Raw genomic sequence first — 43903 nt, forward strand, 5'->3', positions numbered from 1 at the left:
CATTTCGTCACGAGTCACTTTTACCACAGCACCATTAAGCTGTTGACCCGGGTAATCGATGGTTTTATCATGCGGATCGCCGATCGGCTTTATCTTCAAGAGATACGTGTTCTGTAATGCCAGGAGCGTGCCCACATCCATCGAGCTATTAGGCTGGATGTCGATGTTTTTCGACGGGTTGCGCCACCAGTGTCTCTTCGGACTGTTAATGACTAAACGCACTGTAGCTCGAAGGGTGCCGTTCAGCTTGACAGTACAGCTGACTATATCTCCACTTGTTCCGGTGCCGTCTTTATATGCTTCGGTGAATGTAGAATCGATACGGACAAAGTCTTTGAACTCGAAGTTGCCGTTGGCATCGGTACGGGCTACTGCCAATACCTTGCTCCGGTTTTCTAAAGAGTCTAACAGATATTTCCGAACGTGTTCCCCTGGAAAATATTTTGGTTTAGTAATTGTTATCGCACCGTTCCTTCCATGGTCTTTCAGCAACTCCTCGACATTCATTACCGTAGAGTGGCCTTTACCGTCTTCGAGCAGATAGGTCTGCACCAATGCCACGTCGGTATTGGCGAAGGCTCTCTCTTTGCTCTCGTTGTCGCACGGATCTTTAAAGACGAGTCGCCCTTTCACGGTGGAACGCGGCGGTGTATCGTCAATCAGCACGGCCTTGCGTTTGACAACAAACCGGGATTGGCCGGTCTTCATCTTCTCGTTCAGCTCTTTCGTATTAGGGATATAGCGGAATGCTTCTTTATTGAAGCCGTTGGCATAGAGGGTCTTTTTCTTGCCTCCTACTTCGGTCTCCTGCAAGATATTGAACAGGTACTCGTCGTTGCTTTGGAAGTTGCATATCAGCCGGTCGAACGTGATGATGGTACGTTTCTTCCCGTTCTTATCGGTTACGACCGAGACTTTTCCTCTGGCTATGGGAGCCTCCTTTTGGTCGATCTTTGCACTGAAGCCCTTATCGTTTCTCACCGCAGAGGCAGCCAGCTTCTTGTCGCTCGGTGAGCCGAGGTGCATATCGCCTTCGTAGCGCGGAATATCACCCGTTTTCTCCGTGGCTCTCTTCACGTCGCCTCGGAGGCCCGTCATATCCTGATTCCGGTGAAATCCTTGAGCTTCGGTCGCACCTTTCTTTTCGCTGTACCCTTTCGACATCTCGATTTCAAGCGTATAACTCCATACGTTGAACGAGATTTCGCCCAAGTCGATGGTTCTGTCGGAGAGATTAACCTCGGTTTTCGGAGGACGCTTACCCTCTTTATCCAGCGGTTTATAGTAGGGCGAGTTAAGCTCTAAGTTGAAGAACTCGTACAGATTGCCGAACGCAGAGAACTCTCCTGATCCTATCCTTTGATCTTCTTCAATAAGTCCACCGTCGGGATAGGCGTAGATCGTCACTTCAAACGTGCCGTCGTCATTGATTTTGACGGGTACGCTGTGGCGGTCGTCCTTCGGCGTAGGCATATTGGAGTACATCGGTGAAGGCTTCTTCGTTTTGGCATCGATCAGGCGCGTGTATCGCGTCAGCGTGGCCGTGGTGGTGGTCAGCGGAAATATTTCGGGATCGTGCTCGAAGAAATAGGAGAGCTTCCCCTTCACCGTATATTCCACAAGGTTCGGCACATCCTTGAGCTTCATATAGGTAAACTCGCACTGGCACGACGAGGCAAGCACATCGGGCTTCCCCTTCGCGTCGATGACGGTGGAGAACCCGTTGGGGGTCACTACGCCTCGCATGGCCGCGATGTGCAGCCGGTATTTCCGCCCGTCGACAAACGGCAAGCCTTTTTTGGTCTGCTCATACGAACTGTGGTTCCATACGTCTTTCTCCCATACAAGTTTTTCCGTCTTTGCCTCGCGTATTTGCAGGTGATAGATGATGCCTTCGCCGGGCTTAGGCTGCCGTTTGGCCAGCAGGCTACTCTTGTCTTCCCAGCGCAGGTAGAAGTTGCGGGCATTGTTTACCGCAATGGCATCGGCCGGTATCTCGATTCTCGCCCCTACGTCGGAGGCAAGGGATGTACTTCCGAGGTCGGCCTTCACGTCGCCATTTGCCAGCTTTCGGCCTTTCGGGTCGGAGCCGGCATTCGGGCCACTCAGCAGGTTCGGATTCAGGGTGTGGCCCTGCAATTGGTACGTCGATCCGACTTCCGGGATGTCGTTTGTCAGGTCGTCGTTGTTCCCTTTACAGTTGCGGCATCTGGGCACGAAGATTTTCAGTCCCTCTTCGCTGACGATCTCTTTCGGCTTCTTTTCTTTTGGCGGTTCCACTTTCACCAGTTTGTTTTTCTTGAAGGTGAACACTGCCGGTTCGCTATAGCCGTCGTTCTTGAACGTAGTGCCCGGGACGATCGCTGTCTGCATGCTGACGTTGTCTCCGATGGCTCGGACTACCCACGCGTACATTTTGTCTTCCTTAAACGCAGGATTGGCAGGCGTGTAGAGATACGTCGGTACGCCGCGAACCGTAGTCTCGAAGAATGCCGGATAGGAGCTGTTACGCAACATGTCGCGATAGTTAGCGTAGCGGTCGTTCAGCTCGATGATCTTGATCATGTATTGCGTTGTGGCAGGCGCGCCCGGAGGCATCGTCCACGTAAACTGCACGGTTTGTTTCTGCTCGGGGGGCAGTTCGCTGCCGTCGTAGGGCTGGATGAGCTGTGGCGGCTCAAGCGCGCTCAGCATGGGCGGAGCCACCATAAATGGCGGACTGCACGTCTGACTGAGCAGCTGATTCCGCTTTGCATCGTAGACTTTGAAGCAGAGGCGGTAGCTGCCTTCGGGCAGCCCGTCGCGCAAGACTTGCTCGCGGGTGATGCCTTGATAATTGATCGGCTCCTTGAAGATGTCGCGCAGATCGTTGTACGTTAATGTGTAGGGGGTGAAGATCGTTTGGTTGCCGGAGGGCGTTCCGTTGATCTGTACCGTGGCTGCGTGTTGTGCGCTGCCGATGGCGATTTTTCCGTCTGTGCTTTCGAGCGTGCCCTGTACGCGCAACGAGGCGTTGTTGTCGGGGTATTGCGTGATGGTGATCACGTTCCGGATCTTGCCCGGCGTCTCGAAGTAGTCAGACAGCTTGTTCGTGTAAGGCGGCATGACCATCACGGCCTGATTGACGATGGCGTCTTTCTTTCGGATTTGGAAGGGGGCACTGCAATAGGTTCCGATCACGACGGAGGATTGGGGCTTGCTCAGATTAAAGCAGAGGCGGTAATTGCCTTCGGGCAGGCCGTCGCGCTGCACCTGTTCGCGGGTGATGCCTTGATACATCATCGGCTCCCGGAACATCTCGGTGTAATTCGTGTGGGTCAGGGTGTAGGGCGAAAAGATGACGTTGTTGCCCGAGGGTGTGCCGTTGATCCGGACGGATGTCTTGGACTGCCCGCTGCCGATACGTATGCCACCGCCGACCTGCTCGAGTGTGCCCGTCACGTCGAAGAAGGCTTGATTGTCGGGGTACTGTGTGACGGTGATTATGCTCTGTATTTTGCCCGGCGACTGGAAATAGTCGGACAGTTTGTTCGTGTAAGGCGGAAGTACTTGCACCGTCTGGTTGACGATGGCGTCTTTCTTTTGAATACGGAAGGGGGCGCTGCAATAGGTGCCGATCTCTTTGCCTGTTTGTGCGTTGCGCAACCTGAAGCAGAGGCGGTAATTGCCTTCGGGCAAGCCGTCGCGCTGCACCTGTTCGCGGGTGATGCCTTGATACATCATCGGCTCCCGGAACATCTCGGTGTAATTCGTGTGGGTCAGGGTGTAGGGCGAAAAGATGACGTTGTTGCCCGAAGGCGTGCCGTTGATCCGGACGAAGGCCTTGAACTGTCCGCTGCCGATGCGCACGTTGCCGTCGACCTGCTCGAGTGTGCCCGTCACGTCGAAGAAGGCTTGACTTTCGGGGTATTGTGTGACGGTGATTATGCTCTGAATCTTGCCCGGCGACTGGAAGTAGTCGGACAGCTTATTCGTATAGGGCGGAAGTACTTGCACCGTCTGATTGACGATGGCTGCTTTCTTTTCGATCCGGAACGTGGGACTGCAATACGTACTGAGTTGTTTCACATTGTTCCAACCTCCGGGATGGACGAATAACGTCATACATATCTGATAGCTTCCGGCGGGCAATCCCTCACGCATAATCTGTTCGCGGGTAAAACCGATGTATTCCAGATTCTGTTCGTGCACGGCCTCCGCAATATCGCTCTGCGTAAGCATCGTAGTGACGGGAATCTGTGCCAACATGATATCACGGGGACGGGCAGGTTTGAAACTCCGTCTTGTCCTGACCATGTTTTCCGTCTCCATGTTGACGATCGCCACATGCACATAGAACGAAAGAGATGTGGCATGAATATCCTGTTTAACGATCATGGTTCCTCCTATTCTGCCGGGTGTCGAGAAATAATCCGACAACTTGTTGGTATAAGGAGGAGCCACCGGATTGACGGTTAAGGATATACTGTTATCCAGAAAATCCTGCTGTGCCTTCGCACTGCTCCATGCGGCGATGGCCGCAATGACTGCAATAAACAGCAGTCGGAACCGAAACGTTTTCAATAATCCGGAAGTAACGGTTTTACCTGTCCGGAATATTGCCGGGACCGGAAAACGATCCCTGCCATAGTCTTGTTTTTTAGAATGTGAACACATAACTTATATCTCCTCTGATTTCGTGATACGATGGAACGGCCGCCTCGTTGGCAAACCGGTTATTGATAAAATTAAAATTCATGGATACCGCATGCTTGGGATGAAACCGGTAAGCGGCATTAAGCGCCGAGTTAACAATCAGTCCGCTGTCGTCGTTGATCTTGTTACTCATGACGTTGTTGCTCCAGTTCAGCGACAGCTTGTCGTCGAGGAGCGTTTTCGATACATTCAGGTTCCCCCCCAGCATGGCGTTTTCAAAGTTCTTATTCGTCATCCGGGTATAATTGGCGCCGGCCGAGAGGTTGAGCCGAAGCGCCGGTAGCCCGAAGTTATACATCAGCATGGCCATATACGTATCCGTATCGGTCATGTCGGATGTTTTTTTGTTCCGGTCGTCGAGCGTCGTATAGTTCAGGTTGAGCATCACCATGTGCGAGGCCGTGGCCGTGGATTTCGTAAAACGAGGCATCAGCATGAAGGTGCGATTCACCTGGTAGATCTGCAGCGAATCGCTCCCGGCTGTCTTATAGGCGCGCTGGTTCGTGGAATAGTTATTGAATGAAGCGTCGACCGCCCAGTTTTCATTGATCGTATAGTTACCCGAGAGCGAGCCGATGACGCGATGGGCAGTGTTGGCCTTCGACCCGTCGAGGTTGTCGTTCTGGATGCCGAGCGAGCCGCGCAGGCTCAGCTTGTTGTCCATCAACCCCACCGTCTGGTTGAACGTGATGTGCTGCACATCGTTGTTGAAGAAATAGCTTCCCATCGAGTGGAACCCGGGGTCGACGCGCCGGTATTCGATGCCGGTGACGATCGACGGGGTGAATTGATAATTGAGGCTCGTTTTGAAAGCCTTGAAGTACGATGTCGTTCCGTTGACCGTGATCAGGCCGTTAGCCAGTCGGAGCCAGCCGTCGCTGATGGAGTCGAGCGCGGGGGCTATCCGGTCTTTGGTGTAGAAACTGTAAGACCCGTCGAAGGTGAACATCAGCTGCGGGGTAATGGCAAAGCGCGAAGTCAGCCCGAAAGCGATATTCTGCTCGGGCGTCGGCATGCCGGGCTTGACGACGGTGAGCGAATCGAAGTCTTTCGTGCTGTCGCCGATGCGTACAACCGAAAAGTCGACAAAGCGGTTCTCCGTTCCGTAGCCCACCTTGGCGGCCCAGCCGGTGCGGGTCATCTTGGGCATCGAGTCGGCCATGGCCAGGTCGTACGTCGAGTTCTGATTGAACTTACCGTACACCGCGCCTAACCTGAACTTGCCCGGACGCGCTTCGACAGCGGCTCCGAGGAACGTGTATCCGTTGAGCGTAAACTCCGAGAAGGAGAGGTTACGGTAGCCCAGATGCAACGTCAGCCATTTGTAGGTCGGGCTGATGCCGAACTGATTGAACGGCTGACTGAAGTTTCCCTTCTTGTCGTTGTCGTACCACGTGAACGAGAATGGCATCGAGATGCCGTAGACCGTCAGCGTAGCATTGGCATTGATCCCGTAAGCAAACGGGGCCTGCCGCTCCGGGATGCCGGAGACGGAGTAGAAAGAGGAATTTAATCCGATGCTCCCGCTGATGTCGAAAGGCTTGACATGCTTCAGGTCGGACAACTCCTGCGCCTGCAACGCACCGACCATAGGCAGGCACAGGAGCGTAGCAAACATCATTTTCATATAAGTATTTATTTTCATCGTATATTATTTAGTTAAAACATATTTCGTCATTCTAATCAGCGTTCAGCGTCATTTAATGGTTAATGGTCATTCGGCATTCGGATGCCGTGTAGGGGCGAACACACAGGTTCACCCCTACCCCCAACTTAACCAATCAATAATTAAACAAACAAACATCTCACACCCCGAAGGGCTTCACTTTTCACTATTCGTTTCTCACTCTTCACTTTTCGTTTTTCACTTTTCACTTTTCGTTTTTCACTTTTCACTTCACCATCACCTTCGTTACGTGTTCTCCAACCCACACCACATACACGCCTGACGGCAGCGGCAGAACATGATCGCCTGCGGGGAGGGCGAGCGTTTTTACCATTGCGCCGCTTATACCATATATATATACCGTCGCGGGCGAGAGGAGCGTGAGGCGCAGCGCACCGTCGGCAGCGTAGATGCGTGAAGCCTCGACCGCTTCGTTAGCCGTAGGCTCAATGACCTTGAACTTGCCCCATACGGCATGTGCTTTGTAGGCCGCCTCTGTGCCCCTCGGCACCTTCAGCGTGATGCGATCCTGAGAACCGGAGAAGGCATTTGTCGGAACGTCAATCGGCGTCTTCCAATAGACTTTTATCGTTTTCAGTTTATCACAATCCTCAATAAGATTATCGCCCATCGAGGTTACACTCGAGGGTATGTCAAGCACCTGCAGGTTGCCACAGAGGTCAAAAGCCGCACGGCCGATTTCCGTCACGCCGTGAGGGATATCGACGCTCTCCAAATGATCGCAGCCGGCAAAAGCAGCATCTCCGATCACCCGTAGTCCGTTGCCGGATACATGAACGCTCGTCATCCACGAGCATTCGCGAAAAGCTTCATTCCCGATTGTATGTACGCTGCTCGGTATCGTCACGCTCTTCAGGCCTTTGCAGCCATAAAAAGCGTAATCCCCGATTTCGGTAACGATATAAGGGATTTCCAATCCCAAGATCACCCGCCTGGTAACCGTTCGCGGGATGGAAATGTCTCCCGTGGGTTTGTTGGCGTCGGCGGTGTAGTAGGGATAGCTCGCCTTTTCGGGCACAACCTTGGCGAGGCTGATAATACCAGACGTGCCATTTTTTTTATAGTACACCCCTCCATGCTTAAAGTTATAGTCTCCTGCCTGTGCGGCGTTCGTCACTGTCATCAGCCCCATGAGGGCAATGAGCCAAATGGAAATCTGTTTAATTCGTGTCATAATCATTTATTAATTGCTATTCTTTACTACTTTTTCCTCTTTCTCTGTCATTCAGAGCGAAGCGAAGAATCTCTTTCCTTTTCCCCACGGGATTCCTCACTGCGTTCGGAATGACAAAGAGGAGGCATTCGGAATCCGTAATTCGTCATTCTACTGAACGCTGACTACTCTTCACTTTTCGTTTTTCACTTTTTACTTCACCATCACCTTCGTTACGCGTTCTCCAACCCGCACCACATACACGCCTGACGGCAGCGGCAAAACATGGTCGCCGGCGGGGAGGATGAGCGTTTTCACGAGGGAACCTTCTACATTATATATATGTACCGTCTCGGACGAGGGCAAGGCGAGGCGCAGCGTACCGGCGGCGGCGTAGATACGCAGACCGTCGATCGTTTCGTTGGCTACGGTGCGGATCACGTCGAAGAGGCACGAGGCCGAGACGCCGCTGCCGTCGTTGGCCTTGGCGGTGACCGTCGCTTTGCCTTTCTTGCGAATCGTCACTAATCCGGCTCCGTCGACCGAAGCTACCGACGCGTCGCTGCTCGTCCACGTGAGCGATTGGTCCGTAGCCGTGGCGGGAGCGACCGTAGCGATAAGCTGCACCCGTTCCAGATCGCCGTTGACGGTGATCGAGCTATAGTTAAGCGTGATACCCGTTACTTTGACGGGCGGTGCTGCGGCCTCTTTGACCGTTACGGCGCAGGTGGCCGTCTTGCCGCCGTCAGCCGTTTTGACGGTGATGGTGGCGGTACCGGGCGATACGCCCTTGACCGTTCCCGAGGCATCGACCGTAGCGATGGCGGGGGCGCTGCTTGTCCACGTTACCGCTTTGTTCGTAGCCGTGGCGGGAGCGACCGTAGCCGTCAGCGCGCCGGTCTGTCCCACTTCCAGCGTCAGCGTGGCCGGAGCGACCGTAACACCCGTGACAGCAACCGTGGCCGAAGCAAGTTTTACGTTTTCCTCATTATACCAGGCGCTGCTGCCGTCTTCGTCTTCCACTTCAACGTTGACATCGTATCCTTTATCCAAAGCTGGATTGATAATGGTTATGCTACCGCCGAGGCCCGTTATCGTATACGAGGCTTTGTCCGTAAGCGTAGCCTTCAGATCTGCCGGTTTAAATAAGAGTAAACCGCCTCCCCCTTTGCAATACACTTTGTATATCAGAGTTTTCTGTGGTGTTTCAACGTCGGTAGCCTTCTCCCAGCTGACGGTAAAGCCATTGCCGGTGATATTGCTGATGGTTAGCTTTCCGCCGTTGCCCGGCGCGGGGGGGCTGTTGATCTTAAAGCTTTTCCAGACAGGGGCCGCCTGATACTCTGCCTCTTTGCCTTTGGGAACCTTTAGTGGCACGTTGGCGGTATTGACACCCCAGAAGGTCTTGTCCGGCACGGCAAGCGGCGTATCCCATGCTACGGTTACTTGCTGAAGCGCGTTGCAAAAGGCAAAGGCATACTCTCCGATTGTGGTAACGCTGGCCGGAAGGGTGATGCTTTGCAGCACCACGCAATTGGAAAAGGCTCCCTCTCCGATTGTGGTAAGTCCGTCGGAAAAGGAGACGTTTTGCAGCACCCTGCAATTGAGAAAGGCACGCTTTCCAATTGTGGTAACGCTGGCCGGAAAGGAGATGCTTTGCAGCGCCTGGCAAGTACCAAAGGCAGAGACTTCGATTGTCTGCACACGGCTTCCGAGCGTTACGTTTTGCAGTGCATTGCAAGCGGCAAAGGCACGCTCTCCGATTGTGGTAACGTTATCCCCGATAATTACGGTTTTGATTCCGCTTTGGAAAGCTTTCCAAGGTTGATCGTTTGTAGATGCATAGTTCGGCATGGCGCCTGTTCCGGTGATGGAAAGGGTATTGGTACCGGCATTGTATTCCCATCGGAGCGGTCCGGTGTTGCCGCTGTTTTGCGCCGCAGCGCCGAGGGCCGTAATCAGCCCCATGAGGGCAATGAGCCAAATGGAAATCTGTTTAATTCGTGTCATAATCATTTATTAATTGTTATTCTTTACTACTTTTTCCCCTTTCTCTGTCATTCAGAGCGAAGCGATGAATCTTTTTCCTTCTCCAAGTGAGATTCCTCACGGTGTTCGGAATGACAAACGCGGTTATTGGTGTTCTTTGCGTTTACCCTTGCGTTCTTTGCGGTAAAGAATAAACCGCAAGGTTCGCAAAGGGGTTCGCAAGGTTTCATTCAGGCTTCCAGCCCTCCGCTGAGGGATTGCCCTGTTTCCCCAACGCTGCGCATTGGGCTGAATTAACACGCCCTTTCAGGGCTCTTACAGCAGTCAGTCTTCAGATCTGCATTCCCCCCTTGAAGGGGGGCTGGGGGGATGTTCATATCAACGTCATGACGGGCGAACACAGAGGTTCGCCCCTACGCGGCGTACCGAAATGGGAATGCGCCCAACCGCCCCCCACAACAACTCAATACCTCAACAATTCTCTTCACTTTTCACTATTCGTTTCTCACTTTTCACTTCCCTTGTCATTCAGAGCGAAGCGATGAATCTTTTCCTTCTCCTCACGAGATTCCTCACTGCGTTCGGAATGACAAAGAGGAGGCATTCATAATTCGTCATTCTAATATGCATTCAGCGAATAATCAAACAACTCAACATGTAAACGCCCTTGGGACTTTTATTTAATCAAACTCACTTTGGCTTTGTAGTCCATGACGAGCTTGAGACGCACAACGACGTTGGGCCGGATACCGGTGAGGATCACGTGCAACTTGTCATCTTTGAGCTTGTCGAGGAGTTCACCGTTGATAATGGTAAATCGTACCTTGCGCGCGGCAGTGTCTACCACGTCGGCCTTAGCGACCAGGGCCGTTCGATTATCGAAATAGAGTTTGGCCGTCCGGAACGTATTCAGATCAAACCCTTGCGGAGTAACGAGTTCGAGGGTTCCCTGCGTGATGATAAACGACTTGAGGTTCTCGAACGAAAGTCCGTTTTTTTCCAGTTCGGCGGCTACGTTCACATTCAGTATGCCGTCGTAGAGCACCTCTTCCGTCGCACCTGAGAGTAACTCCGGAACGTCTTGTCCATCGACATCGGTCTGAGAGAGCGCCGAAGGTTGTACATCGAACACTATTTCGCGGTTCTTGACGGAAATGTCTTTACCGAGCGCATTTTGAAGCGTCTCTTTGCATGATCCGGTCGCCAATATGATCCCTAACAGACAACCGAACGAAATCCATTTTGCTTTCTTCATAATCTGGTTTTTTACCTTGTTAATACATACCATCGCTGACAAAATTAAAAAAGTAAACAACACGTGTCAATCATATAAATATATGATTTTTGCATTACTAAAATTTCAAAATATATTATAAAAAATAATTTATTTTAGATTCATATAATGCTTTAAATTAATATATTGCAAAATATTTCTAAAAAAACAGGAGAAAAACAAGTGCTTTTGATCTAAACATGAAATATTTTTTCACATATAAAATCATATAAATATATGATTTTTCATTTCAGGCCGATTCCGAGAAAAACAAAGAAAAGGGTATTTTCACGGCTTTGCCGGATTGGAAAGCGATGTGTTTTTACGGATGAGGGAAGGGATACAAAAAGAGGGTGTGCCCAAACATTGCGTTTAGACACCCCCTCTCCGGTCAAGTCTCTATGCGAAAAGGATTACCAGCCCGGGTTTTGTTTTAGAGCAGGATTCATAACCAGATCATTGGCAATGAGACACGCAGATGAGTACGAAGCACTATTGTTTTCCCTGCTCTATTTTAGGTTTGGCTACATTCCCCTTCGTTCGATCATACCCTCTCCCGTTGTTTTTGAAAAAGAAAGGGATGACGATAAGCAATAAGATCGATGTTATCCCAATAATTATTACCGTTTTCAACCCTTTTTGGAGTTGAGCAAGAGTAACGGGATTTTCAATACCCCAAAGATCTAAGGTAAAAAAGGCTGCGGTACAAAGGATTAATGCTACAGCAATCGTTCCGATAATATATTTCATTCTTTGATAATTTATTTATTTCACCATTGGTTTAACAGTTCCCGCTTTTTTGCATCGTAATCTTCCTGTGTGATAATTTTTTCGTCTAACAGGATTTTGAGTTTACGTAGTTTTTCGGTTACGGCGGTGTTGCCGGCCGACAGAAAGCTGTCGGTTTGTTCGTTGATTTTTTTTCCTATTTCCATACCGACACCAAGCTGCAGCCCGGCACCGGCTAATCCCCCTTCGTTGCGGGCGGCATCCCGCAAAGCGCGTAATTTCTCGAGTTCGACATAGCTCAATCCTGCCTGTTCGGCAGCTTTCACATCGGCCGAGATGTCCGCTATACGGGCGATTCTCGCCTGCGTCTGTTCGTCAAATTGGGTGCCTTCAATCCGGAAATCGGTAAGTTGCAGTCCGAGAAGACCGTACTCATCGTTGATTTTCCCGGCCACTTCGTCTGCCATATCATCGATATGCCCGTCGATTTCGATATATGAATATTTTTTCTCGTGAATGACGTTCGCAATGAGTTGCAGAATGCGTTCCGTAATGATCCTGCTCATTTCCCCGGTTTGAAGCTCGTCGCGACTGCCTGTTATTTCCGTGAAAAAGAATTTCGGATTCGTTATCCGGTACGAAAAATTACCGTTTAAACCCAATTCCACCGGGATTTTATACTCGTTGTCAATAAATTTAATCGGAGAGGGTGTTCCCCAAGGCTGATTGAGTGTTTGAGCTTTGCGATAAAAATAAATCGCCAGCTTATGTTCGCTTTCGAAATTTTGCCGGAGTTTCGAGAGGGTTGTAATGAAAGGATGGTTGCCCGTTTCGAGATTGAATATCCCTTCGTTCTCGATTATATCTGCAATTTGCCCTTCATACACCAGTAAACAGCCCTGCCCGGGGGCTACGATAAGTTTGCTCGCATTGATGATCTCATCATGTTTATGCGGATATTTATACCAAAGAATTCCGGGATTCGAATTTTCCCACCGGATGACTTTTGAAAGTTGATTGTTGAAAATCTTTAAAAAGCTCATATCTATTTTTTTACAACCTGCATCATTGATATTATCGGATTAATTATCGAATTCCCACTTGATATATACGCCCTCTTTGTTTTGCGTATTGAATAACCAGGATTCTTTATTCGCTGTAAACAGATACCCTTCTTTCACCTTAACGACATCTTCACTGAGCAGATAGTCCATATCTGCCGGCTTTGTCCATTTAATGGCTGCCGTTTCAGCATCAAGCAGCTGTATAATACTGTTCCCAGAGAGGCTCGGTTTGAACGAAATCAGCACTTGGCTGTCATCATAAGCCCAAACCGTTCCCGAGATATAATCGCGGTCGGGAGTAAAGTCACGGTATGAGATCAATCGTGACATTTCTGCGATATAAGGTAATACGAGTACCTTCCGATAGGGAGAACTTTCGGTAAAAATCCCCGATCCTCCGAAGTCTTTCGTCCATGCAAAATGAGGTATATCGGTAGGATATCCGATTTGTTGCCAATAATCATACCGGATCAATTGTATTTTCTCGTCGGGAAAGTAATCGGAGGTGTGCGAAAATTGAAATGCGGCCTTTTTTCGGGCATCGGATGTTTTCCTGGGAAGCATCTTATAAAGCATGTCTTCCCCGAAAACTTTATTGATTATGGGGTAATAATACAATTCTTTGCCCAACTCATTCACCACCTTGAACCCATCGCCGTCGTATGCAAATTTAATTTCGTAAACCCCTTTGGCAAGGTCGGGAAAATTCAGTGCTTCAAAAATGATCTCTTCAAGTTCATACGTCGCGCGATTCAATTTAAAAAGTTTCTTTTTGTTGATAATGGCATAAATATCTCCGTTTTCAAACAATTTTACATCCGTATTGGATATTTCGGTTTCTTCCAGGCTTCTTATCGGCTGAACTAAGATTTCTTTCCCGTCGACAGCCTGATAAATACCGTAATACGATTGTTTTTTATCGGATACGGAATATCCCTTTTTGGTTCCTCTGGTGCCGATAACGAGTATTGTACCTTCGTCCGTTGCATTGGCAAATCCCTTGAATTTGTGAATCCTGTCCCAGAAAACGACTTCTTTTTCTTCTATTTTGACAGGAGGATTCGAAGGAGCATAATCAAAGGACGATTTCTGTAAAAAGAGATTGGAGAAGACTCCAAAGAAAATAAAAATAGAGGCTACAATAGCTATGCCTGCGAGTATGCGTTTGGTGTTTACTTTATTTAAATCACCTAAAGGACTGTCATACTTATGCAGAATATTGATATCATCACTGTCAATAAAAAACTCCGTATAACAGCTCTTACATTGATAATGATCGGTGCGTAACTCTTTTGCCTTCGTACTGCCGCATTGCGGGCATTTTATCACCTTGATTCGCTTGGCCATCTTCGATATAAATATTTCGTGCAAACTTACAAAAAAAATTTTATATGCTTTGGAGGCCAATAAGTACACACTGGCATAACATGGCTGTCTCATCTCTCAAGAAAACCGTTCAAATGCGCAGGAGATGCTGATGAGCCCGGCAAACTCTATGGTACCGGAGAAGTAATCAAGGGAATGAAAATACTTCCTACCGTTTGAGAAAGAAGTGCTTCCGTAATTTGAAGTTCTTCGGCCACTTCTCGGTAGAGGCAGCCGATATGGATGGGACTGTCGTCGGTTTCGAGCAGAAGACGGCCTGCCGTCCATGCGGCTTGGAGTGCCTCGGGATGGTAGCGTGCTCCGAAAGAAAGATAAAAACCTCTTCCCAAGAGTTGTTCGGCTAATTGTTTTTTACCGCGAAACCCATGAATAATCCATGGCATAACAGGATGTGTGATGCGACGGATGCGGAGCAGCTCATCCCATGCCTTGACACAATGAATGATGAGAGGCTTGCCTGCTTCTTCCGAGAGCTCTATCTGCCGGATGAAAAGTTCTTCCTGAATATTGGGAGGCGTGAGTGCCAACCGATCCAATCCGGCTTCGCCAACGAGAACGATCCGGGGATGCGATATCCATTTCTTCAAGACTTCCCACTGCTTGTCATCGGCATACCAGGGGTGGATACCGGCCGCGTAGAGCCGGTCAGGATGGAGTTTGAACGGCGCCCGTAAATCGAGGCTGAAGACAGCGTTCTCGTTCTGCTCTTGAGAAATTTGATGCGTATGGATATCATAATACTTCATCACGAGAAGATCAGGAGGGTTAAGGAACCGGATCGTATCCGCCCCCCCCCCAAGGGTGACAACGGAAGATCCGCTTCAAAGCAAGCCACAGCCCTTTGAATGGACCGTGTTTCTTAAGCGCCTGAACAGTATATTCGGAGCAGGTAGGCGTGTAGCGACAACTACCCGGTGTCAGAGGTGAAATACAATACCGGTAAAAGTAGACCGGGATAAGCAGCAGATTCGTCAGCAAACGTCGGAACATATCTCTTTTTTCCGGATCCTATCCAAGGCTTTTCTGACCGCCTTTTCCATATCCGTATATGTACAAATGTCGTTGCTTACGTACATGAAAGCAATGTGTATGTATTTCCCGGATTGCCTGCAAGCCTCAAAGAGCGCTCCTTTATTCAGGCGATACGCTTCACGTATAAGGCGCTTGACTCGGTTACGCGACGCAGCCTGCCTGATCCGTTTTTTAGGTGCGCCCACTAAAACAGACAAGCCCGGCACGACCTTATTCTGCGCTGCGCCAGACACGTAGACGACCCTCAGGGGGTATGCCATAAAAGCCTGTCCTTTTTCAAAAAGCTGCTCGATATCGTTTTGCAACGTCAGACGCTCACGCTTGAGGAATCGCTTTTTTTCAGCGATTTGCATTCTTTTTGCCGTTACCCAGCTCTTTCTTCAGATATTGTTCAAGGGCCGCTGTCATGGAAGGCGCTTCGGGGGTGGGCGCTTCAACATCGAGCCGAAGCCCGGCCTCGACAGCGGCCTTGGCCGTCGTCGGCCCAAAACACCCGATACGAATATCCTTCTGTTTGAACTTCGGGAAGTTCTTCATCAGTGACGTAATACCCGAAGGACTGAAAAACAAGAGCATATCGTAATCAAATTTTTCATCTTTATTGAAGTCGTTACTCACGGTCCGATACATCACCGCCGTTTTATAGACGATCTTTTTCGTGTCAAGCACGGTCGTCAAATCCTCTTTATGAATATCGGACACCGGCAACAAATATTTTTCTTTGGAGTGCTTGCCGATGAGGGTAATCAAATCTCCCATCTTGCCGCTTTGGCCGTAAAAAACCTTGCGTTTGCGATAGATAATATATTTTTGCAGATAGACCGCAATCGTTTCGGTCATACAGAAATATTTCATCGTTTCCGGAACCGTGATTCTCATTTCTTTGCACAAGCGAAAAAAATGATCAATGGCCGTACGTGCCGTAAAAATCACTGCGCTGTAATCGAGTATGGCGACTCGTTGCTGTCTGAATTCTTTTGCTGTCAATGGCTCTACTTTGATAAACGGACGAAAATCAATGTCGACTCCATATTTTTCAGCAATGTCGAAGTAAGGCGATTTCTCCGACGTGGGTTTAGGTTGCGAGACCAGAAGCTTCTTAATACTCAATGCCATAAAGTACTTGTATCAATATTGTTATGCAAATAATTCAAACCTTCGTATATGAATAACAAGGGTATAATTTCTTGGGCGCAAAGGTACGAACTTAAAAACAAAAACCCTGTATTTTTATTATAAAAGATACGAATAGTTGTGTAAGCAAAAGCAATACGATAGAGGATGTAAAGCACAAGATAAAGTATCAGAATACAGAGAATATGTTGTCGGTCAAAGAGCAGCCAGAATGTTGGAAAATAGAGTAAAGCACCCCATATGTAGGACAGGGAGTGATAGCCATTCCGCCAGAGGCTATACTTATCGTCTTGGCTAAATGCCTGTCCATAGAGCGCATAGAGACCCTGTTTAATCAGGTAGTAGACATAGATCGCCACGAGCAGAGCTCCCATCAGCAGGAGGGCCGCCCCGAGATGATCGACTCGCACATATCCACCCTCCAAGACGAGCAAATAGAAGAAGCCCGTACACAGAAACAACATCTGGAACTTCATGAAAGCCTTGAAAAAGAGATTTTTCCTCATGGATGTTTCGAACAGGTTCTGGCGCTCTCTGATAGACAACAGACTTCGGATCATCTTCCGGATAAGCGGATAGAATATGCGAAAAATGGCCGAGAAGATCACAATAAGCCCCAGCATCATCATAAACAGGATGTCGTGAATATGTCGGCTATAATCGAATCCGACTCCGACATATCCTTCAAAAAGTTCGTTCTCCATCTGCTCTCACTTCTTTCCTCCGGTTTTTGTGCGGACAAAGGTAGTAATAATGATGGAAAAACAACCGGTAAAAAATAGAAACAGTTTCTTATCTTTGTCGGTCGAAAACCGTATATAAGATGGTAAAGAAATATGATTTTTTAGTGATTGGTGCAGGGATAGCCGGCATGAGCTTTGCGCTGAAAGTAGCTCCGAGAGGCAAGGTGGCCATCGTATGTAAGTCCGGATTAGAAGAGACGAACACGTTTTTTGCGCAAGGCGGGGTGGCATCGGTGACGAACCTGTTGGTCGATAACTTTGAAAAACACATCGAAGATACGATGATTGCAGGCGATTTCATGAGCGACCGTTCGGCCGTCGAAAAGGTGGTGCGTGAAGCACCCGCTCAAATTGAAGAGCTGATCAGCTGGGGCGTAGATTTCGACAAAGACGAAAAAGGGAATTTCGACCTGCACAAGGAGGGCGGCCATTCGGAATCGCGGATCCTGCACCATAAAGACAGTACCGGAGCGGAGATTCAAGCCAGCTTGATCCGTGCGGTAAAACGTCATCCGAACATTACGGTCTACGAACATCATTTTGCGATTGAGCTCCTGACACAGCACCATTTGGGCATGACGGTGACACGCCAGACACCGGACATCGCCTGCTACGGCGCCTATATCATGGATATGGTTACGGGACGGATCGGCACTTTCCTGTCGAAAGTGACGCTGATGGCTACGGGAGGCATCGGTGCGGTGTATCAAACCACGACCAATCCGCTCGTGGCCACGGGCGATGGCATTGCGATGGTCTACCGTGCGAAAGGCACCGTCAAGGACATGGAGTTCGTTCAGTTCCACCCGACGGCCTTCTATCATCCGGGGGATCGCCCGTCATTTCTGATCACGGAAGCCATGCGCGGCTACGGGGCCGTCCTGCGTACCCTCGACGGGAAAGAATTCATGGAACGCTACGACCCTCGTCAGTCGCTCGCCCCACGCGACATCGTCGCGCGGGCGATTGACAACGAGATGAAAAACCGTGGCGACGAGCATGTCTACCTTGATGTTACCCACAAGGATGCGGAGGCCACGAAAAAGCACTTCCCGAACATCTACGAGCATTGTAAAGGATTGGGTATCGACATCACCAAAGAATATATTCCGGTGGCTCCGGCAGCCCATTACCTCTGCGGCGGTATTGAGGTAGATCAACATGCCTGCTCTTCCATCGCGCGCCTGTATGCGGTAGGAGAATGCGCCTGCACCGGCCTTCACGGAGGCAATCGGTTAGCATCCAACTCATTGATCGAAGCTGTAGTCTATGCCGATGCGGCGGCCAAGCATTCCGTCGGTCTGATTGCATCGCTCGATCATCAGAAAAATATCCCGGCCTGGAATGACGAAGGCGTCCGCTCGCCTGAAGAGATGGTCTTGATTACCCAGAGTCTGAAGGAAGTAGGGCAGATTATGTCGACCTACGTAGGGATTGTCCGTTCCAACCTGCGCTTGAAGAGAGCATGGACACGACTCGATATTCTTTACGAAGAGACGGAGAGTCTTTTCAAACGCTCCGTTGCTTCACGCGACATCTGCGAACTGCGAAACATGATTAATGTGGGATATCTTATTATGCGTCAGGCGATGGAACGCAAAGAGAGCCGAGGGTTGCATTATAATATCGACTACCCTCCCAAGCCATAGGTCGGAAGACAGCCTTTGATGATATACCATGAAAATGCAAAAACCGAAAATCGATCTCGAGAAAGTGAAGCAGGGAGATCCCGATGCCTTCCGCGACTTTTTTGCCTTTCTCTACCCGAAACTCAAAGCGCTGGCATGCCGCTTTGTCGACGAGGAGACGGCCGAAGACCTGACACAGGATGTATTCACTTCGTACTGGGAGCGAAAGCATTTGATACAAGCGGACAACATTTATTCGTTTCTTTTCAAATGGTTGCAAAACGACTGCCTGAACCGGCTGCGTCATCAGACCGTCGTCGAAGCATACGAAGAACGGATGCGCCTGGCCGAAGCGCGTAAGACCTACTGGGATCGTCAATTGGAGATGAGTGACCAGTTGCGTCAGTTGATAGACAAAGATTTACTCGAAACGATTGAGCAATCGGTGAACCAACTACCTCCAAAATGCGCCGAAGCTTTTCGACTATGTTATTACCGGAATATGAGCCATAAGGAGGTGGCCGCAAGGATGCAAATCTCGCCACGCACAGTCGAAGGCCATATCCATGCGGCACTGACTTTTCTCCGCAACAAACTGCGGCACGTGCCGACCATGCTGTTTATGTTTTACAACATGTTTTGATTTTTTTCTCGTTTTCGGGCACGTAGTCCGGAGCCGTTCGGTTGTCTTCTTTCTGCAAGCACAGAAAATAAATGATGAACGAACAACTGTTAGTACGGTTTCTGATGAAGCAATGCTCGGCCGAAGAGCTAAAGAGCATTGACCGGTGGGCGGCGGCTGATCCTGCTCATGCCGATTGGCTGTATGAAATGGAACACTTGTGGAGTCTGAAAGATGAACTGCGTTTTTCGGACGAACAGGAGATTAAACGATCGTATCGCCGGTTCCTGTCGAGGATTAGCCGTCGCTCGTTACCCGATACCCAAGATAAACAACGGAAGATTCCCGTTTTTTTGAGGTACGCAGCTGCGATCCTGTTTGCGGGATGGTTGGCCGTAAACGGATATTATCTGTTACGGAGCAAGACGCTTCCCCTCGCCATGAATACCATCGAAGTACCCGTCGGGCAGCGCGCCTCACTGCTTCTTTCGGATGGGACGAAAGTCTGGTTGAATGCGGGAAGCACATTGTCCTACCCGTCGGCCTTTGGAGAAAAAAACCGACTGGTTTCTCTCATCGGAGAAGCGTTCTTCGAGGTAGCCCATGATACCGACAAGCCCTTTGTGGTACAGTCCGACCGGATGTACGTTGAAGTGAAAGGTACGAAATTCTGCATGAAAACTTATCCCGAAGAGAAGGTCGTAGTCACTCTGGCGGAAGGAAGCGTACAAGTCTCGTCGATAGACGCGGGCTATCGGGCGATGTTGAAGCCGAACGAGCAAATCTCGTATTCCGAACAGGAAGGATGGGTGCTGACTGAAAATGTAGATACCGAACAGACCCGGTCGTGGATACGCGGCGAACTGTACTTCGTGGAACAACCGCTTTCGGAGATCACGAAGAGTCTGGAACGTCGTTTCGGTGTACGGATACAAATACGTAATCCGCTGTCGACCAATGATACATACACCTGTCATTTCCGTGAGACGGATTCGCTGGAGCAAGTATTGTTTCTGCTAAAAGAAACACGGCAACTGGATTACAGGAAACTGAACGACGGAATCATCGAAATAATAACCATAAAAAAATGATGTGCCTATGAGAAAAACGGAAGCATAAAAAAACCGGAAATGCGGCAACATCTCCGGTTCCGATTCATTAAATAACATTGTTGACAAGCAAAATATTATTCATTAATCAACTACAAATATATGAACTTTTTATTGAAAAACAATACGGGTAATGAACAAAAAACAACTTCATGGCCCCGAAAGAGTCTGATGATCATGAGATGTATCGTACTTTTTTGGCTACTCGGCACGTTACAGGTCATGGCGAATCTTTCGTATTCGCAGTCAGTACGGTTGTCGTTCGAAATGAAAGATGCGACCGTGCGAGAAATCCTGTCGGTCATCGAGCAGAAAAGTGATTTTTACTTCACATATAACTCGACGCAGATCGAGGCGGCAAGAAAAATTTCTGTCAAAGTCAAGAATCGTCTGATAACCGATGTGCTTGATGAGATGTTTGCCGGACAAAACGTGAATTATACAATTAACGACAAACACATCGTATTGTACAAGGCCAACACACCTTCTTCCGATGCGGTTACAACGCCACAACTGACAAAACACATCACGGGAAAAGTATCGGACCTACAGGGCGAACCGATTATCGGAGCTAATGTGGTCGAGAAAGCAAACCCAGCGAACGGTACGATCACGGATGTAGAAGGCAATTTCACCATAGATATTCAATCTCAATCCATTATAGAGATTTCCTACATAGGTTATCTTACGCAGGAAGTAACGATAGGCAATCAAAAGAACATCCAAATTCTGCTAAAGGAAGATACGAAAAATCTTGATGAAGTAGTCGTGATAGGATATGGTGTACAAAAGAAAGCTGACTTGACAGGCGCTGTAGCCAACATCAACAGCGAAAAACTGACGACCCAAAGTAACACAAATATCGGACAGGCACTGCAAGGCAAAATAGCCGGAGTGGATATTGTGTCGCAAGGTGGTGCTCCGGGAGCAGGTGTGCGTATTATGATTCGCGGCATCGGTACTTTGAATAACGCCACTCCTCTTTATATCGTTGACGGCATGTATATGAACAGCATAGATCATTTGAATCCGAATGACATTGCAAACATTGACATTCTGAAAGATGCTTCCTCCGCTGCGATTTACGGTTCACGCGCAGCCAATGGCGTGATTATTGTGACTACCCAATCCGGCTCAAACACGGAGGGTAAGCCCATTATCGATGTTTCCGCAAATATCGGAATACAAACTCCATCCAAGTATCTGGACCTGTTGAATGCCAATGAGTGGTCGCGTCTGACAACTATTTCTCGCCAAACAATCGGCGCTTCCCCACTGGAGATGAGCCAGAATATCAAAGAAGACAATGATTGGCAAGATGTCATGATGAGAACCGCATTAATGCAGAATTATAATGTCACCATTCGTGGAGGAACGAAGCACTTCACTTATTATGCCGGATTAGGATCTATGAATCAGGATGGTACCATAAAAGGAACAAACTATGAACGATACAATATACAATTCAAGTCCGAGTATAAACGAGGACTTTTCATATTCGGCAACAACGTTGTATTCAGTGCCCATCAAAACAACCCTTTATACGATTTTGCACGTGGAGGTTTCCTTGGAATCATTCTTCAATCCATTCCTTCCTTACGGAAATTTGACCCAGAAAATGATAAGGGAGGCTATGGCAAGGTATTTGGCGACGCTACCGACATCCCTAACCCATTGGGTATTTTAGATGAAAATTTAACCTGTCGTACTTCAAATACCTATAGTGCTTATATTAATCTATATGCCGAAATGAAATTACCGTTCGGACTGAAATACCGCCTGAACGCTACACCGGACCTCTCTTTTGAAAGGAGTACGGCCTACGAGAATGTTTTTGACTTCGGTCTGCGTAACAATATGGTTTCCAATATGCAGGAGTATCGCTATAATCACAACAACTTCCTTATTGAGCATCTTTTGTCATTCGACCGGAATTTTGAAAAACATAAACTCAGCGCCTTATTAGGTTACTCCTACCAGCGATATTGTACTCGTTATATCATGGCCTCCGGCAAAGGTTTACCTGATGGTATCCACGAAGTAGGAGCAGCCACTCAAGACCGCATGAACAATACTTCAAAGAATGAGAGTGCGCTGACTTCTGTTATCTCACGCATATTCTACTCATATGATAACCGTTATTTGATTACTGCGACCTACCGCCGAGACGGTTCTTCAAAATTTGCCAAGAACAATCGCTACGGGCATTTTCCTTCCGTATCGGTTGGCTGGAATGTAGCCGAAGAGCGTTTCATGAAAAATACACGAAACTGGCTAGACCAATTTAAAATCAGAGGTGGATTGGGTATCTTGGGTAATCAAGAAATAGAAAACTACATGTATACAAGTGTCATCACTTCCAATATCAATTATCCGGACGGAAACGGAGGACTATACAGCGGCGCCTTTCCAAAGGATTTCGCCAATCCAGCCATTCAATGGGAATCAACCGCTATGAGAAATATTGGAGTGGACCTCGCTTTCTTTAACTCCCGCTTAATGCTGACCGGAGATTGGTATCGGAAAGACACAAAAGACATTCTTCTGACTGTGCCCATTCCTGTTTCGACCGGTGGAGCAAATGATCCGGTGCGTAATGCCGGAAAAATAAAGAATACAGGAGTCGAATGGACTATCAGCTGGAATGACCTTCTCAACAAAGACTTCTCTTATGGAGCGACATTAACCGGTAATGCCATGACAAACGAAGTTGTGGCAATGGGTGATGCCAATCAAGTAATCGAAGGTGGAAAGAATCGCACCAATGTACCTACAACCCGTACATTGGCCGGCTATCCTATTGGCGGTTTCTGGCTGATTCCTACCGATGGATTATTCCAAAACGAAGCGGAAGTATCAGCCTATACCAAAGACGGAAAGTTGATTCAGCCTAATGCCAAACCGGGTGATATACATTTTAAGGACACCAATAATGACGGGAAAATCACAGACAGCGACCGTGTATATTGCGGCAGTCCATTCCCGACAGTAACCATGGGGCTAAATCTTAATGCAGCATGGAAAGGTTTCGACGTATTGTTAGGATTCCAGGGAGTATTTGGTAACAAGATTTATAACGGCACACGTTTGGAGTTGGAAGGTGTGAATAAAGGAACTAATTTTTTGAGTACTACTTTGGACTACTGGACCCCGGATAATCCCGGAGCCTCTCATCCACGGTTGGTTTGGGATGATCCCAACCAAAATACGCGTCCGTCCAGCGACCGTTTCCTTGAAAACGGCTCCTTCTTCCGCATGCGCAACATACAAGTCGGGTATACTTTCCCAAGCCACTGGTTCCGAAATAAAGTCCAAAAACTCCGTACCTACGTCAATGCGGAAAATTTATTTACGATAACAGGCTACAGTGGATATACACCGGACATCAATAACTCTCAAAGTGCTACGTCCCGTGGTTTCGATAACTTTATCTATCCCATAAACCGAGTACTTATGATAGGAGCAAATCTAACATTCTAAAAAAACAAATCACAATGAATACATATAAATATATTACATGCGCTTTTGCCGCTTTCATGCTGAGTGGTTGTGAGGGACAATTGGATATAACCAATCCCAACCAGCCTACAGATAACACTTTCTGGAAAACGGAAACTGATTTCAAAAAAGCAATCACTTCTTGTTATACTCCTCTCAAAAACTGGAATGGAGGTTACTATGGAACCCGTGGCCTAATGGTTCGCATCAGCCGTGCAGACGATATAGAATTTCGTAATGACATTCAACCCATTTATTCAATGCACCGCTTTACAAACGACCCGAACAACTCGGTAGCCCAAAACATCTTCTACCAATTTTATAATGCCATATATCGTGCTAACTCTATTTTGAAAGAAATAGAAGGTAAGGAATTTTCCGAAGATTTTGTAAAAACAATACGCGGCGAAGCTACATTCATTCGTGGTATGTATTATTTTCAATTGGCTAAAGAGTTCGGAGATGTGCCCTTGCGCATGGAAGCATCACAGGACCCGGCTACCTTTCAACTGAAAAAATCCAGCCAACAGGAAATATATGCTCAAGCCGAAAAAGATTTTATAGCATCGGCCGAACTACTGCCATTGAAAAATGCCAAGGGAAAGCCTACCCGGGGAACTTCATTTGCTTATTTGGGCAAATTATATGTATACCAAGAAAAGTGGGAAGAGGCCAAAAGTGTATTGGAACCATTGACAAAATCCCCCTATATATATAAATTGGTTGAAGACTTCACATGGAATTTCGATGAAGCTCATGAGAATAATTCGGAAAGTATTTTTGAAATTCTTTATGAACCCGTAGGCGGTTCAGACCAATGGGACAATGGTGAAACCGCCAATTCCGCACAATCTACTACCATTGCGGTAGAATACGCAGCAAATGAAGTCGGTGGTTGGTTTGAGGCAAAACCGACCAAGAAAATGATGGATATTTTCATGCAAGAAAAGGCTGCGGATGGAAATTATGATTATCGCGCCCGAGCATCTGTTGCATGGAACTATCCGGGATGTATGTATTATATGAAGCCTTTTCAGGAAATCTTTAAGAACAATAAAGAAGCATTAGACTCTTACTGGATATTGAAGTATCAGAATTCTGCTACTCGCGAACAAGAGGTAGAAACCATTCCTTCTTATATAAATGAGCGTGCAATGCGTTTTGCAGATGTCATCTTGTTATTGGCCGAATGTGAATTGAATTTGAGGAACATACCTGCCGCAATTAACTACATCGACCAGATTCGTACTCGCGGCAATAATTTATTGCCATATTCAGGGAGTATAGAAGCCTCTGTAGTAAAAGAAGAGCTAATCCGTCAACGTGCGATCGAGTTTTTCAAAGAAGGCGAGCGTTTTTACGACTTGCGACGTTGGGGGTTATTGGAGAAAGAGTTGCAAGCTCAAGATCCGGTACGCTTCGCAAACTTCCAGAAACGGTATTACTATCTGCCTATTCCAGCAAAAGAAATACAAACGAACCTACTCTGTACTCAAAACGGAGATTGGTAAATAACAGTAAAATGGTCGCAAATTCTATTTTATGTATGATTGTGACCATTTTATTATCCATTCTATAATACCCAATTATGCTCAGTATGAAAAAAATTTTTTTTATCTTTCTATATGGAGTCGTATTCTCTATCAGCGGGTTCACTCAAAACATATCAGGTATTACGCATTCCGGACAGCTTACCGGACAACCTCCTTATCCTTTATTCTCTTACAAAGAATTACCCAATCCCACACCAATCAATCCAATAGCATGGAGTGAAGTAAAAGGAATAAACCTTAGTTGGGGAGAGACTCATATCCGTTATAAGAAAGAAGAACCTGCCCCCATCACCAAACTTCGGAAAAAACTGGAACTTACCGCATGGAGGGGAGAGCACATTTCCGCTCAATGGGTTGTCTGGGCAGACCGCCCGTTATCCGGTCTTTCCCTTTCAATAGGAAATTTAATCCATACCCACAAGAAAGATTATATAAAAAATGAGTGCATCCTGCCCGGATTTGTCCGATATGTCATGACAGACGAACTGAACAAAGACGGTAACGGCGGCTGCGGTGCCCGTCCAGACGCCGCAGCTTTTGACTCTATATTGGTAGCTGATCCGATAGATCACTTATCCCAAAAACTTGATATAAAAAAATATACCACCCAATGCGGTTGGTTGTCCATCCAGATTCCTCAAGATGCCATTCCCGGCATTTACCACGGGACCGTAACCGTCAAAGACGCCAGCGGGAAAGTTGGCATACTGAATTTAAGAGTCAACGTAAAGGCGCGCGTATTACCACAGCCTTCCGACTGGAAATTCCATCTGAATCTTTGGCAAAACCCATTTGCCATTGCCCGCTATCACCAAGTACCCTTCTGGAGCCACGAGCATCTGGAGTGCATGCGCCCTTACATGGAACGTTACAGAGATGCCGGTGGAAAAGTGATTACCACATCAATCATGCACAAGCCGTGGAACGGACAGACTTACGATTACTTTGAAACAATGGTGACATGGATAAAGAAAGCCGACGGTTCATGGAGCTTCGACTATACCGTATTCGACCGTTGGGTGGAATTCATGATGGGGTTGGGCATTACAAAAGAAATAAACTGCTACTCCATGGTACCCTGGCGACTGTCTTTTCAGTACTTCGATCAGGCCAGCAACAGTTTGCGGGAGATACAGACCAGGCCGGGTGAGCCTGCATACGAAGAGATATGGCTGGCCATGCTAAAATCATTCTCTGCCCACCTAAAGGAAAAAGGGTGGTTTTCCATCACTCACTTATCCATGGACGAACGCCCCATGGAGGTAATGAAAGAAACGCTGAAAGTCATCCGCAAGGCAGACCCCGACTTTAAAGTCTCTCTGGCCGGTGCATTACACCATGAATTATCGGACGACTTGCATAATTATTGCGTGGCTCTGCGCATGAAATATCCGGAAGAGATGAAAGCCCGACGAAAAGCTGAAGGCAAAGTCACTACCTTCTACACCAGTTGCGAAGAGCCTTACCCCAACACATTCACATTCAGCTCACCGGCAGAGAGTGAATGGCTCGGCTGGTACGCAGCCAAAGAAGGACTGGACGGATATCTGCGCTGGGCTTATAACAGTTGGGTCAGAGAACCATTATTAGATAGCCGCTTTTATACTTGGGCTGCAGGAGACACCTATTTTATCTATCCGGGAGCACGAAGCTCACTTCGCTTTGAGCATCTGATAGCAGGCATTCAGGCTTTTGAAAAAATCAGGATTCTGAAAGAGGAATATACGCGCACGAACAATCGTACTGGATTGAGAAGAATAGAAAAAGCATTGAAGCTTTTCGATGAAAGGACACTCAGCACAACACCTGCCTCCGTCGTGATCAAGCAGGCAAAGGCAATAATCAACGAATAGGTATTGTTAAACACATATAGCCAGCTCGTTGTTTAGTTTTAGAAAAAGTAATTTTAGGGATTTTTCTATCATATGTTTTGCCTTACTATAACACTTCTCTTTTCGTTTGAACCTTGCTAAATAATGCCTTATTCTGCTATTATAACCTTCGACTGTATAAGTTTCTGCCTTCGTTTGAATGTGTTTTACATTAGGAAGAAATTCCTTATAGCTCTTCCAATAGTCAGAATAATACACAGATGCAGGAATGTTTTTTATCTTCTTCCAAAGCTTCATCCCTGTATCTGTGCTTCTGTCCCCACAGACAAAAGAGATAAATCGTTTTCCAAATCGATCAACAGCAATCCATACCCAACAGTAGTTTTTTTTGAACCTATATATGTGTGCATTTCATCTAATTCAACAACTGAAACAGGTTCCTCTTTTTGTGGTAAAGCCACCCTTTCACCCCATTCTTTTACCCAATAGTAAACAATTGTATGACTTATTTTCAATATGCGTCCGATTGCTCTAAAACCTAAGCCCTCCAAGTACATCTCCAAAGCTAATCTACGAGTAGCAGCTGATTTTGTATTAGATTTCTGTTGAACAGTATAACGATAATGACAATCTTTACAATAATGGCGCTGACGACCACCGACAATGCCATCTTTACGATGATTTATGCTTCCACATCTTGGACAATCCATAATTTTTTTTCAGCAAAGATAATAGTACTATATAAATTTAACAATACCGTTTAAATATTTAGCAGACGCCCATAAATCTACAGGGCCCTATAGCTCTCTTTCCGACTCTTTTGAGAAAGAGAATAAGCAAAAATAGCATATTTTCCCTAACTTTGCGCTTCCGATGTGACATGGTATCGGAAGCAATTTTTTACACGTATAGCACTGATAAACGTTGATATAATGAAAAGAAAGATACGTCTTGCGCCCGAATTCAAGCCCAAATTGTGGGACTCGATAAAAACCTATACAAAAGAGAAATTCTTCGGCGACCTGATGTCCGGCATCATCGTCGGCATTGTGGCATTGCCGCTGGCCATTGCCTTTGGTATCGCTTCGGGCGTGAGTCCCGAAAAAGGAATCATTACGGCGATTATCGGCGGGTTTGTCGTGTCGTTTCTCGGTGGCAGTTCGGTGCAGATCGGTGGTCCTACCGGTGCGTTCATTGTGATTGTCTACGGGATTATTCAGAACTTCGGCATCGAAGGGTTGACAGTCGCCACGCTGCTGGCCGGCATTTTTTTAGTGCTGATGGGCCTACTGCGCCTCGGCACGGTTATCAAGTTTATCCCCTACCCGATCATTGTCGGGTTTACGAGTGGCATTGCGCTAACCATCTTTACGACACAGGTGAAAGATCTTTTCGGCATGACGATCGACAAGATGCCGGGCGACTTCGTAAGCAAATGGGTCGTTTATGCCCAACATCTCGGCAGCGTATCGTGGGTTTCGCTTCTCGTCGGGCTGCTGAGCATCGCACTCATCGTGCTGACGCCACGCGTTTCAAAAAAAATACCGGGGTCGCTTGTTGCCATCGTTGTGATGACCGTCGCGGCCTATCTTCTCCGTGAATACGCCGGCATCACAAATCTCGAAACGATTGGCGACCGCTTTGAAATCAATGCGGCACTGCCCGCTCCGGCTCGCATCTCGCTCAATCTCGATACCGTACATTTGCTGTTGCCTTCAGCCTTTACCATTGCGATGCTCGGCGCCATCGAGTCTCTCCTCTCGGCTACCGTGGCCGACGGAGTAACGGGCGACAGACATCGCTCCAACACCGAACTGATCGCACAGGGCGCTGCCAACATCATCGTCCCCGTCTTCGGTGGGATACCCGTCACCGGCGCCATCGCCCGCACGATGACGAATATCAACAACGGCGGAAGCACGCCTGTGGCCGGGCTTATCCATGCCGCCGTGCTCTTGCTTATTCTGCTCTTCCTCGGCCCCCTGACGAGACATATCCCTATGGCCTGTCTGGCCGGCGTACTCGTCGTCGTGTCTTACAACATGAGTGAATGGCGCACCTTCCGCTCCTTGCTCAAAAATCCTGCGCACGATGTCATGGTTCTGCTCGTCACCTTCTTCCTGACCGTGATTTTCGACCTCACCATCGCCATCGAGATCGGTCTGCTGCTGGCCATGGTACTCTTTATGCGACGGATGATGGAAACAACCCAAGTCTCCGTCTCGACCGACCGTCTCGATCTTTCGGCCGACAGTGAAATACGTCACGACGACGAAGTGCTCAAAATCCCCTCCGGCGTCGAGGTCTACGAAATCGACGGACCATTTTTCTTCGGGGTAGCCAACAAGTTCGATGAGTGCATGAAACAGCTCTCCACGAAGCCTCGCATACGTATCATTCGCATGCGCAAAGTGCCCTTTATCGACTCTACAGGGCTGCATAACCTCGAAAGCCTCTGCCGTCTCTCGCAACGAGAGCACATCCATATCATTCTTTCCGGTGTCAACGATCAGGTACGTGCCATGATCATGAAAAGCCGGATGGACGAACGCATCGGACGCGAGAATATTTGCGGCGACATCCACGAGGCATTGGCCCGTGCCGCCGACACACTTCAAAACAGCCAAGACGCGGAGAAACGATAAATTTGCGTACCTTTGTCCCCCGAAAAGGCTGCGGAGAGTCTTAGTTACCGCAGCTTCGAATAATAAACCATTAACGAACCGTAAACAAAAAATGATAACGACAGACCAACTGAAAGATATGTTGGAACGCGAGCAAGCGTTGAGGAGGTATCTTTGACGTCGATGCAAAGATCGTTCAGTTAGAAGAAGAAGAGCTGCGCACACAAGACCCTGCATTCTGGGAAGATGCCCAACGCGCCGAAGCGCAGATGAAGATCGTCAAAGACCTTAAGAAATGGATCGAGCTGTATCGTGAAGTACACGATGCGGCCGAAGAACTGTCTCTCGCTTTCGAGTATGTAAAAGAAAGCATCACGTCCGAAGAAGAGGTCGATGCGGCTTACACCCGGACGAAGGAGCTGATCGAAAGCCTTGAGTTCCGCAACATGCTTCGCGAAGAAGCCGACCAGATGTGCTGCGTGCTCAAGATCAACTCGGGTGCGGGAGGTACCGAGAGTCAGGACTGGGCATCGATGCTGATGCGTATGTATATGCGCTGGGGCGAGTCGAACGACTACAAGGTTACCATCAGCAACTTGCAGGATGGCGATGAGGCCGGCATCAAGACCGTGACGATGACCATCGAGGGCGATTACGCCTACGGCTATCTGAAAGGCGAAAACGGGGTGCACCGGCTCGTGCGCGTATCGCCCTACAACGCACAGGGCAAGCGGATGACTTCGTTTGCTTCCGTCTTTGTAACGCCTCTCGTCGACGATACGATCGAAGTGCAGATTGATCCTTCCTGCATCTCGTGGGATACGTTCCGTTCGGGCGGCGCCGGCGGGCAGAATGTGAATAAGGTAGAATCGGGTGTACGCCTGCGCTACCGGTACAAAGACCCGCACACCGGCGAAGAGGAGGAGATTCTGATCGAAAACACCGAGACACGCGACCAGCCGAAGAACCGCGAAAACGCCATGCGACAGCTCCGCTCTATCCTTTACGACAAGGAGATGCAACGACGTATGGCCGAAAGAGTGAAAGTGGAAGCCGGTAAGAAAAAAATCGAATGGGGATCGCAAATCCGCAGCTACGTATTTGATGACCGCCGGGTGAAAGATCACCGTACGAACTACCAGACTTCCGACGTGAACGGGGTCATGGATGGCAAGATCAATGAATTCATCAAGGCTTACCTGATGGAATTTGCCGAAACAGACTCGGAGTGAAAGAAACGTACAATCGAGCCACATGCAAAAGAAGTTACGGTTCATGTTTATCGTACAGGGTGAAGGGCGAGGACATCTGACACAGGCCATCTCGTTGGCTGCCATGTTACAGCGGCACGGGCATGAGGTGGCCGAAACGCTCGTCGGAAAAAGCCAGGCCCGCGAGGTACCCGATTTCTTCCGAACCAAGATCGGTACCCCGGTACGGTCTTACGACGCCCCGTCATTCATCTTCAAGAAAGACCGCAAGCGTCTCAACAAATTCAAAACCGTACTTTACAACGGCAGTCCGCGCAAACTGAAACACTATGGCGAAAGCATCGAGACGATTTACCGGCGTATCAAAAAAGTACGTCCCGACGTTGTCGTCAATTTCTACGAACTACTGCCTGCGCTTGCGCAGTTACGCTTCCGCATCGATATACCGTTCGTAAACATCGGGCATCAGTACTTGTTGCGCCATCCCGACTACGGACATGGCAAGGGAGATGCACAAAGCCTGATGGTGCTGCGCCTGCACACGCTGCTCACCGGGATCGGAGCCTCGAAGACGCTGGCGCTCTCATTTTACCCAATGAAAGATTTTCCGCGCGAGAAGATCGTCGTCGTGCCGCCGCTCCTGCGCCGAGAGGTGCTTGAGCTACAACCTTCCGAAGGCGATTATATCCTTGGTTACATGCTCAATCAAGGCTTCGAGAATGAAGTGCGTGAATGGCATAACGCACATCCCGAAACGAAGTTGCACTTCTTTTGGGATAAACGCGACGCGCCGGCCGACCTCGTCGTAGACGAACACTTCACCCTCCATCGCATCGACGACGAAAAGTTCCTGCATTATATGGCAGGCTGTCGCGGATACATCACTACGGCCGGATTCGAGTCGGTCTGTGAGGCGTTTTATCTGAATAAACCCGTGATGCTTATCCCTGCACATATCGAACAAGAGATCAATGCGGCCGATGCGGCATCGCTCCGCGGTGCCGTCGTGGGCGAGAGCTTCGACCTGAACCAGCTGATCGACTTTATGAACACATCGAGAACATTCGACCACGATGCATTCAGAAAATGGCTACTGTCTGCCGAGGAGATTTTTATTCGAGAGTTGACCTCCGTCGTCGGATAACTCCAATTCGGTTCACATGAACCGCCTTACTCATCCTCCTTCGTATATAGTCGCCCCTTAAATATCCTTTTAATATCTAATATTCATAAAATTAGCATGTAAAACCCTTTGATAAATCTACGAGTTTTCTTATCTTTACAGCAAGAAACTTGCAGATTTTTATGATAAAGAAGTCTCATCATACCCCTTCATTATTCAGCTGTCTATCAGACATGCTAAACCAATCGCACCCACTCTACAAATTGGCCGACAAAATAGATTGGGAGCAATTCGATACGGCTTTCCAGCCTTTGTATTGTCAAAACAATGGTCGCCCGAGTAAGCCGATTCGTTTGATGTGTGGCTTGCTGATTCTAAAGCACCTTCGTAATCTCTCAGACGAATCCGTTGTGGAACAATGGATTGAAAATGCTTATTATCTTATCTTCTTATTTTATATCCACTATTAGAGATATTGGCTCCTTTAGATTTTTTTTGCGAAGGTAAAATGAGGTTGTTCTCTATCTGCTTCATGTGATCATATTTTACACCACTTTCTTTCGCATACGTTCTCCATTGAGAAACCACATCAACCACATTCTCAATAATTAATTGCGGGTGGTTAATTCCCATTGCCTGGCCAGTCTTTTCCAGATCATTAAAAGTAAATTCATCTCGTTTGCCATTGATCGACATTTGATGTACTTGTGTCCATCTTCCACCTGGAGAATAAGCATAACAAAGGTCATAGGCAGGAGCTAATGACCACTTCCCCTCTTTATCCATAAGGAAACTATGGTTCTTAGTATGATCATCATGATTACGAGCAACGACATTAAACACCATTCTCCGAAAGAATTCTTCCTGTTGCCCATACGGAAGATTCATTTTTCGCATGATGCTGAAAGCCTCTTCATACGAATGCGGTATGTCTCTGTCTAAATGGGCAATTCCAGCTAATGATTGTACATGTATTTTTTCACCTGAATCTGTTCTGTCAAATCGTTTTGTCATGAAATGACAAAAGTCTCCTTCTGTTAATAAGCGGGATTCCATCATTTGAATACCTGAATCTAATGCCATGCGGTAATACGCGTATTCTATATTCCCTATACCACGAGGATTATTAGAAATATTCCCATGTTCTGAATAGGTTGTTCCGTCAAATTTAAGCAACCAATAAGTAAATCCATCCGGAGCTTTAACCTGTCCGGATCGCACTTCTTTTGTAATGTCATTATATGCGATAATTGCTTTCGGTTTTGCACCTCCGGCCGAGGTACCTATTTTCAAAATGTCAAGGATAGTCCGATCTTCTTGTATTAATAAATCCATAAAATTAGCTCTATCCCTAAAAACAGCATCAGATAAACTCGTCAACATATCAATACGGATTTTCGATGAAGAATCTAACCCCTTAATTGTTCGATTCGGTTCAAATTCCAATGCCCCCATCCCCCTTTTCCCGATATAACATAGTCGATCAAGAGGAGAGATATAATCGACCGGCATACCTTTCGACGAGAACCAGGCATTGATAATCTCTGTACCGAATTTATCCGGAAGTGAATCTGCAATCAATCCCGGCAACCCACAGAAACAGCCATTCCTATTCCCAAGAAACTGATATACACGATTTTCACCACTTTTATTCAGTGGCATCATCACCGGTGCGATATCAATATTTGATCGAAGGAATTCTTTGTTATATTGAAAAAGAGCAACTCCTTTTTCAGTATCCCACATCAACAACCCGACATTCTTATCAAAAAAATTCACATTAACAATCATCTTTTTCTAACTCTATATCGTTGTTTTCCCATTAGTTTCTTATATAAAATAGGGCTGACAGGCGGCTTCGGGATAAATTCATCCAGATTCTCAAGCATGTCAAGACTTCTTAATATTGCAATTAATTTTAGAGTTGAAATATTATCTCCCCTTTCTACTCGAAGGACTGTATCAATGCCAACCCCAGCATGCTCCGCGACATCTTTTTGTGTCATATCATTACGAATTCGATATTCCTTTAATCGTTTTCCTATCTCAACAAGAATAGCAGGATTACTCATTTCTCTCCACATGATTTCATTTTTTTTGATGAATTTATATTTTCTATATTGTCCGGCTCCTCACCGCTCTCCATTATACTCCCGTTTCCCATACATGATATTATTTATTTCACCGCAAATATAAATATAATATCCGATATATCAAATATTATCCATATAAAATCTATATAAAATTGCATTTATGCCATATTAAATTCAATCTTTTCTCAGATTAGAATATCAGAGACAATAAGCATATCCGGAATGGATGCTTACCAGTCGTTATTATGAAGATCGGAGATATGTTTGTATCGAATTAGGACGAATGGGTTTTACTGTTCAATCTTGATTGAATTGAAAAACTTGTTCACACTTTCGCTCTCCCCTGAAAGGGGCTAATACGTTAGGGATAGTATTGATTGTTTAAACTCTTTTTTAAAGAAAAAGAGTTTGGCCAACCAACTATTTTCACCAGCTTTCAGAAGATGCGGAGGATCAAATACGACTAATTTAAAGGACTTGTCAGAAAAAGGAATATTCGTGAAATCCACCACTATATCAGGATGAATATTTAAACTTCTCCCATCACATAGCTTATGCTTCTCATCTCGAATATCAACAAACATTGTCAATGAATTCTCTTTGTCAAACCAAAACATTCGACTTCCACAGCAAACGTCTAATATAATTTTTGTTCGTTGTGCTTTCTCTGTTTGATGGAGTATTGCCAGTTGAATTCCAAGAGCTCTCTCTATTTTACAGAGTGTCTCTAATGAGAGATTTTCTTTTCCTCTCAATATTTTTGACACATACCGTTGCGTACAACCCATTTTTGTACGTTTTTCTGCAAACATATCATGGTTTTCGTTTGTTTTTGCTACCCCCTGAAAACAAACAAAGGTTCTACGACTACTCGTAAAACCTTTGATTTCCGTTTGTTTAAGTTTAGAGCGGAAGACGGGACTCAAACCCGCGACCCTCAGCTTGGAAGGCTAATGCTCTATCAACTGAGCTACTTCCGCAATTTACATTCCCCGATGGGATGTTATCCGTACCAAGGAATTTTAGTTTTCCCGACTCGAAGAAGTGGGCAGTGATGGATTCGAACCACCGAAGGCGTAAGCCAGCAGATTTACAGTCTGCCCCATTTGGCCACTCTGGTAACTGCCCCGTTAAAATGCGCTGCAAAGATACGTTTTATTTTTTTTTCGTGCAAACTCTACGAGAAAAATCGATCATCTTTATGGCAGTCACGGCTGCTTCATCTCCCTTATTCCCGTACCGTCCGCCGGAACGGTCTTCAGCTTGCTGAATATTTTCCGTTGTCAACATGCCGAAGATGAACGGGATTCCGTATTGAAGATTCAGCTCGGTGACCCCTTGGGTAACGGCGGAACATACATAATCAAAATGGGGAGTATCACCACGCACAACGCACCCAATGACAATAATAGCATCGACCTCTTTGTTCTCTGCCATTTTTCTTGCTCCGTACGTCAATTCAAAACTGCCGGGTACTCGCTCTACACAGATATTTTTTTCCGATGCGCCATGACGCTCCAAGGTATTACAAGCTCCCTCAAGTAATTTTTCCGTGATGCTCTGATTCCACTCCGATGCAACAATTCCAAAACGCATGGACGAAGCGTCCGGCACTTTGTTGAAATCATATTCGGAAAGATTCTGGTAGACCGTTGCCATCTTTATTTCTTTTGAGCCAAAATCTCGGCACGAGTAATGTATTTGTCGATCGTCATTGCTTCCATCGACTGATGATATTTCTCTTTGATGGTCTTATAGACCTTAAGAGCCTTTTCGTACTGCTGCAAAGATTCGTAAGCAAGACCCGCCTTTTTCAGATAAATCGGGCTAATCAAATCGTTATCGGCTTTCGAAGCTGCTTTTTCAAAATAGTCAATCCCTTCTTTGGTCTGACCGGTTGAAATATAGCAGTCGCCAATTAAACCGATCATGGTAGGGGCGATCTGTGAATCGTTACCGCTATACGATTTGAGATGTTTGATCGCTTCCTGAGGATTCCCTAAGCGATAGTGACAAATACCGGCATACGCTTTGGCCAAATTGCCCGACGGAGTACGTCCGTATTGATCGATAATCGCTTCAAAACCGTCATAATCGATACCGTTCCCGTTTAATGCCAAAGCGAAAGAGTCTTGTGCCAGGTACTGTTCCCCCCTGAAAATGGCAAGTTGGGCTTTTTCGGCTTGCGGTTTGGCATACATATAATGATAAACCAGAATAAGACCTACTACCGCAGCAATCCCTGCAATGACTGCAATGATGCTCTTTTTATTTTTTTCAATAAACTCTTCCGACCGGGAAACGATAGCCCCGACTTCTATCTCTTTTTCCTCGTTTGCTGTCTTTTTCGCCATAACGATAACAATTGTTTTTGTTTTATTCTTTTTGAAATTCAGGGTGCAAAATTAGCTTTTTTATGGGAATAAACCTCATGCACAGACTATATTTTTTATTTTTGTCCTGAAATCTTTGATGACATTTATCGCATATAAGGATTAACATTATGATACTTAATAAACTGTCTGTTTTAAACTATAAAAATATCCGGCAGGCAGAGATTGCCTGTTCGTCGAAAATGAATTGTTTTTTCGGCAGGAACGGCATGGGAAAAACAAACCTGCTCGATGCGGTCTATTATCTGTCGTTTTGTAAAAGTCATGTGCACACAGCGGAAAGTCAACTGATTCATCGCGACGAAGCACTATGCGTATTACAAGGCGAATATGCGTATGAAGATCGAACGGAAGCCATTCTCTGCTCGATCGGCCGCGGGCAGCGAAAGTTGTTTAAACGCAACCAGAAAGCCTATCAGAAACTGTCGGAACATATCGGCCTGTTACCTCTGGTGATGGTCTCACCATTCGATTCGGAGTTGATTCGCGGGGGCAGCGACGAACGGCGACGGTGGTTGGATGTGATCATCTCACAATATGATAAAACGTATATGCATGCTCTGATACATTATAACAAAGCGCTGATGCAGCGCAATCGGCTGCTTCGCGACCAAAGCCGTGACCAGTCGCTGTACGAAGTGTTAGAGATGCAGTTGGTACAACATGGAGAGGTGATTTTTCAAAAACGGGCACGACTTGTCGATGTCTTTCTCCCGTTCTTCAACGAATATTATCAGATCATCTGCCAATCGTCCGAGCATGTCGGGCTTCAATATATTTCGCAACTCCGCTCCGTCCATCTGGAAGAAAAACTGGCCGAGGATCGCGAACGTGAACGCACGGTAGGATACACACTCACAGGGATTCACAAAGATGATCTTGAAATGACCTTGAACGACTCACTGATCCGGCATATCGGTTCGCAAGGGCAAAACAAGACATACTTAATCGCGATGAAACTGGCGCAGTTCTCATTTCTTGCCACCCAAAGCAGCACAATGCCGATTTTGCTGCTCGATGACATTTTCGACAAACTCGATGCGGAGCGGGTAGAGCAGATTATTCAATTAGTGGGTGGTGATCAGTTCGGGCAGATCTTTATCACGGATACGAACCGGAAATACTTAGATCAAATGCTGAAAGCCATCCAACAGCCCCATACGGTATTTAAAGTAGAAGCAGGGCAAGTATTGCCCATGGAGGGAGAAGTATGAAACGGACACATGCGCAACCTCTTGGCGAGCTGCTACAGGAATTTTACAACGAGCATCCCGAGCTTCGGCAGAAAATATTCGAAGTGCGTGTCGTTCGTGCATGGGGGGAAGTATTAGGACTCTCCGTATCGAAAGCTACGCGCAGTTTGTATGTTCGACAAGGCATTTTGTATGTCTCGGTAGATTCATCGGTGCTGCGAAACGAATTAATGCTAAACCGTACTCATTTAGTTGAAAAACTGAATGAATGTGCCGGCGCGGCAGTGATTCGGGAGATCGTTGTCCGGTAAGACGCAGCTTACCCGACAATTTCGCTGTCGGTAATGATGCGTGTCATTTTCCGATCGTGTGGTTCAGTCGGTATCCGATCGCGCAATTGAAAGCTGAAAGCAACTCCGATTGCAGGAGTGTCAGGCTGAGAAAGTAATCTGTCATAATATCCTTTTCCCCTTCCTAAGCGGTTTAACTGGCGGTCAAAAGCAATTCCGGGAACGATGAGTAATTCCGGATAAGACGTTTCAGGTAAGATGGGAGTCGTTTCAGGCTCCAAAATATCGAATGTTCCCTTCCGAAGATGATCTTTACCGATATAACGTTGCAATGAAAGATCGTCACCTACGACTACAGGCAGAAGAATCTGTTTTACCTTGTACCATTTCTCAATAAAATCGGCTGTTTGCACCTCGCCGGGAAGCGCATAGTACAATGCGACACATCCGGCTTTGCGAAACAGTTCATCTTCCTCGAGATGTCGCAACGCTTTCTGTGAATATGTTTGAAGCGCCTGTACCGAATATCCGCGCTTCAACGCGGCAATTTCTTTGCGCAAGGCTTGCTTCTCTTCCCTAAGAGTCATGGCTTGCCTTTTTCTTCTGCAGGAATTTCCGGACGCCACCGCCCTTCTTCAAGAACCTGAACCGCCCGACGTAGCGTAACATCGTCTTTTTGAAAAACAGGATAAAAACCGGCATAATCGAAGAAATGACGAACAATATACGATTGTATAGACTTTTCAATCAGATTTCTGGAGATGTTAATCAACATTGGGCGCTTTTTAACTCCCTTATGTTCGGCGTAATCCGTAAACTCACTTAATACAGGCAGTTGTTGCAAATACGCATATAAATCCTGATATGTCTTGAATGCCGAGAGACTTTTATAGTTCCGAGCGGCATATTCGATCGTAAACTGGTAAAGCAGCCCTTTATTCATCACGCTGTTATAATAAGACGTGATGTGAGACGTGTCACGCGGAATAAAGATATCGGGCATAATCCCTCCACCTCCGTACACCGTTCGTCCTCCCAACGTTTTATAAACGGACGATTGATCCATTTTGATGCTGTCGGCCGAGTCGAACTCTCCGTGAATAAACCGTTGATACAAGTCTTGTTCGTATTCGTCTGATTTGCCCAATTGATACATTTTCTGGATGCATCGGCCGGAAGGAGTGTAATAGCGGGCAATCGTCAAGCGCAGCTCCGATCCGTCACTCAAAGGAATCGGTGCCTGCACAAGCCCTTTTCCGAACGAACGACGTCCGATGATCAATCCGCGGTCATTATCCTGAATGGCGCCGGCAAAGATTTCACTGGCCGAGCCGGACAGCTCGTCTGTCAACACGATGATCGGCACCTCCTGACATGAACCGGACCCGTCAGCATGGAAGTCTTGGCGGCGATAGGCCTTGCCTTCCATATAGACGATCGGTCTTCCGCGAGGAATGAACTCGTTCAGCATACGCACGGCGGCATCTAACATTCCTCCGGCATTATCGCGCAGATCAATGATAAAGTCGGTACAGCCCTCCTCTTTAAGTTTGGCGATCGCCGTGATAAATTCGTTGTATGTGGTGCGTGCAAAGCTCCGGATCTTGATATAACCGATCTTACGTCCGATCTTATACGATACTTCGATGGAATGGTTGGGCACCTCTCCACGTGTCACCTCGAAGAAAGCAAGCTCCGACGAGCGGTCACGCTGAATCCCTAATTTTACCTTGCTGTCCCTGGGGCCGCGCAAATTACGCATGATTTCCGCCTGACTGTATTTCTGTCCCGCATACGTCGAGTCGTTGATGGAGATGATGCGGTCGAACGGTTGGAGACCAGCTTTTTCGGCCGGTCCTCCGGGCATCACCGTGATGATGAGGATCGTGTCGTTGATCACATTAAACGATACGCCTATCCCGCTAAACGAACCTTCCAGATCATCATTAACGGCTTGTACGTTTTCGGCGGGGATCAACACGGAGTGAGGATCTAACTCGCTGATAAGACTGGCTGCCGTTTTATTCACCAGGTCATTCATGTTGACCGTATCAACGTATTGCGTATCAATAATATTCAAAATCGTATTGATTTTGTTTTTCCCTGCATTCACTTCACGCATGCGGGGCGAACGGGAATATAAATAAGCTCCGAGCCAGAGACCGATGCCCAAACTTATGATAATCGCTACAAACATCCACAGGATGTATTGACGGGAATGATTCATTTTTCTTCTTGGTTCAGGTGGATAAAATCGACGATAATGCCCGCACGTTTAAGCAGCTTACAACCTTCATCCGTATGGTATTCGTCGGAATATACCACACGTACGATACCGGCCTGTATGATGAGTTTGGCGCATTCGATACAGGGTGACGATGTAATATAGATGGTCGCTCCACGACTGTTATTCGACGAGGCGGCGACTTTTGTAATCGCATTGGCTTCGGCATGGAGCACATACGGTTTTGTTACATTATTTTCGTCTTCACAGATATTTTCGAAGCCCGAAGGTGTACCATTATATCCGTCGGAGATGATCATCTGGTCTTTGACAAGTAAAGCGCCTACTTTTCGACGTTGGCAATAGGAATTTTCCGCCCAAATCGCGGCCATCTGCAAATAACGTTTATCCGTCTCGTATTGTTTTGTTTCCTTCTTTGTCATTGAATCAACATCTTATTCTGTAACTGTCGGAATTTCTTCCGTACAGGCCTACAAAAGTAATGATATTTTGTGTTTCGCCTCTATCCGAAAGAGTATTTTTTCTCCTTACGCTCCAGACTTTTTCGTATTTCCGGAATATATTCCCAAACGGCTTCAGACAGGAAAAAACGAACATCCTTTTCTTCTCTAATAGCCTGACGAATAAAGGTGGAAGATATTTCAATCATGGGTGCATTAAGACAACGCACCGCAGGGAGATCGGGAGGAATGGCGACCTCATAACCCTGACGCGGATAAACCCATATCGGGAACTCACGGAGCAGCGCATCGGATTCTTTCCATCTACTCAGATTACTCCAGCTGTCCGAACCTACGATAAGTACAAATAAAACCTCCGGATAAGCCTTACGTAGAGCACGTAATGTGTGAATCGTATAAGACGGGCGAGGCAACGAAAACTCAAAGTCGCTGGCTCTAAACTTTCCATAATCTTTAATAGAGGCTTCGACCAACGACAGTCGAAAACGATCGTTCATCAACGTATTCTCCGCTTTCAGGGGATTATGTGGCGTCACAAGAAACCATAGCTCGTCTAACGGCTCATACTCGCAGATCCAGTTAGCCAAAGCCAAATGTCCGATATGTATGGGATTGAATGAACCCGAAAAAATGCCGACCGTCTTCATTGAAAAAGAAAGCTAAAACGATATCCTACCGCCCCCTCCTCAGGAGTGAATAAAATCGGTCACCGTTTTCAACGCTTCCCGCTGTGCCTGCTCCAAATCATCATTCACAATGATTCGGTCGAATCGGGAAGCAAACGAGAGCTCATACGTTGCTTTTTCCAGCCGACGTTCAATGACTTCGGGAGCATCCGTGCCTCTCTTTTCGAGCCGGGTACGCAATGCGTCGATCGACGGAGGGCGGATAAAAACAGACAGGGCTTCAGCTCCATATTGCTCTTTGATACGGCAGCCTCCCACCACATCGACATCGAGTACGACAGTATTACCGCTCGCTTGAATACGCTCTATTTCCGACCGGAGTGTACCATAGAATTGATCTCGGTAGACTTCTTCGTATTCGAGAAATTCCCCTGCCGCGATTTTCTGCCTGAATGTGTCCGGTGTCAAAAAATAATATTCTCTGCCGTCCTGCTCTTCGCCCCGCGGAGCACGGCTCGTAGCGGAGATCGAAAAGCGAAGAGGCAAGCCTTTTTCTAATAAATAACGAATAATCGTAGATTTACCTGACCCCGACGGAGCCGAAAAAATAATCAGTTTACCCTTCATTACAATACATTCAAAATCTGCTCTTTGATCTGCTCCAAAACATCTTTCATCTGCACCACGATTTGCTGCATCTCGGCATGGTTGCTTTTCGAACCGAGCGTATTAATCTCACGACCTATCTCCTGCACAATAAATCCGAGCTTCTTCCCCTGCCCGCTCCCGTTGTTCATCGTATCGATAAAATAGTGCAGATGATTCCTCAAACGGTCTTTTTCTTCGTTGATATCCAACTTCTCAAGGTAATAAATTAACTCCTGCTCAAAGCGGTTCTTATCATATTCCACCTCGGGCACCTTTTGCAAGTTCTCGAGCAGACGCCCTTTAATCTTATCAATCCGATCCTGCTCATACGGTTCTACTTCTTTGAGCAGCTCTCCGATCGTCGCAATTTTCTGTTCAAAGAGTTTCTGAAGCATCCTCCCTTCTTGCTGTCTGAATTCAATCAGATGAGCAAGCGCGTCGGCAATTGCCTGATGAACCTTTTGCCATTCCGCTTCATCGACTTCTACCGTCTCGTTTTTGATCACATCCGGAAGACGCAGCAAGGTGGGAAACCAATCGTCCGGCAGACTCACCGACAGCCTCCCGGCCAAGTCTCGAATCTGCTCGTAATACCCTTCTACCACCGCTGCATTAATCTTCGTCGAAGTATCTTTTCCGATGTATTCAACATGTAGAATAAAGTCAATCTTCCCTCGCTCCAACTTTTGCGATAGCTCGTTGCGGATATGCATTTCCTTTTCCCGATAAGCAGACGGAATACGTGTAAATAAATCGAGTTGCTTACTGTTTAAGGACTTGATTTCGATAGTCACCTTTTTATCGGTCATTTCGGCGGTAACCTTGCCGAATCCGGTCATAGATTGAATCATTTCTTTTCGTTTCTTTTATCCGGCAAATGTACATGATAATTTTCAATCTCCCTAACAGAAAAGCAAATGCCTTTCTTCAAAGGAACATCCCCCCCAAAGATGCACTTTTTCTCTTCTTTGCAATTCGCTCTGTTTCCCGTCTATCCGAGTAAAAATTTGGGAGGTGTGGATATCGCCGGCTGTTCCGCTCGGATTTTACGTACATACGGATGCGCGAAAATTTTCTCCCGTATATAAATTTTGCCGCATACGGACGCAAGTGTTTTTGCAGCTTTTTCGCCCGGCTTTTAGGCTACGACATGGGGCGGTATATATACCAAAAAAAAGAGCATTTTCTTCTCAGAAAATGCTCCTTCTCAAAAAAAATAATACCTAAAAAACGGCGGCTACCTACTCTCCCACAATATAGCAGTACCATCGGCGTGACGAGGCTTAACTTCTCTGTTCGGAATGGGAAGAGGTGGATCCCTCGTGCTATAACCACCTTAATATCTTAAAAAAAATCTTTTGACGGTCAGGACAAAACAAAGAGGAGCTTGAAACTCTTTTCTTTCGCTCGCTTAAAGAAGCGATAAAACGTAGCAAACAGCATCTCGCCTGTTCGCAAGCCAAACATAAATCAAACCAATGCGGTTATACCCCGATAAAAAAGTTTTGGGCAATTAGTACTGCTCGGCTTTGATGTTACCACCTTTATACCTGCAGCCTATCAACGTCGTAGTCTACAACGACCCTTATATAGATATCTCATCTTGAGGAAGGCTTCGTACTTAGATGCTTTCAGCACTTATCCTTACCAGACTTAACTACCCGGCTGTGCTCCTGGCGAAACAACCGGTAAACCAGCGGTCTGTCCAACACGGTCCTCTCGTACTAGTGTCAGGATCCCCTCAAATATCTTACGCCCACGATAGATAGAGACCGAACTGTCTCACGACGTTCTGAACCCAGCTCGCGTGCCACTTTAATGGGCGAACAGCCCAACCCTTGGGACCTTCTCCAGCCCCAGGATGTGACG

Annotated in this window: 35 protein-coding genes, 2 tRNA genes, 2 rRNA genes and 3 pseudogenes (1 of these 42 only partly in view); 12 read left to right on the forward strand and 30 right to left on the reverse strand. The window is 47.0% G+C overall.

Annotation, left to right across the window (positions count from 1 at the left end):
* The 13 genes from Tanf_RS05750 to Tanf_RS05815 all read right to left on the reverse strand — a co-directional run.
* Positions 1-4656, reverse strand: partial view of a TANFOR domain-containing protein gene (locus Tanf_RS05750; protein ID WP_052449025.1) — the 5' portion only. Its footprint begins 4581 nt before the window's first position; only the first 4656 of its 9237 coding nucleotides appear in the window; it begins with the start codon at positions 4654-4656; its stop codon lies off the left edge, out of view.
* Positions 4640-6322 (reverse strand): TonB-dependent receptor, encoded by a 1683-nt coding sequence (locus tag Tanf_RS05760; protein ID WP_140230601.1) that lies wholly within the window; start codon positions 6320-6322, stop codon positions 4640-4642. The genes Tanf_RS05750 and Tanf_RS05760 overlap by 17 nt, the downstream gene beginning before the upstream one ends.
* Before the next feature lie 265 nt (positions 6323-6587).
* The gene (locus tag Tanf_RS05765) at positions 6588-7556 is read right to left on the reverse strand and encodes a leucine-rich repeat protein (RefSeq protein ID WP_161794942.1); all 969 of its coding nucleotides are present in this window, start codon (positions 7554-7556) and stop codon (positions 6588-6590) included.
* 192 nt (positions 7557-7748) lie between these two features.
* Positions 7749-9545 carry a leucine-rich repeat protein gene (locus Tanf_RS13810; protein WP_161794943.1) on the reverse strand — a complete coding sequence of 599 codons (1797 nt, stop codon included), beginning with the start codon at positions 9543-9545 and terminating at the stop codon, positions 7749-7751.
* Between the two features lie 655 nt (positions 9546-10200).
* Positions 10201-10779 carry a hypothetical protein gene (locus Tanf_RS05780; RefSeq protein ID WP_014224028.1) on the reverse strand — a complete coding sequence of 193 codons (579 nt, stop codon included), beginning with the start codon at positions 10777-10779 and terminating at the stop codon, positions 10201-10203.
* Positions 10780-11289: 510 nt separating this feature from the next.
* Complete coding sequence (locus Tanf_RS05785) at positions 11290-11547, reverse strand: hypothetical protein (RefSeq protein WP_046825220.1); 258 nt, start codon at positions 11545-11547, stop codon at positions 11290-11292.
* Positions 11548-11567: 20 nt separating this feature from the next.
* The gene (locus Tanf_RS05790; RefSeq protein ID WP_046825221.1) at positions 11568-12569 is read right to left on the reverse strand and encodes an SPFH domain-containing protein; all 1002 of its coding nucleotides are present in this window, start codon (positions 12567-12569) and stop codon (positions 11568-11570) included.
* A gap of 39 nt (positions 12570-12608) precedes the next feature.
* Entirely contained in the window at positions 12609-13937 is a 1329-nt protein-coding gene (locus Tanf_RS05795) for a hypothetical protein (RefSeq protein WP_236684394.1), read from the reverse strand.
* A 146-nt stretch (positions 13938-14083) separates the two neighbouring features.
* Positions 14084-14722 (reverse strand): TatD family hydrolase, encoded by a 639-nt coding sequence (locus Tanf_RS05800; RefSeq protein WP_046825222.1) that lies wholly within the window; start codon positions 14720-14722, stop codon positions 14084-14086.
* Positions 14723-14741: 19 nt separating this feature from the next.
* Positions 14742-14966 (reverse strand): membrane protein insertion efficiency factor YidD, encoded by a 225-nt coding sequence (gene yidD, locus Tanf_RS14215; protein ID WP_080948571.1) that lies wholly within the window; start codon positions 14964-14966, stop codon positions 14742-14744.
* Positions 14948-15361 (reverse strand): ribonuclease P protein component, encoded by a 414-nt coding sequence (locus Tanf_RS05805; protein ID WP_046825223.1) that lies wholly within the window; start codon positions 15359-15361, stop codon positions 14948-14950. The genes yidD and Tanf_RS05805 overlap by 19 nt, the downstream gene beginning before the upstream one ends.
* Positions 15348-16118: a uroporphyrinogen-III synthase gene (locus Tanf_RS05810; RefSeq protein WP_172793889.1), complete on the reverse strand. Its 771-nt coding sequence runs from the start codon at positions 16116-16118 to the stop codon at positions 15348-15350. Before Tanf_RS05810 ends, Tanf_RS05805 begins: the two co-directional genes overlap by 14 nt.
* Complete coding sequence (locus tag Tanf_RS05815) at positions 16115-16846, reverse strand: DUF4271 domain-containing protein (protein WP_014224036.1); 732 nt, start codon at positions 16844-16846, stop codon at positions 16115-16117. The genes Tanf_RS05810 and Tanf_RS05815 overlap by 4 nt, the downstream gene beginning before the upstream one ends.
* Before the next feature lie 119 nt (positions 16847-16965).
* Between Tanf_RS05815 and nadB the strand changes: the two genes are divergently transcribed.
* From nadB to Tanf_RS05845, 6 genes are all read left to right on the forward strand, one after another.
* Complete coding sequence (gene nadB, locus Tanf_RS05820) at positions 16966-18534, forward strand: L-aspartate oxidase (RefSeq protein ID WP_046825224.1); 1569 nt, start codon at positions 16966-16968, stop codon at positions 18532-18534.
* Between the two features lie 34 nt (positions 18535-18568).
* On the forward strand, positions 18569-19156 hold the full coding sequence (locus Tanf_RS05825) for an RNA polymerase sigma-70 factor (protein WP_046825249.1): 588 nt from the start codon (positions 18569-18571) through the stop codon (positions 19154-19156).
* Positions 19157-19227: 71 nt separating this feature from the next.
* Complete coding sequence (locus Tanf_RS05830) at positions 19228-20226, forward strand: FecR family protein (protein ID WP_052449027.1); 999 nt, start codon at positions 19228-19230, stop codon at positions 20224-20226.
* A 189-nt stretch (positions 20227-20415) separates the two neighbouring features.
* Positions 20416-23724 (forward strand): TonB-dependent receptor, encoded by a 3309-nt coding sequence (locus Tanf_RS05835; RefSeq protein WP_371706615.1) that lies wholly within the window; start codon positions 20416-20418, stop codon positions 23722-23724.
* 14 nt (positions 23725-23738) lie between these two features.
* Positions 23739-25253, forward strand: a complete 1515-nt coding sequence (locus Tanf_RS05840) for a RagB/SusD family nutrient uptake outer membrane protein (RefSeq protein ID WP_046825225.1) — start codon at positions 23739-23741, stop codon at positions 25251-25253.
* 86 nt (positions 25254-25339) lie between these two features.
* Positions 25340-27148 (forward strand): DUF4091 domain-containing protein, encoded by a 1809-nt coding sequence (locus Tanf_RS05845; RefSeq protein WP_041591062.1) that lies wholly within the window; start codon positions 25340-25342, stop codon positions 27146-27148.
* A 6-nt stretch (positions 27149-27154) separates the two neighbouring features.
* Here Tanf_RS05845 and Tanf_RS14220 read toward each other — a convergent pair.
* Positions 27155-27837 (reverse strand): IS1 family transposase gene (locus Tanf_RS14220; protein ID WP_369057633.1). Its coding sequence is split into 2 segments (ribosomal slippage): positions 27155-27477 and positions 27477-27837, totalling 684 coding nucleotides; the frame shifts between segments, so codons are not numbered across the junction.
* Between the two features lie 222 nt (positions 27838-28059).
* Between Tanf_RS14220 and Tanf_RS05860 the strand changes: the two genes are divergently transcribed.
* From Tanf_RS05860 to Tanf_RS05875, 4 genes and pseudogenes are all read left to right on the forward strand, one after another.
* On the forward strand, positions 28060-29772 hold the full coding sequence (locus tag Tanf_RS05860) for a SulP family inorganic anion transporter (RefSeq protein ID WP_046825227.1): 1713 nt from the start codon (positions 28060-28062) through the stop codon (positions 29770-29772).
* Between the two features lie 91 nt (positions 29773-29863).
* Positions 29864-30983, forward strand: a protein-coding gene (gene prfB / locus Tanf_RS05865; protein ID WP_140230603.1) for a peptide chain release factor 2 whose coding sequence is annotated in 2 segments (ribosomal slippage) — positions 29864-29926 and positions 29928-30983 — 1119 coding nt in all. Because the reading frame shifts where the segments join, the coding sequence is not laid out codon by codon here.
* Positions 30984-31005: 22 nt separating this feature from the next.
* On the forward strand, positions 31006-32106 hold the full coding sequence (locus Tanf_RS05870; RefSeq protein ID WP_041590603.1) for a glycosyltransferase family protein: 1101 nt from the start codon (positions 31006-31008) through the stop codon (positions 32104-32106).
* A 161-nt stretch (positions 32107-32267) separates the two neighbouring features.
* A pseudogene (locus tag Tanf_RS05875) lies at positions 32268-32534 on the forward strand (transposase); the annotation flags it as partial.
* Here the strand turns inward: Tanf_RS05875 and Tanf_RS05880 are convergent.
* From Tanf_RS05880 to Tanf_RS05910, 8 genes and pseudogenes are all read right to left on the reverse strand, one after another.
* Positions 32527-33876 (reverse strand): type II toxin-antitoxin system HipA family toxin, encoded by a 1350-nt coding sequence (locus Tanf_RS05880; protein ID WP_046825230.1) that lies wholly within the window; start codon positions 33874-33876, stop codon positions 32527-32529. The pseudogene Tanf_RS05875 and the gene Tanf_RS05880 overlap by 8 nt on opposite strands.
* Complete coding sequence (locus tag Tanf_RS05885) at positions 33873-34169, reverse strand: helix-turn-helix domain-containing protein (RefSeq protein ID WP_041590605.1); 297 nt, start codon at positions 34167-34169, stop codon at positions 33873-33875. Before Tanf_RS05885 ends, Tanf_RS05880 begins: the two co-directional genes overlap by 4 nt.
* A 410-nt stretch (positions 34170-34579) precedes the next feature.
* Positions 34580-34795 (reverse strand): annotated as a pseudogene (locus Tanf_RS15260) (methyltransferase); the annotation flags it as partial.
* 69 nt (positions 34796-34864) lie between these two features.
* Positions 34865-34969: pseudogene (locus tag Tanf_RS15265) on the reverse strand (helix-turn-helix domain-containing protein); the annotation flags it as partial.
* Positions 34970-35085: 116 nt separating this feature from the next.
* Positions 35086-35158, reverse strand: a tRNA-Gly gene (locus tag Tanf_RS05895).
* 65 nt (positions 35159-35223) lie between these two features.
* A tRNA-Tyr gene (locus Tanf_RS05900) sits at positions 35224-35306 on the reverse strand.
* Positions 35307-35333: 27 nt separating this feature from the next.
* Positions 35334-35837: a 6,7-dimethyl-8-ribityllumazine synthase gene (ribH, locus tag Tanf_RS05905; RefSeq protein WP_014224051.1), complete on the reverse strand. Its 504-nt coding sequence runs from the start codon at positions 35835-35837 to the stop codon at positions 35334-35336.
* 2 nt (positions 35838-35839) lie between these two features.
* On the reverse strand, positions 35840-36532 hold the full coding sequence (locus tag Tanf_RS05910; protein ID WP_014224052.1) for a tetratricopeptide repeat protein: 693 nt from the start codon (positions 36530-36532) through the stop codon (positions 35840-35842).
* 149 nt (positions 36533-36681) lie between these two features.
* Here Tanf_RS05910 and recF point away from each other — a divergent pair, with 149 nt between their 5' ends.
* Together recF and Tanf_RS05920 are read left to right on the forward strand one after the other, a co-directional pair.
* Positions 36682-37785: a DNA replication/repair protein RecF gene (gene recF / locus Tanf_RS05915; protein ID WP_046825231.1), complete on the forward strand. Its 1104-nt coding sequence runs from the start codon at positions 36682-36684 to the stop codon at positions 37783-37785.
* The gene (locus Tanf_RS05920) at positions 37782-38075 is read left to right on the forward strand and encodes a DciA family protein (protein ID WP_046825232.1); all 294 of its coding nucleotides are present in this window, start codon (positions 37782-37784) and stop codon (positions 38073-38075) included. The genes recF and Tanf_RS05920 overlap by 4 nt, the downstream gene beginning before the upstream one ends.
* 8 nt (positions 38076-38083) lie before the next feature.
* Here the strand turns inward: Tanf_RS05920 and Tanf_RS05925 are convergent, their stop codons facing one another.
* From Tanf_RS05925 to Tanf_RS05960, 8 genes are all read right to left on the reverse strand, one after another.
* Positions 38084-38641 (reverse strand): 5-formyltetrahydrofolate cyclo-ligase, encoded by a 558-nt coding sequence (locus Tanf_RS05925; protein WP_080948574.1) that lies wholly within the window; start codon positions 38639-38641, stop codon positions 38084-38086.
* On the reverse strand, positions 38638-40281 hold the full coding sequence (locus Tanf_RS05930; protein WP_046825233.1) for a S41 family peptidase: 1644 nt from the start codon (positions 40279-40281) through the stop codon (positions 38638-38640). The genes Tanf_RS05925 and Tanf_RS05930 overlap by 4 nt, the downstream gene beginning before the upstream one ends.
* Complete coding sequence (locus Tanf_RS05935; protein WP_014224057.1) at positions 40278-40721, reverse strand: dCMP deaminase family protein; 444 nt, start codon at positions 40719-40721, stop codon at positions 40278-40280. The genes Tanf_RS05930 and Tanf_RS05935 overlap by 4 nt, the downstream gene beginning before the upstream one ends.
* Before the next feature lie 80 nt (positions 40722-40801).
* Positions 40802-41407, reverse strand: coding sequence for a nicotinate (nicotinamide) nucleotide adenylyltransferase (nadD, locus tag Tanf_RS05940; RefSeq protein WP_046825234.1), 606 nt, complete (start codon positions 41405-41407; stop codon positions 40802-40804).
* A 39-nt stretch (positions 41408-41446) separates the two neighbouring features.
* Positions 41447-42013: a guanylate kinase gene (gene gmk, locus Tanf_RS05945; protein WP_046825235.1), complete on the reverse strand. Its 567-nt coding sequence runs from the start codon at positions 42011-42013 to the stop codon at positions 41447-41449.
* The gene (locus tag Tanf_RS05950) at positions 42013-42885 is read right to left on the reverse strand and encodes a YicC/YloC family endoribonuclease (protein WP_046825236.1); all 873 of its coding nucleotides are present in this window, start codon (positions 42883-42885) and stop codon (positions 42013-42015) included. The genes gmk and Tanf_RS05950 overlap by 1 nt, the downstream gene beginning before the upstream one ends.
* Before the next feature lie 377 nt (positions 42886-43262).
* Positions 43263-43373: ribosomal RNA gene (gene rrf, locus Tanf_RS05955) — 5S ribosomal RNA — on the reverse strand.
* Positions 43374-43526: 153 nt separating this feature from the next.
* Positions 43527-43903, reverse strand: a 23S ribosomal RNA gene (locus tag Tanf_RS05960); the annotation flags it as partial.

This window comes from Tannerella forsythia (assembly GCF_001006485.1).
Classification (GTDB): domain Bacteria; phylum Bacteroidota; class Bacteroidia; order Bacteroidales; family Tannerellaceae; genus Tannerella; species Tannerella forsythia.

Bases quoted from the DNA above. Each gene is read 5' to 3' on its own strand.
- Tanf_RS05760 (WP_140230601.1), bottom strand. From the start codon at position 6,322: ATGAAAATGATGTTTGCTACGCTCCTGTGCCTGCCTATGGTCGGTGCG.
- Tanf_RS05765 (WP_161794942.1), bottom strand. From the start codon at position 7,556: ATGACACGAATTAAACAGATTTCCATTTGGCTCATTGCCCTCATGGGG.
- Tanf_RS13810 (WP_161794943.1), bottom strand. From the start codon at position 9,545: ATGACACGAATTAAACAGATTTCCATTTGGCTCATTGCCCTCATGGGG.
- Tanf_RS05780 (WP_014224028.1), bottom strand. From the start codon at position 10,779: ATGAAGAAAGCAAAATGGATTTCGTTCGGTTGTCTGTTAGGGATCATA.
- Tanf_RS05785 (WP_046825220.1), bottom strand. From the start codon at position 11,547: ATGAAATATATTATCGGAACGATTGCTGTAGCATTAATCCTTTGTACC.
- Tanf_RS05790 (WP_046825221.1), bottom strand. From the start codon at position 12,569: ATGAGCTTTTTAAAGATTTTCAACAATCAACTTTCAAAAGTCATCCGG.
- Tanf_RS05795 (WP_236684394.1), bottom strand. From the start codon at position 13,937: ATGGCCAAGCGAATCAAGGTGATAAAATGCCCGCAATGCGGCAGTACG.
- Tanf_RS05800 (WP_046825222.1), bottom strand. From the start codon at position 14,722: ATGAAGTATTATGATATCCATACGCATCAAATTTCTCAAGAGCAGAAC.
- yidD (WP_080948571.1), bottom strand. From the start codon at position 14,966: ATGTTCCGACGTTTGCTGACGAATCTGCTGCTTATCCCGGTCTACTTT.
- Tanf_RS05805 (WP_046825223.1), bottom strand. From the start codon at position 15,361: ATGCAAATCGCTGAAAAAAAGCGATTCCTCAAGCGTGAGCGTCTGACG.
- Tanf_RS05815 (WP_014224036.1), bottom strand. From the start codon at position 16,846: ATGGAGAACGAACTTTTTGAAGGATATGTCGGAGTCGGATTCGATTAT.
- nadB (WP_046825224.1), top strand. From the start codon at position 16,966: ATGGTAAAGAAATATGATTTTTTAGTGATTGGTGCAGGGATAGCCGGC.
- Tanf_RS05825 (WP_046825249.1), top strand. From the start codon at position 18,569: ATGCAAAAACCGAAAATCGATCTCGAGAAAGTGAAGCAGGGAGATCCC.
- Tanf_RS05830 (WP_052449027.1), top strand. From the start codon at position 19,228: ATGATGAACGAACAACTGTTAGTACGGTTTCTGATGAAGCAATGCTCG.
- Tanf_RS05835 (WP_371706615.1), top strand. From the start codon at position 20,416: ATGATCATGAGATGTATCGTACTTTTTTGGCTACTCGGCACGTTACAG.
- Tanf_RS05840 (WP_046825225.1), top strand. From the start codon at position 23,739: ATGAATACATATAAATATATTACATGCGCTTTTGCCGCTTTCATGCTG.
- Tanf_RS05845 (WP_041591062.1), top strand. From the start codon at position 25,340: ATGAAAAAAATTTTTTTTATCTTTCTATATGGAGTCGTATTCTCTATC.
- Tanf_RS05860 (WP_046825227.1), top strand. From the start codon at position 28,060: ATGAAAAGAAAGATACGTCTTGCGCCCGAATTCAAGCCCAAATTGTGG.
- Tanf_RS05870 (WP_041590603.1), top strand. From the start codon at position 31,006: ATGCAAAAGAAGTTACGGTTCATGTTTATCGTACAGGGTGAAGGGCGA.
- Tanf_RS05880 (WP_046825230.1), bottom strand. From the start codon at position 33,876: ATGATTGTTAATGTGAATTTTTTTGATAAGAATGTCGGGTTGTTGATG.
- Tanf_RS05885 (WP_041590605.1), bottom strand. From the start codon at position 34,169: ATGTGGAGAGAAATGAGTAATCCTGCTATTCTTGTTGAGATAGGAAAA.
- ribH (WP_014224051.1), bottom strand. From the start codon at position 35,837: ATGGCAACGGTCTACCAGAATCTTTCCGAATATGATTTCAACAAAGTG.
- Tanf_RS05910 (WP_014224052.1), bottom strand. From the start codon at position 36,532: ATGGCGAAAAAGACAGCAAACGAGGAAAAAGAGATAGAAGTCGGGGCT.
- recF (WP_046825231.1), top strand. From the start codon at position 36,682: ATGATACTTAATAAACTGTCTGTTTTAAACTATAAAAATATCCGGCAG.
- Tanf_RS05920 (WP_046825232.1), top strand. From the start codon at position 37,782: ATGAAACGGACACATGCGCAACCTCTTGGCGAGCTGCTACAGGAATTT.
- Tanf_RS05925 (WP_080948574.1), bottom strand. From the start codon at position 38,641: ATGACTCTTAGGGAAGAGAAGCAAGCCTTGCGCAAAGAAATTGCCGCG.
- Tanf_RS05930 (WP_046825233.1), bottom strand. From the start codon at position 40,281: ATGAATCATTCCCGTCAATACATCCTGTGGATGTTTGTAGCGATTATC.
- Tanf_RS05935 (WP_014224057.1), bottom strand. From the start codon at position 40,721: ATGACAAAGAAGGAAACAAAACAATACGAGACGGATAAACGTTATTTG.
- nadD (WP_046825234.1), bottom strand. From the start codon at position 41,407: ATGAAGACGGTCGGCATTTTTTCGGGTTCATTCAATCCCATACATATC.
- gmk (WP_046825235.1), bottom strand. From the start codon at position 42,013: ATGAAGGGTAAACTGATTATTTTTTCGGCTCCGTCGGGGTCAGGTAAA.
- Tanf_RS05950 (WP_046825236.1), bottom strand. From the start codon at position 42,885: ATGATTCAATCTATGACCGGATTCGGCAAGGTTACCGCCGAAATGACC.